The sequence below is a fragment of the Luteimicrobium sp. NPDC057192 genome, assembly GCF_042670205.1.
Classification (GTDB): Bacteria; Actinomycetota; Actinomycetes; order Actinomycetales; family Cellulomonadaceae; genus Luteimicrobium.
The window spans coordinates 1-57,671 of sequence record NZ_JBHUWD010000012.1 but is presented as its reverse complement, the minus strand read 5'-3'; the positions used below and the strand labels follow the sequence as shown (position 1 = coordinate 57,671).

General features: G+C 72.5%; 38 protein-coding genes (1 of these 38 running past the window's edge). 14 read left to right on the top strand and 24 right to left on the bottom strand.

Annotated elements, in window-relative coordinates; translation table 11 throughout:
• The 15 genes from ACFT5B_RS07965 to ACFT5B_RS07895 form a co-directional block, all read right to left on the bottom strand.
• Window positions 1-3,320 carry the 5' portion of an OmpL47-type beta-barrel domain-containing protein gene (locus ACFT5B_RS07965; RefSeq protein ID WP_386797457.1) on the bottom strand. The gene continues 187 nt to the left of window position 1, outside the view, so the window shows 3,320 of its 3,507 coding nt (coding positions 1-3,320); the start codon lies at window positions 3,318-3,320; the stop codon falls past the left edge of the window.
• A 64-nt stretch (window positions 3,321-3,384) separates the two neighbouring features.
• Window positions 3,385-8,106, bottom strand: a complete 4,722-nt coding sequence (locus ACFT5B_RS07960; protein WP_386797456.1) for an alpha-L-arabinofuranosidase C-terminal domain-containing protein — start codon at window positions 8,104-8,106, stop codon at window positions 3,385-3,387.
• Window positions 8,107-8,298: 192 nt separating this feature from the next.
• On the bottom strand, window positions 8,299-9,462 hold the full coding sequence (locus ACFT5B_RS07955) for a sugar ABC transporter permease YjfF (protein WP_386797455.1): 1,164 nt from the start codon (window positions 9,460-9,462) through the stop codon (window positions 8,299-8,301).
• A complete protein-coding gene (locus tag ACFT5B_RS07950; protein ID WP_386797454.1) occupies window positions 9,459-10,550 on the bottom strand; it encodes an ABC transporter permease in 1,092 nt (363 codons plus the stop codon). The genes ACFT5B_RS07955 and ACFT5B_RS07950 overlap by 4 nt, the downstream gene beginning before the upstream one ends.
• A complete protein-coding gene (locus tag ACFT5B_RS07945; protein WP_386797453.1) occupies window positions 10,547-12,094 on the bottom strand; it encodes a sugar ABC transporter ATP-binding protein in 1,548 nt (515 codons plus the stop codon). Before ACFT5B_RS07945 ends, ACFT5B_RS07950 begins: the two co-directional genes overlap by 4 nt.
• Before the next feature lie 114 nt (window positions 12,095-12,208).
• Entirely contained in the window at window positions 12,209-13,189 is a 981-nt protein-coding gene (locus ACFT5B_RS07940) for an ABC transporter substrate-binding protein (protein WP_386797452.1), read from the bottom strand.
• Between the two features lie 413 nt (window positions 13,190-13,602).
• Window positions 13,603-14,820, bottom strand: a complete 1,218-nt coding sequence (mmsB, locus tag ACFT5B_RS07935; protein ID WP_386797451.1) for a multiple monosaccharide ABC transporter permease — start codon at window positions 14,818-14,820, stop codon at window positions 13,603-13,605.
• Window positions 14,817-16,361 (bottom strand): multiple monosaccharide ABC transporter ATP-binding protein, encoded by a 1,545-nt coding sequence (mmsA, locus tag ACFT5B_RS07930; RefSeq protein WP_386797450.1) that lies wholly within the window; start codon window positions 16,359-16,361, stop codon window positions 14,817-14,819. The genes mmsB and mmsA overlap by 4 nt, the downstream gene beginning before the upstream one ends.
• Before the next feature lie 67 nt (window positions 16,362-16,428).
• Window positions 16,429-17,562 carry a multiple monosaccharide ABC transporter substrate-binding protein gene (gene chvE / locus ACFT5B_RS07925; protein ID WP_386797473.1) on the bottom strand — a complete coding sequence of 378 codons (1,134 nt, stop codon included), beginning with the start codon at window positions 17,560-17,562 and terminating at the stop codon, window positions 16,429-16,431.
• A 390-nt stretch (window positions 17,563-17,952) separates the two neighbouring features.
• Window positions 17,953-19,482 (bottom strand): L-arabinose isomerase, encoded by a 1,530-nt coding sequence (gene araA, locus ACFT5B_RS07920; protein WP_386797449.1) that lies wholly within the window; start codon window positions 19,480-19,482, stop codon window positions 17,953-17,955.
• Window positions 19,479-20,258: an L-ribulose-5-phosphate 4-epimerase gene (locus ACFT5B_RS07915; protein ID WP_386797448.1), complete on the bottom strand. Its 780-nt coding sequence runs from the start codon at window positions 20,256-20,258 to the stop codon at window positions 19,479-19,481. The genes araA and ACFT5B_RS07915 overlap by 4 nt, the downstream gene beginning before the upstream one ends.
• A 60-nt stretch (window positions 20,259-20,318) precedes the next feature.
• On the bottom strand, window positions 20,319-21,965 hold the full coding sequence (locus tag ACFT5B_RS07910; protein ID WP_386797447.1) for a xylulokinase: 1,647 nt from the start codon (window positions 21,963-21,965) through the stop codon (window positions 20,319-20,321).
• 143 nt (window positions 21,966-22,108) lie between these two features.
• Window positions 22,109-23,164, bottom strand: coding sequence for a LacI family DNA-binding transcriptional regulator (locus ACFT5B_RS07905; RefSeq protein ID WP_386797446.1), 1,056 nt, complete (start codon window positions 23,162-23,164; stop codon window positions 22,109-22,111).
• A gap of 1 nt (window position 23,165) precedes the next feature.
• On the bottom strand, window positions 23,166-24,017 hold the full coding sequence (gene proC, locus ACFT5B_RS07900; RefSeq protein WP_386797445.1) for a pyrroline-5-carboxylate reductase: 852 nt from the start codon (window positions 24,015-24,017) through the stop codon (window positions 23,166-23,168).
• 47 nt (window positions 24,018-24,064) lie between these two features.
• The gene (locus ACFT5B_RS07895; protein WP_386797444.1) at window positions 24,065-24,709 is read right to left on the bottom strand and encodes a hypothetical protein; all 645 of its coding nucleotides are present in this window, start codon (window positions 24,707-24,709) and stop codon (window positions 24,065-24,067) included.
• Between the two features lie 116 nt (window positions 24,710-24,825).
• On the opposite strand from ACFT5B_RS07895, the gene radA reads away from it, so the two are divergent.
• Entirely contained in the window at window positions 24,826-26,256 is a 1,431-nt protein-coding gene (gene radA / locus ACFT5B_RS07890; protein ID WP_386797443.1) for a DNA repair protein RadA, read from the top strand.
• Between the two features lie 74 nt (window positions 26,257-26,330).
• Window positions 26,331-27,413 (top strand): DNA integrity scanning diadenylate cyclase DisA, encoded by a 1,083-nt coding sequence (disA, locus tag ACFT5B_RS07885; protein ID WP_386797442.1) that lies wholly within the window; start codon window positions 26,331-26,333, stop codon window positions 27,411-27,413.
• A 46-nt stretch (window positions 27,414-27,459) separates the two neighbouring features.
• On the opposite strand, the gene ACFT5B_RS07880 is transcribed toward disA, so the two are convergent.
• Window positions 27,460-28,374 (bottom strand): hypothetical protein, encoded by a 915-nt coding sequence (locus ACFT5B_RS07880; RefSeq protein ID WP_386797441.1) that lies wholly within the window; start codon window positions 28,372-28,374, stop codon window positions 27,460-27,462.
• A gap of 263 nt (window positions 28,375-28,637) precedes the next feature.
• Here ACFT5B_RS07880 and ACFT5B_RS07875 point away from each other — a divergent pair, with 263 nt between their 5' ends.
• A complete protein-coding gene (locus ACFT5B_RS07875) occupies window positions 28,638-29,537 on the top strand; it encodes an A/G-specific adenine glycosylase (protein WP_386797440.1) in 900 nt (299 codons plus the stop codon).
• A gap of 42 nt (window positions 29,538-29,579) precedes the next feature.
• On the opposite strand, the gene ACFT5B_RS07870 is transcribed toward ACFT5B_RS07875, so the two are convergent.
• Both ACFT5B_RS07870 and ACFT5B_RS07865 read right to left on the bottom strand, forming a co-directional pair.
• Window positions 29,580-30,128 carry an amino-acid N-acetyltransferase gene (locus ACFT5B_RS07870; protein WP_386797439.1) on the bottom strand — a complete coding sequence of 183 codons (549 nt, stop codon included), beginning with the start codon at window positions 30,126-30,128 and terminating at the stop codon, window positions 29,580-29,582.
• A 70-nt stretch (window positions 30,129-30,198) separates the two neighbouring features.
• Window positions 30,199-31,185, bottom strand: a complete 987-nt coding sequence (locus tag ACFT5B_RS07865; RefSeq protein ID WP_386797438.1) for a sugar-binding transcriptional regulator — start codon at window positions 31,183-31,185, stop codon at window positions 30,199-30,201.
• Window positions 31,186-31,285: 100 nt separating this feature from the next.
• On the opposite strand from ACFT5B_RS07865, the gene ACFT5B_RS07860 reads away from it, so the two are divergent.
• The 4 genes from ACFT5B_RS07860 (at window position 31,286) to ACFT5B_RS07845 (ending at window position 36,408) form a co-directional block, all read left to right on the top strand.
• Complete coding sequence (locus ACFT5B_RS07860) at window positions 31,286-33,064, top strand: FAD-dependent oxidoreductase (protein WP_386797437.1); 1,779 nt, start codon at window positions 31,286-31,288, stop codon at window positions 33,062-33,064.
• Between the two features lie 128 nt (window positions 33,065-33,192).
• Entirely contained in the window at window positions 33,193-33,930 is a 738-nt protein-coding gene (locus ACFT5B_RS07855) for an MIP/aquaporin family protein (RefSeq protein ID WP_386797436.1), read from the top strand.
• Between the two features lie 88 nt (window positions 33,931-34,018).
• Window positions 34,019-35,536: a glycerol kinase GlpK gene (gene glpK / locus ACFT5B_RS07850; protein WP_386797435.1), complete on the top strand. Its 1,518-nt coding sequence runs from the start codon at window positions 34,019-34,021 to the stop codon at window positions 35,534-35,536.
• 83 nt (window positions 35,537-35,619) lie between these two features.
• Complete coding sequence (locus ACFT5B_RS07845) at window positions 35,620-36,408, top strand: ABC transporter ATP-binding protein (RefSeq protein WP_386797434.1); 789 nt, start codon at window positions 35,620-35,622, stop codon at window positions 36,406-36,408.
• Between the two features lie 7 nt (window positions 36,409-36,415).
• Here ACFT5B_RS07845 and ACFT5B_RS07840 read toward each other — a convergent pair whose 3' ends face one another.
• Window positions 36,416-37,864, bottom strand: coding sequence for a helix-turn-helix domain-containing protein (locus ACFT5B_RS07840; protein WP_386797433.1), 1,449 nt, complete (start codon window positions 37,862-37,864; stop codon window positions 36,416-36,418).
• A gap of 116 nt (window positions 37,865-37,980) precedes the next feature.
• On the opposite strand from ACFT5B_RS07840, the gene ACFT5B_RS07835 reads away from it, so the two are divergent.
• The 3 genes from ACFT5B_RS07835 (at window position 37,981) to ACFT5B_RS07825 (ending at window position 41,766) form a co-directional block, all read left to right on the top strand.
• Window positions 37,981-39,966 (top strand): phosphoenolpyruvate carboxykinase (GTP), encoded by a 1,986-nt coding sequence (locus ACFT5B_RS07835; RefSeq protein WP_386797432.1) that lies wholly within the window; start codon window positions 37,981-37,983, stop codon window positions 39,964-39,966.
• A 142-nt stretch (window positions 39,967-40,108) separates the two neighbouring features.
• Window positions 40,109-41,164, top strand: a complete 1,056-nt coding sequence (locus ACFT5B_RS07830; protein WP_386797431.1) for a zinc-binding alcohol dehydrogenase family protein — start codon at window positions 40,109-40,111, stop codon at window positions 41,162-41,164.
• Window positions 41,165-41,295: 131 nt separating this feature from the next.
• The gene (locus tag ACFT5B_RS07825; protein ID WP_386797430.1) at window positions 41,296-41,766 is read left to right on the top strand and encodes a tRNA (cytidine(34)-2'-O)-methyltransferase; all 471 of its coding nucleotides are present in this window, start codon (window positions 41,296-41,298) and stop codon (window positions 41,764-41,766) included.
• A gap of 121 nt (window positions 41,767-41,887) precedes the next feature.
• On the opposite strand, the gene ACFT5B_RS07820 is transcribed toward ACFT5B_RS07825, so the two are convergent.
• Both ACFT5B_RS07820 and ACFT5B_RS07815 read right to left on the bottom strand, forming a co-directional pair.
• Window positions 41,888-42,976, bottom strand: coding sequence for an aldo/keto reductase (locus ACFT5B_RS07820; protein ID WP_386797429.1), 1,089 nt, complete (start codon window positions 42,974-42,976; stop codon window positions 41,888-41,890).
• A 103-nt stretch (window positions 42,977-43,079) separates the two neighbouring features.
• The gene (locus ACFT5B_RS07815) at window positions 43,080-44,123 is read right to left on the bottom strand and encodes a LacI family DNA-binding transcriptional regulator (RefSeq protein WP_386797428.1); all 1,044 of its coding nucleotides are present in this window, start codon (window positions 44,121-44,123) and stop codon (window positions 43,080-43,082) included.
• A gap of 279 nt (window positions 44,124-44,402) precedes the next feature.
• On the opposite strand from ACFT5B_RS07815, the gene ACFT5B_RS07810 reads away from it, so the two are divergent.
• From ACFT5B_RS07810 to ACFT5B_RS07800, 3 genes are all read left to right on the top strand, one after another.
• Complete coding sequence (locus ACFT5B_RS07810) at window positions 44,403-47,066, top strand: discoidin domain-containing protein (RefSeq protein WP_386797427.1); 2,664 nt, start codon at window positions 44,403-44,405, stop codon at window positions 47,064-47,066.
• A gap of 82 nt (window positions 47,067-47,148) precedes the next feature.
• Entirely contained in the window at window positions 47,149-48,675 is a 1,527-nt protein-coding gene (locus ACFT5B_RS07805) for a DUF1996 domain-containing protein (RefSeq protein WP_386797426.1), read from the top strand.
• 209 nt (window positions 48,676-48,884) lie between these two features.
• On the top strand, window positions 48,885-51,551 hold the full coding sequence (locus ACFT5B_RS07800) for a discoidin domain-containing protein (RefSeq protein ID WP_386797425.1): 2,667 nt from the start codon (window positions 48,885-48,887) through the stop codon (window positions 51,549-51,551).
• Window positions 51,552-51,681: 130 nt separating this feature from the next.
• Here ACFT5B_RS07800 and ACFT5B_RS07795 read toward each other — a convergent pair whose 3' ends face one another.
• From ACFT5B_RS07795 to ACFT5B_RS07785, 3 genes are all read right to left on the bottom strand, one after another.
• Window positions 51,682-52,713, bottom strand: a complete 1,032-nt coding sequence (locus ACFT5B_RS07795) for a 3-oxoacyl-[acyl-carrier-protein] synthase III C-terminal domain-containing protein (RefSeq protein WP_386797424.1) — start codon at window positions 52,711-52,713, stop codon at window positions 51,682-51,684.
• A gap of 771 nt (window positions 52,714-53,484) precedes the next feature.
• A complete protein-coding gene (locus ACFT5B_RS07790) occupies window positions 53,485-54,999 on the bottom strand; it encodes a mannitol dehydrogenase family protein (protein ID WP_386797423.1) in 1,515 nt (504 codons plus the stop codon).
• The gene (locus ACFT5B_RS07785) at window positions 54,996-55,997 is read right to left on the bottom strand and encodes a LacI family DNA-binding transcriptional regulator (protein WP_386797422.1); all 1,002 of its coding nucleotides are present in this window, start codon (window positions 55,995-55,997) and stop codon (window positions 54,996-54,998) included. Before ACFT5B_RS07785 ends, ACFT5B_RS07790 begins: the two co-directional genes overlap by 4 nt.
• 143 nt (window positions 55,998-56,140) lie before the next feature.
• Here ACFT5B_RS07785 and uxaC point away from each other — a divergent pair, with 143 nt between their 5' ends.
• The gene (gene uxaC / locus ACFT5B_RS07780; RefSeq protein WP_386797421.1) at window positions 56,141-57,622 is read left to right on the top strand and encodes a glucuronate isomerase; all 1,482 of its coding nucleotides are present in this window, start codon (window positions 56,141-56,143) and stop codon (window positions 57,620-57,622) included.
• Window positions 57,623-57,671: the final 49 nt, after the last annotated feature.

The window sequence follows — 57,671 nt, the reverse complement described above, 5'->3', positions numbered from 1 at the left end:
CCGTGCGTGACCACGGTCTTCTTCACCGTCGTGGTGACCTTGACCGTGACCGTGCCGGTCGGCTGGACGGTCTTCACCGTCGCCGTGACCGTCGCCCGCTGGGTGTGGGTCGGGGACTTCGGCGAGACCTTCACGGCAGTCGCCGACGACGCCTTGGTCACCTTGACCTTGACCGTGTCCGACGACGCCGCGAACGCCTTGTCACCCGAGTACGCGACCACCAGCGTGTGAGACCCGACCGCCAGGTCGCCCGCGAGGCCGACCGTGGCCTTGCCGCCCGAGAGCTTCGCCGAGCCGACCAGCCGCTTCCCGTCCGTGACCCGCACCGACCCGGACGGCACACCGCCGGCACCGGTCACCCGGACCGTCACCTTCGGCGACTTCCCGAACGTCACCGTCGACGGCGACACCACCGCAGCAGTCGACGTGCTCTTCAGCACGACCCCAGCGGCAGGAACGGAAGCCGCGTTCGTGACCTCCACGTTCCCCGCCACATCCACGGCCCGGTACTGCACCGTCGCCGCGCCCGGCCCGACCTTCACCGGCGAGACGTAGGTCGACCACGCGCCCGCTGTCCCGACCCGGTACTCGACCCGCGCCACGCCCGACCACTCGTCGGCCGCGGCGAGCGCGACCGACCGCTCGGTCGTGGACACGGTCGCCTTCGAGACGGGCGCACCGGTGTCGACGAGGACCGCACGCGACACGATCGCGGACATGTTCCCCGACGCGTCCGTCGCGCGCGCCTGCACGAGGTGCCGGCCGTCGGCGGGCACGGTCACGTGGGCCGTGGCGCCGTCGGCGGTGACCCAGGGGCCGCCGTCGAGCGAGGTGTCCACCGTGGCGACCGTGCCGTCGTCGGTGGCGGTCGCGTCGACCGTCACCGGTGCGGTCGCGAACCAGCCGGACGACGGCTGGCCGGGCGTGGTGGTCAGCGTGACGACCGGATCGACGGCGTCGGTCACGGTGACCGTCGCGACCGCCTGGACGTCGGCCCCGGGCACCACGTCCGCTCGCACCTCGAAGGTCCCCGGCTGCGCGTACTGCGCGGCGTCGACCTGCGGCCACGTCACCGCGACCTGCTTCGAGGACCCGTCGTGGTACCGGACGGTCACGGTGGACGGCAGCACGGGCGCCTCGCCCATCCGGGTCGTCGTCGTGACGGGGTCGACCGCGTCGACGAGGAGGTCCGGCTGGTACGCGGCGAGCACCCGCTCGTACTCGGCCTGCGTGACCGGCAGCACGGTGCCGTGCCGCGGGCTGGTCGGGAGCTCCGACTGCGCCGCCACGGACGTGAACTGGCCCGAGTCGAGGTCGGTCGTCACGAACGGCACGTAGCCCTTGCCGCCGTGGTAGCTCGGCTGGTCGACGAACAGGTACCAGGTGTCCTGGCCTCCCGTGTTGACGTCGCCCGCGTTGGCCTTGAAGACGGTCGGGCCCTCGCCCGCCGTGAACGTCCCGCCCCACTGGTTGGGCTGACCGAAGGCGACCTTCTCCTTGACGAGCTGCCAGGGCGTGGAGGTCGTCGTCGGGAGCGAGCCGGACACCGGCGCCAGGAGGTCGGTCGACTTCTCCTCGCGCGGGATCATGTACTGCTCGTCCTTGACGAAGCGGTAGTACTGGTCGCCGTCCTTGATCACGGTCGCGTCGATCATGCCGAGGCCGCTGCCCCGCTTGACGTCGACCCACGGCTTCGGGTCGCTGAACGTCACGAAGTCGCGCGTCGTCGCGTACATCATGCGGTTGTACGTCGCCGTGTTGTCGCGGCCGGTCGTGTCCGTGGTGTCGTAGAGGTTCGACGCCCAGTAGACGACGTAGCTGCCGAGCTCCTCGTCGTAGTACGCCTCGGGTGCCCAGGTGTTCCCCGCGAAGTCCGAGGAGACCTTGACGTGCCGCTGGTCCGACCAGTGCACGAGGTCGTCGGACTCCCAGATCTCGAGCGACGTCGAGCCCGTGCGCTGCGCCGTCGCGAAGTTCCCGGACGGGTAGATCTTGAGGTCCGTCGCCAGGAGGTAGAACTTGTCGCCGTCGTGGGAGCGGATAATGAACGGGTCCCGCAGGCCCTTCGTGCCGAGCGTCGACGTGAACAGCGGGTTGCCGTCGTTGAGGTCGTTCCAGTGCAGCGCGTCGTCGCCCTGGCTCGCGCCGAGGTAGACCGACTCGCCGGCGTCGGTGCTCTCGCCCTCGAAGTAGGCGAACACGTAGGCGGTGGTGTCCTCCTGCTCGGGCAGCGGCTCGACGGTCAGCGGGATCGTCCGCGTCGCCGTGGCGTCGCCCTTCGTGACGGTGGCGGTGAGCGTGACGGCCACCGCGTCGGTGCCGTGCGCGGGCCGCGTGACCTCGCCCGTGGTCGAGACGACGCCCGGGTCCGACGACGCCCACGCGACCGTGGTGCCGTGGTCGCCGGCGGTCGGCAGGGTGACGTTGCCGCGCACGTCGTCGGCGTCGGGGACGGCGAGCGCCGCGGCGGCCGCCGTGACCGCGTCCTGGTCGGAGGGTGCGACGCCCGCGAGCGACGCGACCTCCGCCGCGTCGAGCGTGCGGTCGTAGACGCGCACGTCCTTGAGCTGGCCCTTGAACGACGCGTCGCCCGCGTACGCGGACCGGCCCAGGTAGTTCCGGGTGCTCGTCACGATGCTCGCGGGCGAGCTCGTGACGTTGACCCGCTGGGCCACGAGCGCGCCGTCCTCGTACAGCGAGATGCTGCCGGGCGCGGCGGTCGTGCCTCCGTCGACGACGAGCGTGACGTGCTTCCACGTCCCCGTCGCCAGGCCGCCGGGGCGGGCGGCGCTCTGCTCGGTGGCGAAGCCGCCGGTCGCGAACGTGCCCCGGTACCGGCTCGAGGAGTCCTTGCCCGTGACGAACAGGTAGCCGGTGCCGTCGGGATACGGGGCGACGTTGCCCAGGTTGAACAGGAACCAGTTGCCGCTGAGCGTCGGGTCGACCTTGACGTCGAGGTCGACGCTCACGTCGTCGTCGCCGGCGATCAGGTTGTCGGGAAGCTTGATGGCGTTGCCCGAGCCTGAGGCGCCGCCGCTGAACGCGAAGCCCTCGCCGTCGTTCCAGGACACGGCGCCCTCGACGGTGCCGTCCTTGCCGTGGCCGGACGCGTCGTGCGCCGTGGTGCCGGACGTCTCGTCGAGGGGGTAGGACGCGACGAGGCCGTCGTCGAGCGTCGTGGCGGGTGCGGGGTCGGCCGTGAGGGCCGGGAGCGGCGGGGCCGCCTGCGCCGTGGCGGGCAGGGCGGCGCCGAGCCCGCCGACGACCAGCGCGAGCGCCGTCGCCGACGCGGACCGTCGGGTCCGTGCGGAGGTTGACATGGGTGGTTCTCCTTCGAGGAAGTCCTGAGGGGGGTGGGGCGCCCGGTGCGGGCGCCCCACCCGGCTAGCGCACGGTGAGGGCCGTGGCCGCGGCCGACGACGTCGCCGTCGCCGAGCCGCCGTACGTCACGGTCAGGCGGTAGGTCCCGTGGGCGAGCTTCGGGAGCCGCACGCTCGCGGTCCCGTTCTTCGACAGGGCGACCTTCGTCGACACGACCGTCTTCGTCGTCGTGGTCGTGACCTTCTTCCCGTGCTTCACGACCGTCTTCTTCACGGCGTGCGTGACCTTGACGGTCACCGAGCCCGACGGCACCACGGTCTTCACCGTCGCGGTCACCGTCGCGCGCTGGGTGTGCGTCGGGGACTTCGGCGAGACCTTCACCGACGTGCGCGACGACGTCTTGGTCACCGTGACCCTGACCGTGTCCGACGACGCCGCGAACGCCTTGTCGCCGGAGTACGCCACCGAGAGCGTGTGCGACCCGACGGCGAGGTCCTTCGCGACCGTCACGGACGCGCGCCCGCTCGAGAGCGTCGCCGACCCGACCAGACGCTTCCCGTCCGTCACGCGCACGGTCCCCGTCGGCGTCCCGCCCGCGCCGGTCACCCGGACCGTCACCTTCGGCGACGTCCCGAACGTCACCGTCGAAGGCGACACCACCGCAGCGGTCGACGTCGCCTTGAGGACGACCCCCGCGGCCGGCACGACCACCGTGTTCGCCGCCTCGACGTTGCCGACGGCGTCGACGGCCCGGTACTGGACCGTGGTCGCCGCCGCGCCGACCTTCACCGGCGAGACGTAGGTCGACCACGCACCCGACGTCCCGACCCGGTACTCGACCCGCGCCGTCCCCGCGCCCGAGTCCGCGGCGCGGAGCGTGACCGTCCGGGCCTTCGGGTCGACGGTCGCGTTGGAGATCGGCGGGGTCGCGTCGATCGCGAACGTCACCGGGCGGACCTCGGAGACGTTGCCGTCGGCGTCGGTCGCGCGCACCTCGACGGTGTGCTCGCCCTGCCCAGAGACCTGGACCGACGCCGTCGACACGGACGACGACGCCACCCAGGCGCCGCCGTCGACCCGGGTCTCGAGGCTCGCCACGCCACGGTCGTCCGACGCGGTCGCGGTGACCGTGACCGGGTCGGCGTGCCAGCCGCGGACGCCGGCGGACGACAGGTCGAGCGAGTCGATCGTCGGCGCGACGGCGTCCACGGTGTGCAGGCGCAGGAACGTCACCGAGTAGGGCTGGAAGTCGTAGCTGAAGTCGCCCGAGAGCCCGGTGAGCTCGCGGGTGACCGGGACGACCTTCGTCTTCTTCGCCTTGGTGTTGGTGTCGTCGCGCTGGCCGGTGAGGACCGTGGCGGTGCCCGTCGAGCGGATCCCGACGTCGGAGACGTGGACGGCCGTGCGGCGTGTCGTGTCGGACGTGTTGACCACCTTGACGACGAGGTCGCCGGTGGACGCGTCGCGCGTGACGTCCTGGAAGACGTCCTGCGTCGCGACGACGTCCTCGTAGTCCATCTGGAGCTCGCCGTCGAGGTAGAGCTTGATGTCACGACCGGAGACGACGACCTTGAGGTGGTAGGTCTTCCCGGTCGTGATGGTGCTGCCCTCGACCGCGTCGACCTCGCCGGCCGAGCCGCCGTCCGCCTTCTGCAGCGCCTGACGGGTGTTCGACCACCCGCCGAGGTTCCACCAGAAGAAGTTGTTCGGGCCCGTGGCCGCGAACCCGACGAGGAAGCCCTCCAACCCGGCGGTCTTCGTGGCGTCCAGCTCGAGCGTGTAGTCCGACCAGTCCTTCGTGTACGCGTCGGGGATGATCGACCGGGCGTCGGTCACCGAGGTGCTGGTCTGCGTGTAGGCGCCGTTCGACACGGCCCACGTGCCCGACTGCGGCGACCACGTCGACGGACCCGAGAAGTCGTCCGAGAACAGGGTGTCGCCGGTGTCGTTGGACGTGACCTTCACGTTGTCGTAGGACGCCGCCGTGCTCCACGTGGACAGGAAGACCCCGCCCCCGAGCGGCTCGGGCGTGACCTGCGGGCCCGTGTACGTGCTCGGGACGACGTGGTCGCCCGCGTCCAGGTTGTTCGAGAACATCTTCTGGACGTAGTAGTTCGGGCTCCCCCACGACTCGTCGTTGTCGAACCAGATCGCGTCGGGGGACCACTGCACGTAGTCCTCGTTGGACAGCAGCGGCGCGTACGACGCGAGCTGCACGACGTCCGAGTTCCGCTCGAGGCTCGTCATGTACGCGGCCTCGGTGATCGAGTTCCACAGCGTGTTGCCCTGGGAGGCGTACTCGCCGAGGAAGACCTGCGGTCCGCTGCGGTCGTAGGAGTCGTAGCGGTCGGCGTTCGCGAGGAACCAGTCGGGGCTGTTGTAGTAGTGCTCGTCGACCATGGCGACCTTCTGCTGCTTGTTGAAGGCCCAGAGGGTGTCGAAGCGCGAGCCGGAGTCGTCCGGCCCCGAGTTGGAGATGACCGTGACGCCCGGGAACGCCGCCTCGACGGCCGCGCGGAACGTCGGGAAGTTCTTCTCGAACTCGGTGTTGTTCTCCTCGTTGCCGAGCTCGATGTACTTCACGCCGAACGGCTTCGGGTGGCCCAGCGCGGCGCGCTTCGCGCCCCACTCGGTGGTGGTGTCGCCGTTCGCGAACTCGAGCAGGTCGACCGTGTCCTGGACGTAGCGCTGCACCGTGGCGGCGTCGGTCGTGCCCTTGAGGCTCGAGCCGCAGCCCTGCGCCCCGACCGTCACGACGGGCAGCGGCGTCGCGCCGAGGTCCTCGGCGAACTCGAAGTACTCGAGGTACCCGATGCCGTACGACTGGTTGTAGCCCCAGAAGTTGGCGTTCGTCGGACGCTGCTCGACCGGGCCGATCGTCTCCTTCCACTGGTACATACGCTTGCGGTCCGCGCCGCCCGACTCGGCGTACGACGGGAAGGTGCCGACGTCGGTCACGCAGCCGCCGGGGAAGCGCAGGAACTTGGGCTTGAGGTCGGCGATCTTCTGCGCGAGGTCCTTGCGCAGCACCGACTTCCCGTTGACGGGACCCACCCACGTGTCCTCGGGGAACAGCGAGACCATGTCGAGGCGCACCGTCGACGCCGCACCGGCGAGGACCGCGAGACGCGCCGCGTCGGTGGTCACGTCCGCGGTCAGCGTGACCGTGTACTTCTTCCACGTGTCCGAGCCGTCGACGGCGACCGTGCCGGTGGCGTAGGCGGCGGACCCGTCCTTGCTCTCGAGGCGGACCGCGAGGTCCTGGGCCGTCGCCGACCGCGCCCACACCGAGAAGTCGTACTTCCCGTCCTTCTCGATCGCGAACCCGGAGTTGTCGCCGGCGTTCTGGATCCCGGCGCCCGCGCCCGTGGCCGTCAGGGTGAGGAAGTAGCGGTTGTCGTCGCCCAGCCGCGCGTCGCCCGTGCCGACGGTCGCGGTCGAGCCCGCGCCCTCGCCGCGCGTGAGCGTGCTCCACGCCGTCATGCCGGTGAAGCCGCTGTTGTCCGAGCTGTTGAACTCGAACGACCGGTTGCGCACCAGCTCGGCGTAGAGGCCGCCGTCGGCCGCGTAGTTGATGTCCTCGTAGAAGATCCCGTAGAGGTCGTCGGCGACCTGGATGCTGGTCGCGTCGCCGTCGATGTCGAGGCTCGACCCGTCGGTGACCTTGACCTGCTGCACGGTGAGCTTCACGGCGTCGCCCTTCGCGCCGACGGCCAGCAGCCCGTCGGCCAGGCCGACGTACCCGTCGTCACCGGTCGAGTCCGCGGTCCGCAGGTAGACCTTGCCGCCGCCCGCGTCCGTGATCCGCAGGGGCACCGGCTCCTGCCCGACGCTCCCCATCGCGAGCGTGCCCCCCGTCCCCAGGACGACGGGGACCTCGCCGGACGCCAGCGTGACCGCCCCCTCCGAGACCTCCGTCGCGGTGAACGCGAGGGTGTTCGTCGGGCGGGTCGACGTCAGGCCGAGCCGGCCGTCCTCGGTCTGCAGGTACTGGTCGCCGTCGCCGCCCAGGAAGGTGAACGTCCCGGTCGGCACGACGTCCTTCCCGTCCGCGGCCTCGTAGGCGAAGTCGTCGAAGACCGCCGGGAAGGTCGTGCCGTCCTGCGCCGCGAGGGCGTACAGGCCGAGGTGCGTGATGTCGAACGACACCGTGACCGAGCCTGTCCGGACCCACGCCCCGGTGGTCGCGTCCCAGTAGCTCGTCGTGACGACGTCGCCCGTGCGCTGCAGGCGCAGCGTCTCCGCCTGCGAACCCGGCCGGTCGCCGAAGCTCGCGGCCGTGAACGCAGCGCCGGTCTCGATGTCGTTCTCGATCGCGATGCCCGACGGCGCCAGGCTGCCGACGTAGGTCAGCCCGGACCGGACGTAGTTGTCCAGGTCGTCGAACGCGATCAGGCCGGCGCCCTGGTAGACCTTCGCGACCGGGGCGTGGACCGTCGTGACGGCCGTGAAGTCGCCGTCGGGGACGTCGACCGAGAACACGTTCTTCGCCGTGTTCGTGGTCTGGTAGGTGTCGCCGGGCTGGGCGGTCAGCGTGAGGGATCCGGGGTTGGTCGCCAGCGACCAGGCGGACGCCGCCTCGCCCAGGATCGACCACTGGCCGCCGAGCGTGGCGTCGTCGAACGAGTCGACGACGCCGGGCAGCGAGGGCGCCGTCGGATCGGCGGGGGCGTCGGCGGCCCGGGCCGGCGCCGCGACGGCGCCGAGGGCGACGGCGAGCGCCACCCCCAGCCCGAGCGCGGCGCCGGGGCCTTTATGACGTGAACGGTGGTGTGACACGATCATCGTGCTCCTTGCGCGTGTATGGACGTGCGGAGCGTCGAGCTCGGGTCCCGCTGCTCCGTTGCAGGGTGCGCCCCGGCTCGAGGACCCCGTCTCCCGGAGGTTCCCTGGTGGCAGCCAGGGTCCGTGAGGCGGGGTCCCCTTCGTCGGGGGTCGTGCGTCCGGTCGTCCGTCCGAGGACGGGTCGGCCGGGGGTCAGGCGGCGGGTAGCGGCGCCGCGTCCGAGGGCGGCGGCGCGGGGCTCTCCTCCTTGTTCTTCTTGCGGCGGCGCTTCTGGCCGGTGGTGAGCGCGCGCTGGAGCAGCACGAAGAGCAGCAGCACGGCGCCGATGAAGACCTTCGTCCACCACGAGTCGAGGCCCTCGCGCGCGATGAGCACCTGGATCAGCCCGTACACGAGCACGCCCGCGACGGACCCGAGGACGAAGCCGCTGCCGCCCGTGAGCATCGCGCCGCCGATGACGACGGAGGCGATGGCGTCGAGCTCCATGCCGATGCCCGTGAGGTTGAACCCGGACCGCGTGTAGAAGGCGAAGAGGATCCCGGCGATCCCGGCGCACGTGCCGGAGATGACGTAGACCCACACCTTGGTGCGCGCCGCGCGCAGGCCCATGAGCCCGACCGCCTGGCCGCCGTCCCCCGCGCCCAGCCCGTACACCGTGCGTCCGAAGCGCGTGTAGTGGAGCAGGTAGACGGCGACGAGGATCACGACGAGCGCGACGACCATCGACAGGTTGATGTACCAGATGCTCGGGCCGTGCCCGAACTTGAGCCGCCACGACGCGAGGTCCGTGAAGCCCTTGTCCTCGATCGCGAGCGACTCGACGCTCACGACGTTGCACAGGCCGCGCGCGAGGAACATCGCCGCGAGCGACGCGATGAACGGCTGGATCGAGAAGTACTGGACGAGCACGCCGATGAGGAGCCCGAACACCGTCCCGACGAGCACTCCGGCGAGGAGGACCAGCGGGAGCGGCAGCCCGAGGATGAGCAGCTTCGCGACGACGAGCCCCACGAGGGCGACGACCGCGCCCACCGAGAGGTCGATACCTCCCGTGAGGATCACGAACGTCATGCCGACGGCGAGGACCAGCAGGTACGAGTTGTCGACGAGCAGGTTGGAGAACAGCCGCATGTTGACGAAGCTGCGGGTGTCCGTCGAGTACCGCGCCTGACCGATCACCAGGATCAGCACGAGCGTGAGCAGGGTGCCCGCGACCGGCAGGAAGCGCCGGTCCGCGATGCGCCTGCCCCACCGGCGCGCGACGTCCATCGCACCGCCCGAGCGGCCGGTGCCCGCGGCGCCGCCGGACGCACCACGCGACGTCGTCGCGGGTGCGGGGGTCTGGGTGCTGGTCATGCGGCCACCTCCACGGGGGCAGCGGGCGTCCGGCGTGCACGACGCACGAGCCCGGCTCGGGCACGCAGGCGGTCCGAGCCGGCGATGCAGACGACGATGAGGATGAGGGCCTTGAAGAGCGGCGTGACCTGCGTCGGCAGGTGGAAGATGACGACCGCGCGCTCGAGGGTCGACAGGATCAGCGCACCGACGACGCAGCCCGCGAGCGAGAACTTGCCGCCCTCGAGCTTGGTCCCGCCGAGCACGACGACCATGATCGCGTCGAGCTCCTTCATGAGGCCGACGTTGTTGGCGTCCGCGGCCATGGTCGGCGCGCCGTAGACGATGCCCGCGAGGCCGGCGAGCAGGCCGCAGAGCGCGTAGACGAACCAGGTGATGTTCCGCGACTTCACGCCCGCGAGGCGGCTCGCCTCCCGGTTGATGCCGATCGACTCGAGCAGCATGCCGAGCGCGGTGCCGCGGACCAGCAGGGCCACGAGCGCGAACACGCCGCCCGCGATGATCACCGGCATGGGGATGCCGAACAGGTAGCCCGCGCCGATCGCCTTGAAGGGCGGGCTCGTGACGGTCGTGATCTGGCCCTTGGTGATGAGCATCGCGATCCCGCGCCCGGCGATCATGAGGATCAGGGTCGCGATGAACGGCTGGATCCCGAGGACTGTCACCAGGAACCCGTTGAACATGCCGATGGCGAGCGCCACGACGAGTCCCAGCGCGAGGCCCGTGAGCGCGGTGGAGACGGTCGTCCCGCTGCCGGACTCGGCGATGTAGGTCAGCGAGACGGCGAGCGAGATCGCCATGACCGCACCCACGGAGAGGTCGATGCCTCCCGTCGCGATCACGAGGCACATGCCGATCGCGAGCAGCAGCGGCGTCGCGCTCTGGCGGAGGATGTCGACGATCTGCCCGAACAGGTGGCCGTCGCGGACGGTCACGTCGAGGAAGCCGGGGCTGACGATCCCGCACGCGAGGAGCAGCACGACGAGCGCGACGACCGGCCAGAACAGGCCGTGCCGGCTGAGCCGGGTGAACGTCTCGCGCAGCCGTGCGGACGGTGAGGTGGTCTCGGTGGTGACGGTGCCGGTCATGAGGCGCTCCCGCTGGCGGCGATGGTCTCGAGGACGGTGGTGGCCGTGACGTCCGGCCCGTTCGTGATCTCGCCGACCTTCTGGCGGTCACGCATGACGACGACACGGTGCGACAGACGCAGCACCTCCTCCAGCTCGGAGGAGATGAACACGACGCTCATGCCCTCGCTCGCGAGCTCCGCGACCAGGCGCTGGATCTCCGCCTTCGCGCCGACGTCGATGCCGCGCGTCGGCTCGTCGAGCAGGAGCAGCTTGGGCGCGGTCGCGAGCCAGCGCGCGAGCAGGACCTTCTGCTGGTTGCCGCCCGACAGGTTCCGGATCAGCGCGTCGGGGTTCGCGGGGTGGATCGACAGCGCCTCGATGTAGCGCGCGACCGTCGCGTCGAGCTCCTTCGCGGGCACCTTGCGCCACGCCCCGCGCTCGGCCTGCATGGCGAGGGCGATGTTCTCGCGGACCGTGAGGTCCCCGATGATGCCCTCCTTCTTGCGGTCCTCCGAGGCGAGGGCGACGCCGCGCTGCAGCGACCCCAGCGGGGTCGCGGACCGGACGCCCGAGCCGCGGACGGTGAGCGACCCGTGGTCGGCGCGGTCGGCGCCGTAGAGCAGGCGCGCGACCTCGGTGCGGCCCGAGCCGAGCAGGCCTGCGACTCCGACGATCTCGCCCTCGTACAGCTCGAGGTCGAAAGGCTCGACGGTTCCGTCGCGGCCCAGGCCGAGCGCCTGCAGGACGGGCTGACGGCCCTCGAGGTCGTGGGTCGTGGTGCGACGGGCGGCCTTCTCGATGTCCGCGAGGTCCTCGCTCGCCCGGCCGACCATCTTCGAGACGAGCTCGAGACGCGGCAGCTCCGCGGTGAGGTACTCGCCGACGAGGCGCCCGTTGCGCAGGACCGTGAGCCGGTCCGTGATCTCGTAGATCTGGTCGAGGAAGTGCGACACGAAGAGGATCGCGACCCCGTCGGCCCGGAGCTGGCGCATCACGTCGAAGAGCTGCGCGACCTCGGCCTTGTCGAGGCTCGACGTCGGCTCGTCGAGGATGAGCACCTTGGCGTCGACGACCATGGCCCGCGCGATGGCGCAGAGCTGCTGGATCGCGATCGAGTGGGAGCCGAGCATCGACATCGGGTCGAGGTCGAGCCCGAGGCGCGCGAGGTGCGTGCGGGCCGCGCGGCGGGTCGCGGGCCAGTTGACGAACGGTCCCAGCCGGACCTCGTGCCCCAGCATGATGTTCTCCGCGACGGAGAGGTTGGGGGCGAGGTTCACCTCCTGGTAGACCGTGCTGACCCCGGCGTCCTGCGCGTCGGCGGGGCCGTCGAAGCGGCGCGCGACGTCGGCCACGGTGATGTCGCCGGCGTCGATCCGGTAGACCCCGGTGAGGGCCTTGATGAGCGTCGACTTCCCGGCGCCGTTCTCGCCCATGAGGGCGTGGACCTCGCCGGGCCGAAGCGTGAGATCGACCCCGTCGAGGGCCTTGACTCCGGGGAACTCGATGGTGATCCCGGTCATCCGGACGACTGGCTCGGTGGCCGTCGTGGACGTGGTGGACATCTGTGTCTTCCGTCCTGCGGTGGTGAGCTGAGGTGTGGCGGCGGGGCCGTCGTGCGCGGCGCCCGCCGCCGACGGCGCCCCGCCCGGACCAGCCGGTGCGGGGCGCCTTGCGCGTCAGTACTTGCGCGCGTCGATGGTCTCCTGCGTGATCGTCTGGTCGAACGCCTCGTCCGGGACGATCGTGCGGGTGGGGACGTCCTCGCCGCCCACGACCTTCTTCACCAGGTCGGCGATCTGGTCGCCGTACACCGGGTTGCACTCGACGACGTAGTTGATCTTCTTGTCGTGCAGCGCCTGCAGGCCGTCACGCACGCCGTCGAAGGACACGATCTTGATGTCGGTGCCGGGCTTCTTGCCGGCCGCCTCGATGGCCTCGATCGCACCGAGCGCCATGTCGTCGTTGTGCGACACGATCATCGTCATGTCGGGGTACGCCTGGAGCGCGGCCTCGGTCGCGGCCTTGCCCTCGGCGCGCGTGAAGTTGCCGGACGCCTTGCCGACGATCTGGCTGCCGAGCTCGGCGTCGACCGGCTTCTCGCGGTCGACCTGGGCCGAGGAGCCGAGCGTGCCCTGGAGCTCGAAGATCTTCGCGTCGGCCGCGTTCTTCTTGATCCAGGCGACGGCGGTCTCGCCCTCCTTGGTGAAGTCGTTGCCGATGTACGTGGCGTAGGGGTCCGAGACGCTCGTCTTGACCGTGCGGTCGACGAGGACGACGGGGATCTCGGCGTCCTTGGCCTCCTGGAGGACCTGGTCCCAGCCGGTCTCGACGACGGGCGAGAAGGCGATCGCGTCGACGCCCTGGTCGATGAAGTCGCGGATCGCCTTGATCTGGTTCTCCTGCTTCTGCTGCGCGTCCACGAACGTGAGGTCGAAGCCCTTGTCCTTGGTGAAGGCCGCCTTGACGGACTCCGTGTTCGCGGTGCGCCAGCCGGACTCCGCGCCGAGCTGCGAGAAGCCGACGGTGATGGTGCCGCTGCCCCCGCTCCCCTTGGTGTCGTCCGAGCCGGACGAGCCGCCGCTGCACGCGGCGAGGCTCAGAGCGGCGAACGCCGCCACTGCTCCGACGACCCACCGGCGGGTGCTCTTGGTGTTCATGTCTCCTCCTTGAGATGCCCCGGCCCCCTCTGGCCGGGTGACGGTCGTCGAGCCACCGCCTCCGTTGGCGGCGCTTTGTTAGCGCTCACATGCGCCTGAGGAGAGATGTTAGCGCTCACAGAGACAGGGGTGTCAAGGGCGAGACCAAACTGTGACCCGCCGGTCAGCGGGCACCGACGGTGACGTTCGGTTCGCCGACGGTGACGCCCCGTTCGCCGACGGTGACGTTCGGTTCGCCGACGGTGACGTCACGCCCGCCGGCCGGCGAGGCACGAGCACCGACGACGACGGCGTGCCCGGCCTCATGCAGCGCCGTCGGAACTGCCCAGGCGCGGCGCGCTGGAGGGCGGACCCCGGCAGACGCCGCGGGGCCCGAGCGGCAGCGCCGCCCGGACCCCGCTGGTCCAGCCCGCTCAGGAGAGCGCGCGACCCGCCCGCCGCTTCGAGGCGACGTCGAACGCGACCGCGGCGAGCAGCACGAGGCCCTTGATGAACTGCTGCCACTCGGTCCCGAGGCCGAGGATGGTCATGCCGTTGTTGAGGATCCCGATGATGAGACCGCCGACGATCGCGCCGCCGATGGTCCCGACCCCACCGGTCACGGCAGCCCCGCCGATGAAGACCGCGGCGATCGCGTCGAGCTCGAACCCGTCGCCCGCGCTGGGCCCGGCGAGGTTGAGCTGGGCCGTGAAGACGAGGCCCGCGAGCGCCGCGAGGACGCCGATGTTGACGAACAGCAGGAAGGTGACGCGGCGCGTGTTGACGCCGCTCAGCTCGGCGGCGCGCAGGTTGCCGCCGATCGCGTAGACCTGCCGCCCGAACACCGAGCTCGCCATCACGGCGGAGTAGCCGACGACGAGGACCCCGAGGATGACGAGGACGATGGGCGTCCCCCGGTAGGTCGCGAGCAGCCACGCGATGCCGAGGATCAGGACGGCCATGAACGCGTTCTTGAGGACGAACCACGGCAGCGGCTCGAGCGACAGCCCGTTGACGGCGCGGCTGCGTCGGGTCCGGACCGCCTGGAGCACCAGGGCGACGACAGCCACCACCGCCAGGACCATCGTCAGCGGCTCGAAGTACGACGTGCCGTGCCCGAGGTCGGGAAGGAAGCCCGAGCCGATCTTGCGGAAGGCGTCGTCGAACGGCGAGATCTGCGTGTTGTGGAGCAGGATCTGGGCGAGGCCACGGAACAGCAGCATCCCGGCGAGCGTCACGATGAACGCCGGGATCTTGAAGTACGCGATCCAGTACCCCTGCCAGGCGCCGATGACCGCACCGGCGACGAGGCACAGCAGGATGGTCGCCCACCAGGGCACGCCGTGCTTGCTGTTGAGGACCCCCGCGAGGGCCCCGATCACCGCGACCACCGACCCGACGGACAGGTCGATGTGGCCGGCGATGATGACCATCACCATGCCGATCGCGAGGATGAGGATGTAGCTGTTCTGGACGACCAGGTTGGAGACGTTGCGCGAGCTGAGCGTCACGCCTCCCGTGAGGCCCTGGAAGACCAGGACGATGACGATCAGGGCGATGAAGAGCCCCACCTGCCGGAGCTGGCCCGCCAGGTACGACATCCCGGTCCGCCAGGCGTTCTCGGTCGTCGGGACCTTCGTCTCGGCGCTCATTCGTGGTCCTCTTCCTTGACTGCGGTCATGTACTGCATGAGACGTTCCGGCGTGGCCTCGGCCCGCGGGACGTCGGCGGTGACGACCCCCTCGGAGATCGTGTAGATGCGGTCGCACATGCCCAGGAGCTCCGGCAGCTCGGACGAGATCATGACGATCCCCTTACCCGCTGCGGCGAGCTGGTGGATGATCGTGTAGATCTCGTACTTGGCGCCGACGTCGATGCCGCGCGTCGGCTCGTCGAGGAACAGCACGTCCGGGTCGGTGTACATCCACTTCGACAGGACGACCTTCTGCTGGTTGCCGCCGGAGAGCTTCCCGACGATCGCGTTGACCGACGGCGCCTTGATGTTCATGTCCCGGCGGTAGCGCTCGGCGACGACGTGCTCGGCGTTGGGGTCCACCCACCCGGCGTGGGCGAGCTTGCGCAGCCCGGCGGCCGAGATGTTGCGGGCGATGTCGTCGATGAGGTTGAGGCCGTACTGCTTGCGGTCCTCGGTGGCGTAGGCGATGCCCTGCTCGACGGCGGCGTGCACGGACCTCAGGTCGACCTGCTCCCCGCGCTTGTACGCGCGTCCGGAGATGCCGACGCCCCAGCTCTGCCCGAACACGCTCATCGCGAGCTCCGTGCGGCCGGCGCCCATGAGTCCCGCGATCCCGACGATCTCCCCCGCGTGCACCCGGAGGTTCGCGTGGTCGACGACGACGCGCTCCCGGTCCGACGGGTGGTGGACGGTCCAGTCCTCGATCCGGAACAGCTCGGCACCGATGTGCGGCTCCCGGTCCGGGAACCGGTGGGTCATGTCCCGGCCGACCATCCCGCGGATGATCCGGTCCTCGGTGACCTCCGCCGACGACGCGTCGAGGGTCTCGATGGTCCGGCCGTCGCGGATGATCGTGACCGAGTCGGCGACCTTCTTGATCTCGTTCAGCTTGTGCGAGATCAGGATGGACGTGACGCCCTCGGCCTTGAGCTCGAGGATGAGGTCGAGCAGGTGGCCCGAGTCGTCGTCGTTGAGCGCGGCCGTCGGCTCGTCGAGGATCAGCAGCTCGACGTCCTTCGCGAGCGCCTTCGCGATCTCGACGAGCTGCTGCTTGCCGACCCCCAGGTCGAGGACACGAGTGCTCGGGTTGTCGTGCAGCCCCACCCTCTCGAGGTACTGCTTCGCGTCTCGTTCCGTGCGGTTCCAGCTGATCCAGCCGCGCCGTGACCGCTCGTTCCCGATGAAGACGTTCTCGGCCATCGTCAGGTACGGGCTGAGCGCCAGCTCCTGGTGGATGATCACGATGCCGGCACGCTCCGAGTCGTGCGTCGAGCCGAACCGGCACTCCTGGCCGTCGTAGACGATCTCGCCGTCGTACGTCCCGTGCGGGTACACGCCCGACAGCACGTTCATGAGCGTGGACTTGCCCGCGCCGTTCTCGCCGCAGATCGCATGGACCTCGCCGCGCCGGACCTTCAGGGTGACGTCGTCGAGCGCCTTGACGCCCGGGAACTCCTTGGTGATGGACCGCATCTCGAGGATGGTGTCCTCGGCCATGTCTCCTCCTGACCGCGGGGGGACGGGCGCCGCGCGGGCGCCCGCCCCCTGCCGGACCTGCGTCGGGCTACTTGAGGTCGTCCGCGGTGTAGTAGCCGCTGTCGACGAGCTCCTTCTGGTAGTTCGCCTTCGTGACGACGACGGGCTGGAGGAGGTACGTCGGCACGACCTTCTTGCCGTTGTCGTAGCTCTTCGTGTCGTTGATCTCGGGCGTCTTGCCCTGGAGCAGCGCCTCGGTCATGTCGACGGCCTGGGTCGCCAGCTTCCGGGTGTCCTTGAAGATCGTCGAGTACTGCTCGCCCTTGACGATGTTCTTGACGCTCGTCACCTCGGCGTCCTGCCCCGTGATGACCGGCCAGTCGGCACTGTTCGGCTTGTAGCCGCCCGCGGTCAGCGCGGACAGGATGCCGTTCGACAGGCCGTCGTAGGGCGACAGGACGCCGTCGAGCTTGACCTTGCCGCTCGAGTAGCTCTTGGCCAGCAGGTCGTCCATGCGGTGCTTCGCCGTGGCCGGGTCCCAGCCCTGGATGGCGATCTGGCTGAACCCGGTCTGCCCGCTCGTGACGACGATCGTGCCGTCGGCGATGAGCGGCTTGAGGACGCTCATGGCGCCGTTGTAGAAGAACGTCGCGTTGTTGTCGTCCGGGCTGCCCGCGAACAGCTCGACGTGCCAGGGGCCCTTCTTCCCGGTCTTGCTGCCGTTCGCGTCGAGGTAGCCGAGGCCGGTCAGGAGCGAGTTCGCCTGCTGCACCCCGACCTTGAAGTTGTCGAAGGTGGCGTAGTAGTCGACGTTCTCGTTGCCCGTGAGCAGGCGGTCGTACGCGATCACCTTCACGCCCGCCGCCTTCGCGTCGTCGAGCTGCTGGCCGAGGGCGCCGCCGTCGATCGACGCGATGATGATCACCTTCGCGCCCTTGGTGATCATGGTCTCGATCTGCTGACCCTGGGTCGGGATGTCGTTGTCCGCGTACTCGAGGTCGGTCTTGTAGCCGGCGTCCTTGAGGTACTTGACGACGTTGTCACCGTCCTGGATCCAGCGCTGGTCGACCTTGGTCGGCATCGCGATGCCGACGAGCGAGCCCTTCGTGTCGGCGCTCGAGCTGGCGTCACCACCACCCGAGCCTCCACGGCCGCTGCCGGAGCAGGCCGCCGTCGTGACCAGCAGGCCGGCGGCCACGAGGGTGACCGCCGTCTTGCGCATCGAGAACTTCACTGTTCCTCCTTGGGTGGTGCGGCACCCGAGCCGCTCGCTGCGGCGGCCCTCGCCCTGTCGGGCGGGCCACCGCGAGCGGTCGCGGGTGAGGCGTCCGGCGATGTTAACGCTCACAAGGAAGGACGTGTCAAATGGCTATCAGGCAACCTTGTTGGAGGTTGTCGGAGGCATCAGAACCGTGGCGCTCGCGCGCTGCGGTCCACGGCGACGACGTCGTCGCGTCTGGAGCCGTGGGCGGCCGCGCACCCGGTCCGGGCTCGGACGCCGCGTCGCCGGCGGGCACGCCGAACCGCCGGGGCCGCGAGGGCGCCCGGCGGACGGTGGTGACCGGGCCGCCGACGGTCTCAGACCCCGTCGGCGACCCGGTGGATCGAGGGGTCAGATGCCGTCGGCGACCCGGTGGTAGACGGCGTTCCAGCGCAGCTCGCGCTCGAACCCGCGCTGCGTCGTGGTGGCGTCGATGGTGAGGAGCTCGGTCTGCGACATCCGGGCGAGGTCCTCGAAGACCTCGACGTCCAACGCCGTCGTCATCACGGTGTGGTGCGCGGCGCCCGCGAGCAGCCAGGCCCCCGCCGACGTGGCGAGGTCGGGCTGCGGCGCCCACAGCGCGTGCCCGACGGGCAGGCGCGGCAGGTCGTGCGGGGCCTCGACGACGTCGACCACGTTGGCGACGAGACGGAACCGGTCGCGCATGTCGCTCATGGCGACGACGAGCCCCGGGCCGGCGTCGGCCTCGAACACGAGGCGCACGGGGTCCTCGCGGTCGCCGATGCCGAGCGGGTGGATCTCGAGGCGGGGACGCTTCGTGGTGAGCGTCGGGCAGACCTCGAGCATGTGCGCGCCGAGGATGAGCTCGGACCCCGGCACGAGGTCGTAGGTGTAGTCCTCCATGAGCGACGAGCCGCCGGGGAGGCCGTAGCCCATGACCTTCGCGACCCGGACGAGCACCGCGGTCTTCCAGTCGCCCTCGGCGCCGAACCCGTAGCCGTCGGCCATGAGGCGCTGGACGGCGAGGCCGGGGAGCTGACGGAGGCCGCCGAGGTCCTCGAAGCTCGTCGTGAACGCGGAGAACCCGCCTTCCTCGAGGAACGACCGCAGCCCCACCTCGATGCGGGCGCCGTAGCGCAGCGACTCGTGCCGCTCGCCGCCGGCCCGCAGCTCGGGCACGACGTCGTACAGCTCCTCGTACTCCTTGACGAGCAGGTCGACGTCGGCCTCCGACACGGCGTCCACGCGCGCGACGAGGTCGTTCACGCCCCAGGTGTTGACCGAGACCCCGAAGTGCACCTCGGCCTCGGTCTTGTCGCCCTCGGTGACGGCGACGTTGCGCATGTTGTCGCCGAAGCGCGCGAGCCGCATGCCGCGCAGCTCCCCGTACCCGGCGGCGGCACGCGCCCACGTGCCGACCTGGGCCTGGACGCGCGGGTCGGTGGTGTGCCCGACGACGACCTTGCGCGGCACGTTCATCCGGCTGAGGACGTACCCGAACTCGCGGTCGCCGTGGGCGGCCTGGTTGAGGTTCATGAAGTCCATGTCGATGCTGTCGTACGGCAGCTCGACGTTCGCCTGCGTGTGGAGCTGCAGGAGCGGCGTCGCGAGGGCGTCGAGGCCGCGGATCCACATCTTGGCGGGGCTGAACGTGTGCATCCACGCCACGAGGCCGAGGCACGCGTCGTCGGCGTTGGCGTCGAGGATCGCGCGCCGGATGGACTCGCTGTCCTTGAGCACGGGCTTCCAGACCACGCGCACCGGAACCGCGGAGGCGCCGTCGAGCGCGGCCGCGACCTGCTGGGACTGCGCGGCGACCTGGGCGAGGACGTCGTCGCCGTAGAGGTCCTGCGACCCGGTGAGGAACCAGATCTCCTTGCCCTCGAACGGGCTTCGGGGATCGCTGCTGCCGCTGGTCATGCTCGTGCCTCCTCGGCGTTCGTGGCGGGCCCGGCGGCGTCTGCGCCGCTCGCGGGACCCTGTCCGTAGACGTTCTGGTACCGGTCGTAGAGCCGGTCGACGTCGACCGGGTCGATGGGGAGCGGCTCGCCGAGCTGCCGCGAGATGTGGATCGTCCGCGCCACCTCTTCCAGCATGACGGCCGCCTTGACGGCTGCCTTGGCGTCACGCCCGACGGTGAATGGCCCGTGGTTGCGCATGAGCACCGCGGGCGACCGGGAGCCCTCGAGCGTCTCGACGATCCCGCGCCCGATCGAGTCGTCGCCGATGATCGCGAACGGCCCCACGGGGACGGGGCCGCCGAACTCGTCGGCCATCATCGTGAGCACGCACGGGATCTCCTCGGCCCGCGCGGCCCAGGCCGTCGCGTAGGTCGAGTGCGTGTGCACGACGCCGCCCAGGTCGGGCCGGCTCCGGTACACGTACGCGTGCGCCGCGGTGTCCGACGACGGGCTCCGCTCCCCCTCGAGGAGGTTCCCGTCGAGGTCGCACACGACCATGGCGTCGGGGGTGAGCTCGTCGTAGGTGACGCCCGACGGCTTGATGACGAGGAGGTCGTCCGGCCCGGGTCCGGCGGCGGGGTCGACGACGACGCGCTGCGAGACGTTGCCGGCGGTCCACACCACGAGGTCCCAGCGCGGGAGCTCGGCGTGCAGCGCGGCGACCTGCACGCGTGCCGCGTCGACCGCGGCACGGACGGCCACGGAGAAGGGGGGCCGCGTGGGCTCGGCAGTCATCGGGGGTCCTCCAGCGTCAGGATCGGGGCTGTCGCGGGCCCGGCGACGCCGGGCGCAGGTTCAGAGCGCATCGGTGGCCGCCCTCTCGACGACGAGGCCCGCCGCGTAGCGGTCGAGGAAGGTCGCGTACCCGGCGAGGTCGGCGGGGTCCGGCTCGACGACGTGGACCGCGGCCTCCGCGAACACGTGCTCGTCGAGGTAGCCGGCCAGGTCGAGGCCCGACTCGTCACCGAGGTACGACGCCAGCACCGCGATGCCCCAGGCGCCGCCCTCCCCGGCCGAGCTCCCGACGGCGACCGGCGCGCCGAGCGCGGCGGCGAGCAGCCGCTGGGCCACGCCCTGGGTCCGGAACAGCCCGCCGTGGGCGACCATCGTGTCGAGTCGGACGCCCTCGGCGTCGAGCACGCGCATGCCGAGGCTGAGCGCGCCGAAGGCGGCATAGACCTGGGCGCGCACGAGGTTGGCGAGCGTGAAGGCGCTGTCGGGGCCGCGAACGAGGAGCGGGCGCCCCTCGGTGAGGCCCGTCACGGGCTCGCCCGACAGGTAGTTGTAGGCCGTGAGCCCACCGGCGTCGGCGTCGCCCTCGAGCGCCTCGCGGAGCAGGAGCGCGAACACGGCGTCGGCGTCGGGCGCCTCGCCGGGCGCGCTGAGCTCGGCGAACCGGCCGAACAGGCCCGCCCACGCACCGAGCTCGCTCGCGCCGTTGTTGCAGTGCACCATCGCGACGAGGTCGCCCGCGGGCGTGGTGACGAGGTCGAGCTCCGGGTGCACGTGCTCGAGCGGCTTCTCGAGCACGACCATCGCGAAGATGCTCGTACCGACGCTGACGTTGCCGGTCCGAGGGGCGACGGCGTGCGTCGCGACCATGCCCGTGCCGGCGTCGCCCTCGGGCGGGCAGAGCGGGACTCCCGGCTGCAGCGCACCGGACGGGTCGAGCAGGGCCGCGCCGTCGGCGGTGAGCGTGCCGGCCTCGTGCCCGGCGAGGAGCACCTCGGGCAGCAGCTCCTCGAGGGCGCGCGCCTGGAGCTCCGGGCGGCGCTCGGCGACGAGCCGGTCGAACTGGTCGAGCATGCGACGGTCGTAGGTCTTGACGGCCGGATCGACGGGGAACATGCCCGACGCGTCGCCGATCCCGAGCACATTGCGCCCGGTGAGCCGGCGGTGGACGTAGCCGGCGAGCGTGGTGAGCGAGCGGACCTGCGCGACGTGGGGCTCGTCGTCGAGCACGGCCTGGTAGAAGTGCGCGACGGACCACCGCAACGGCACGTTGTACCCGAGCAGCTCGGTGAGCTCGCCCGCAGCGCGCTCGGTCGTGGTGTTGCGCCAGGTCCGGAAGGGGACCAGCAGCTCGCCCTGGGCGTCGAAAGCGAGGTAGCCGTGCATCATGGCGGACACGCCGAGCGCCCGGTAGGTGGTGGGCCGGACGCCGAAACGGCGCTCCGCGTCGTCGACGAGCGAGGCGTAGCAGGCCTGCAGGCCCGACCACACGTCGTCGAGCGAGTAGGTCCAGTACCCGTCCTCGAGCCGGTTCTCCCACGCATGGTCGCCGCTCGCGAGCGGCGTACCGTCGGGCCCGACGAGGCACGCCTTGATCCGGGTCGAGCCGAGCTCGATGCCGAGCGTGGTGCGGCCTGCGACCAGGGCCTCGCGCGCCTCCGGGGCGGTGCCGGCCGTCGCCTGCGCCGACGGGTCGGGCGTCTGTGCCATCCGAGCGTCCTCTCGCGTACCGCCGCGGCGACCGTGCCGCGGCGCTGACCGCCCAGAAGCACCTGTTAGCGCTCACATTCCAGCGGTAGGGAGATGTTAGCGCTCACACCGGGCGCCCTGTCAACAGCGCGCCCGACCCACGGTCAGGACGCGCGCGGCGGCCCGCTGCTGGCACGCAGGACGAGCATCGGCTCGATCAGCAGGCGCCCGACCTGCGCGCCCTCGATCGCCTCGGTCAGCGCCTGCAGGCAGCGCCGCCCGAGCGACACGAACGGCTGGCTCACGGTCGTCAGCGACGGCACGAAGTACGCCGCGCCGTCGATGTCGTCGAAGCCGACCACCGACACGTCGCCGGGCACGTCGACGCCCTGCTCCCACAGGGCGCGCAGGACGCCCAGCGCGAGCTGGTCGTTGGCGGCGAAGACCGCCGTCGGGCCCTCGCCCGCACGCACGCGGCGCCCCAGCCGCCGCGCGGCCTCGTAGCCCGAGCGGGCCGACCAGTCGCACCGGACGACCTCCGGCACCTCCCGGCCCCGCTCCTCCAGGGCGTCTCGCCAGCCGCGCTCGCGCTGACGGGCGTCGAACCAGTCGACCGGGCCCGCGAGATGGACGACCGTCTCGTGCCCGAGGTCGAGCAGGTGCTGCGTCGCGCGGTACGCGCCGAGGTGGTGGTCGACGGCGACCGTGATGGTCCCGGAGCGCACCGGCTCGGTGTCGAGCGCGGCGATCATGACCACGGGCAGCCCGGTCTCGATCGACTCGACCGCGGCGGCGACGTCCTCCTGCGGCGCGATCACCACGATCCCCTCGACCGCCTGGCTCATGAAGTGGTCGAGCGCGTCGCGCAAGCGCTCGTGCTCGAAGCTGCGGACCGACGCGAGCGAGACGAAGTACCCGCGCTCGCGCGCCGCCTCCTCGATCGCGACCGCGGTGCTCGTCGGCCCGTAGAGCGCCGAGCCGGTCGTGAGGATCCCGATGGTCCGGGTGCGGCGGGTCACGAGGGCCCGCGCGGCGCTGTTGCGGCGGTACCCGAGCTGGGCGATCGCGTCGAGGACGCGCGCGCGGGTCTCCTCGCGCACGCTCGGGTGGTCGTTGAGGACCCGTGACACGGTCTGGTGCGAGACGCCCGCGACCTGCGCGACGTCCGCCATCGAAGGCAGGCGGCCGCCCGCCCGCGACTTCCCCGCCGTCTCGGCCATGTCAGCCCTCCGCGCGCGGCGCGTACGCGGCGGCGATCTCGGCCGAGCGGGCGTGCGCGGCCTCGAGCGCGTCGAGGAACGCCGCCCGTACGCCGCCGGCGTCGAGCCGTCGCAGCGCCCGGACGGTGGTCCCGCCCGGCGAGGACACCTTCTCCCGCAGGATCGCCGGGTGCTCGCCCGTCTCGTCGAGCAGGCGGCCCGCGCCCAGCACGGTCTGCGTCGCGATCTGCAGGGCGACCTGGCGCGTGAGCCCGAGCAGCACCCCCGCCTCGGCCAGCGCGTCGACCAGGTAGAACACGTACGCCGGACCGGAGCCCGAGACCGCCGAGACCGCGTCCTGGTCCTTCTCCGCGACGCGCACGACGAGCCCGGTCCCCGCGAGCAGCCGCTCCACGAGCGCGAGGTGCTCGTCCGCCGCGTGGGCGCCGGGGCTGATCGCGGTCACGCCCGCGCCGATCTGCGCGGGCGTGTTCGGCATCGTCCGGACGACGGCGGTGCCCGTGGGGAGCGCGGCCTCGAACGCGGCCGTCGGCAGCCCGGCCACGAGGCTCACGACGACGACGCCCGGCTCGAGCGCGCCACCGACCTCCGCCAGGAGTGTCACCACGTCCTTGGGCTTGACCGCCACGAGCACGACACCCGCGCCGCGGACCGCCTCGACGTTGTCCGTCGTGGTCGAGACGCCGTGCGCCTGCTCGAGCTGTGCGGCGCGCTCCGCCCGCCGCACGGTCGCGACGACGTCGTCCGCGGACCACCCGCCCGCGAGCGCCCCGGCGAGCACGGCCTCTCCCATGACGCCCGTGCCGAGGACGGCGAGGCGGGGCGTGCTGCCGGGTGCGAGGGAGTCGGTCACGGTCGTTCCTCCGGAGGTGCTGCGCGGGACGTGCGGGGCGGGACTGGTCACAGGGGGAACGCGAAGTAGAAGGAGCGGACGGCGTCCGCGGGCCCGGAGGCGTCGAAGACCGCGGTCCCGTTGCTCCACACGACCTGGGCGTTCCCGTCCGATCCTGGCACGACGGCGTACGTCCCTGCCTTCTTGCCGCGCACGACGACGTCGCCCGACGCGCTCGGCTCGGCGCCCTTCCCCGTACGGGCGGCCGCGGCACCGGCGGCCTCCGCGGCGGTCTCGTACTGCCACGCACCGACCGTGATCTTCGTGTCGGCGCCGTCGTAGGGCCCGGCGTAGGTGACGACCCAGGCCTCGATCGCGGAGCCGGCGCCCGCGGGCCGGGTGGCCGTGCGCGCCCAGGGTCCGACGAGCCCCGGCGTGGCCTGGACGAACGCCGTCGCGCCGGCCGGCAGCGCCGCCGGCTGCGCCGTCGGGCTCGGGCCGGGCTGCGTCACCGTGACGGTGGGGGCGGGGCTCGCGTCGGACCGGGCGAGGCCGGGCCACGCGAAGGCCAGGAAGAGCACGACCAGGATCGCCAGCAGCCCCGCCGCGACCCCCACGGCGATCCTCCGCCGCACGTACACCCGGCGGTCGATCCGGCCGTGCCGACGGTCGATCGATCTCGGTCGGACGTCGTTCTGGCTGGGGTGGTTCACTCCGGCACCTTCCGTTGTCCCGACGGTCGCTCGGTCAGCACCCCCGTGTGCGACCTGGCCGTCAGCGTAGTGTCCGCACGCCGCGGGTGTGGGAGGGGGTCGCTAGCGTGGCGGCCGTGACCACCACCAGCGCCCGCGCCGCGCGCTCCCAGGCGAAGGCAGCCCGCCCCGCGTTCGCGTGCACCGAGTGCGGCTGGACGACGGCCAAGTGGGTCGGGCGCTGCGGCGAGTGCCAGGAGTGGGGCACGGTCGCGGAGGTGGGCGCGGCCGGCGTCGGTCCGCGGACGGTCGCGGTGGCCCCGACGCGCTCGACGGCGCGCGAGATCGCGCAGATCGAGGTCGACGCCGCGCGGCACGCCCCCACGGGGGTCGGCGAGCTCGACCGCGTGCTCGGGGGTGGTCTCGTCCCCGGTGCGGTCGTCCTGCTCGCGGGCGAACCCGGGGTGGGCAAGTCGACCCTGCTCCTCGCCGTGGCGTCGAACGTGGCCCGCGGGGTGTCCCGGGACGACGGCGCCGGGCGCCCGGCGCGCGTCCTCTACGTCACGGGCGAGGAGTCGGCGGGCCAGGTCCGGCTGCGGGCCGAGCGGATCGGAGCCCTGGCCCCGGGCCTGCTGCTCGTCGCCGAGACCGACCTCGCGACCGTCCTGGGCCACGTCGAGCGCGAGGATCCCGACCTGCTCGTGCTCGACTCCGTGCAGACCGTGGCCTCCGCCGAGGTCGAGGGTTCGCCGGGCGGTCCGAGCCAGGTCCGCGAGGTCGCGGGCGCGATCATCGCGGCCGCGAAGTCGCGCGACCTGCCCGTCGTGCTCGTCGGCCACGTCACCAAGGACGGCTCGGTCGCCGGCCCGCGGACGCTCGAGCACCTCGTCGACGTCGTGTGCCAGTTCGAGGGCGACCGTCACTCGCGTCTTCGCCTCGTGCGCGCCGTCAAGAACCGGTACGGCCCGACCGACGAGGTCGGCTGCTTCGACCTGTCGGAGACCGGGATCGTCGGGCTGCCCGACCCGAGCGGCCTGTTCCTGTCGAGCGCCGGGGCGGGCGTCGCGGGCTCGTGCGTCACGGTCACGCTCGAGGGGCGCCGTCCGATGGTCCTCGAGGTGCAGGCGCTCGTGGCGCCGAGCGCGCTCGCCAACCCCCGGCGGGCGGTCAGCGGGATCGACTCGTCGCGCCTCGCCATGAACCTCGCGGTGCTCCACCGGCACGTGGGCCTGCGCGTCATGGACCAGGACGTCTACGTCTCCACCATCGGCGGCGCGCGGGCCGGCGAGCCGTCGGCCGACCTCGCGGTCGCGCTCGCCGTGCTGTCGGCCCGGCAGGACACCCCGCTGCCCGCCGGGACCGTCGCGTTCGGCGAGGTCGGCCTGGCCGGAGACCTGCGCCCCGTCGTCGGTCTCGAGCGGCGCCTCGCGGAGGCAGCCCGGCTCGGCTACACGCGCGCCGTCGTGCCCGCCGCGGCCGCGCTGGGCGACGGCGCGCTGCCCCCGGGCATGAAGGTCGCGCGCGTCGGCTCGCTGCGCGAAGCGCTCGCGGCCGCGACCGCCTCATGACGCCGTGCAGACCCGCCGCAGACCCGCGGGCGTTCCTCCGGCGCCCCCCGGGCGCCCCGGCGTAGGATTCGTCCGTGGCGCCGACCCCTCCCTCGACCGATCTCGTCCTGCGCGAGACGCTCGCCGCCGTCGCCCCCGGGACGGACCTGCGGGACAGTCTCGAGCGCATCCTGCGCGGGCGCACGGGCGCCCTGATCGTGCTCGGGCTCGACAAGACCGTCGAGGCGATGTGCTCGGGCGGCTTCGTGCTCGACGTCGGGTTCTCCGCGACGCGCCTCCGTGAGCTGTCGAAGATGGACGGCGCCGTGGTCCTCGACCGGGACGCGAGCCGCATCCTCCGGGCGGCGGTCCAGCTGCTCCCCGACTCGAGCATCGAGACGAGCGAGTCCGGCACGCGCCACCGCACCGCCGAGCGCGTCGCCAAGCAGACGGGCTTCCCCGTCATCTCGGTGTCGCAGTCCATGCGGATCGTCGCGCTGTACGTCGGGAACGTCCGGCACGTGCTCGAGGACTCCGACACGATCCTGTCCCGCGCCAACCAGGCCCTCGCGACGCTCGAGCGCTACCGTTCGCGTCTCGACGAGGTCTCCGGCACGCTGTCCGCGCTCGAGATCGAGGACCTCGTCACGGTCCGCGACGTGTGCGCGGTCGTGCAGCGGCTCGAGATGGTGAGCCGGATCGCCGACGAGATCGCGGGCTACGTCATCGAGCTCGGCACGGACGGCCGGCTCCTCGCGCTCCAGCTCGACGAGCTCGTCAGCGGCATCGGCTCCGACCGCGACTCCGTGATCCGCGACTACGTCGACCTGTCGCGCGCACGCAGCCTCGCGAACGTGCAGCGCGAGCTCGGCGCCCTGAGCTCGAACGAGCTGCTCGACCCGTCGAGCATCGGCAAGGTCCTCGACCTCCCCGGCGCGGGCGACGCGCTCGACACCGCGGTCGCGCCCCACGGCTTCCGGCTCCTCTCCAAGGTGCCGCGGCTCCCCCAGACCGTCGTCGACAGGCTCGTGTCCCACTTCGGCGGGCTGCAGAAGCTGCTCGCCGCGAGCGTCGACGACCTCATGCAGGTCGACGGCGTCGGCGAGCAGCGCGCCCGTGCGGTGCGCGAGGGGCTGTCCCGCCTCGCCGAGTCGAGCATCCTCGAGCGCTACGTCTGAGCGGGAGGCGTCGCGCCGCGGCGTCTCACCGTCGTCCGCGGCCCGTTCAGTCCCGCACGGCCGACGTGCTCGTGGGCTGTCCCGTGGGCTTCGTCGTCGCCCGTGACGTCGGCGTGCCGTCCGACGTCGCCTTGCCGGAGGACCGCTTCCCTTCGGTCGCCCCGGTCCCGCTCGGTGTCTTCGTCCCGCTCGGCGTCGGCGTGCCTCCCGGCGTCGCGCCCGACGTCGGGGTCGCGCCCGCCGGCGTCGTGGGGGTGCTGCCGGGCGTCGTCGTGGGGGCCGGGTCGGGCTTCGGCGCGAGCGTGAGGGGCGCCGGGGCGCTGGTCACGCCGAGCAGCGTCGACGAGACCGTGTAGTCGCCCGCCCCGACCGTGCGCCGGGTCGCCGCCGAGGTGGCGCAGTGCGGCGCGGAGGGCGTCCGCTGCCACGTGACCTTCTGGCTGTCGACGTCGCCGGGCCCGAGCAGCAGGAGCCGCTGGGTCGCGGGCGCGCAGTCCGCGGACGACCACACCCGCGCGCCGCCCTTCGACACGACGACGGCCCGGGCCGCGTCGGACCCGTCGACCACGCACGACGTGCTCCCGACGTTGCGCACCTGGACGGTGAAGGTCACGTCCTTGCCCCACATGAAGAGGGGCGTGGTCGGCACGACGCTCGTCGCGACCTCGGCGGACGTGCAGTCGGCGGCGGGTCCACCGGTCGTGGTCGACGCCGTCGCGGGGGTCGGGTCGCTCGCGCCGGTGACGACGGGGTCGGCTCCCCCACCGAGAGCGCTCGAGACCGCGGGGACGACGGCCTTGACCACGAGCACGCCGACCACGACGAGGAGCCCGACCAGCGCGAGCGCGACGACGCGGCGCAGCCAGAAGACCGCGTGCGGCGGGCGGCGCGGACCTGACCCCCCGGGCGCGGCGGGCCGCACGCCACCGGCGCGCGTCGCGGTCGACGTGCGGGACGTCACGGGCCGCGGCGCGTCCCGCGCGGGCCGGGGCCGCCCGGTGCTCGAGGGCTGACGCCCGCTCCCGGGTGCGCGCGAACCGCCTGACGGCGATCCCCGTCGCGGGTCCCGGTCGTCCCCCGGGGGCTTGGTCACAGCGCGTCCTCCTCGTCCTCGGGCCCAACCTATGCGCTCGGGCGGACCTCCCCGACCAGGCGCGCCCGGCGGGCCGGGTGCTGCCTCACGACGCGGCCCGCGGGAGCCCCGTCGCGACGGAGAATGGGGTGGTGACCACCCCGACCGACACCTCCGACGCCCTGCGTGACGCGGTGGTCGCCTGGTTCGACGACACGGCACGCGACCTCCCCTGGCGCGCGGCCGACCGCACCCCCTGGGGCGTGCTGGTGAGCGAGACGATGCTCCAGCAGACGCCCGTGGTGCGGGTCGAGCCGGTGTGGCGGACGTGGCTCGAGCGCTGGCCGACGCCGGCCGACCTGGCGGCGGCCCCGACCGCCGACGTGCTGCGCGCCTGGGGCCGGCTCGGGTACCCGCGCCGTGCGCTGCGGCTCCAGGAGTGCGCACGGGCGCTGGTCCGGGACCACGGCGGCGAGGTGCCCGACGACGAGGCCGCGCTGCGCGCCCTGCCCGGTGTCGGCGAGTACACGGCGGCCGCGGTGCGGGCGTTCGCGTTCGGGCGGCGCGCCGTCGTCGTCGACACGAACGTGCGCCGGGTCCTGGCCCGCGCGGTGGCGGGCGAGGCTCTCCCGCGGCCCACGCCGACGGCCGCCGAGCGCGCTCTGGCCGCGGACCTCGCGCCGTCGTCGGACGAGGACGCGGCGCGCTGGGCCGCCGCGTCCATGGAGCTCGGCGCGCTCGTGTGCACGGCACGGGCGCCGGAGTGCGCCGCGTGCCCCGTCCGGGACCTGTGCGCGTGGCGCGCCGCCGGGCACCCGCCGGACGCGCACGCCGCGAGACGACGCACGCAGCCCTGGCACGGGACCGACCGGCAGGTCCGCGGGCGGCTCATGGCGCTCCTGCGCGATGCGTCCGGCCCGGTCGAGCGCGAGCGGCTCCTCCTCGTCGCGGACGACACCGCGCAGGTGGGACGGTGCCTCGCGAGCCTGGTCGAGGACGGGCTCGCCGAGACGCCGCCCGGCGAGCCGGACCTGTTCGCCCTCCCCGCCTGACCCCCGCCCGCCGACGTCGTCGTCCGCGCGGGCAGCTCGTGGTCAGAGCTCGATGAGCATCCGCGTGTTGCCGAGGGTGTTGGGCTTGACCCGTGCGAGGTCGAGGAACTCGGCGACGCCGTCGTCGTGCGAGCGCAGGAGCTCGGTGTACACGTCGGGGGTCACGGGGGTCCCCTCGATCGCACGGAAGCCGTGCCGCTCGAAGAACGCGACCTCGAAGGTCAGGCAGAAGACGCGGCGCAGGCCGAGCAGGCGCGCGCGCTCGAGCAGCGCGACGACGAGCTCGTGCCCGACGCCGGTCCCCTTCCGCTCCGGCCCGACGGCCAGCGTGCGGATCTCGGCGAGGTCGTCCCACATGACGTGCAGGGCACCGCACCCGACGACGTGCGCGGGCGCGCCCTCGGGCGCGACGTCGGCGACGAGGAACTCCTGGACCGACTCGAAGTAGCCGACGAGCTCCTTGGCGAGCAGGATCCTCGCTTCCGCGTAGGGCTCGACCAGCGCCCGGACGGCGCGGACGTCCGACGGCAGGGCCGGCCTGATGCGGGGCGCGGCGAGCGTGGGCGGGGCGTCGGTGGTGGCGTCGGGCACGTCGCCAATCTACGCCGAACCGCGACGCCTCGCCATAGTCATGCGTACCATCGCATACTTTCGAGGCGGCTCACCGGCTCCGGCGGACGTCCGCGACAGCCCCGTCGCGGTCCGCGAACGAGTGCGCCGTGAGCTCGTCGATCACGAGGTGCGTGACGACGCCCGCGTGCAGCGCCGCCCGTAGCGGCGCCACCTTGTTGTCCCCCGCGACGGCGCACACGCGCCGCGGGACGCGCTGCAGCTGGGCCGGCGTCGGGCCCGTCGCGCGGTCGTTCAGCGGGATGTCGGAATACGTGCCGTCCTCGCGCAGGAACACGGTGCACACGTCGCCGACGACGTCCTCGGCCTCGAGCGTCGCGAGGTCCTCGGGGTCGAGGTAGCCCGCCGAGTAGACGTGGCTGGGCAGCCCTCCGGAGAGGGCGCCGACCGAGAAGAGCGCGATGTCGCACCGGAACTGCGTCTCGAGGACGCGCCGGATCGAGCGCTCGCGCCACATCGCGTCCTTGGTCTCCGCGTAGTCGAAGAACGCGGGCACCGGGAAGTCGTAGAACGCCGCGTCGAACGCGGCGGCGAAGTGCTGGACGAGCTCGCCCGCGTACTCGATGCCGGACGTCCGGGTGTTCGCGGCGCCGTTGAGCTGCACGACGACGCTGCCCCGGGTCGGCTTCGCGGTGAGCTGCCGGGCGATGGCCGCGAGCGTCGTGCCCCAGGCGATACCGAGGACCATGTCCGAGTCGAACCACGACCCGAGCAGGCGGGCCGTCGTGAGCGCGACCTGGTCGAGGCGCTCGACCTCGCTCGACGTGTCGGGGACCGGCACGACGTACACCTCGATGCCGTAGGCGCGGGCGATCTGCTGCGCGAGCCCCGGCACGCGGTGCTCGGGGCTGCGCAGGGTGATCTCGACCAGTCCGGTGTCGCGAGCCCGCTTGACCAGGCGGGACACGGTCGAGCGCGACGTGCCGAGGTGCTTGGCGATCGCCTCCATCTTCATGTCCTGGAGGTAGTACATCGACGCCGCCCGGACGATGTCGGCGTCGCGCCCGTAGGGATCCATGACCCCATTCTGCACGTTCGTGCAGCCGCGTTGCGCGTCCGTTCGTCTCGTGGTCCCCTGGGAGGACTGCCGCGTCACCCACAAGCCGATGGAGGCAACCATGGCATCGAGCCGACTGTCCGCCGGATCACGTAGCCGCGCGCTCGAGGTCCTCAAGGCCAGCAGCACGGCGCACAACGAGCTGGACGTGCTCGTCATCGGAGGCGGCGTCACCGGGGCCGGGATCGCCCTCGACGCGGCCACGCGCGGCCTGCACACCGCCATCGTCGAGGGCCAGGACTGGGCCTCGGGCACGTCGAGCCGCTCGAGCAAGCTCGTCCACGGCGGACTGCGCTACCTGCAGATGCTCGACTTCCACCTCGTCCACGAGGCCCTGACCGAGCGCGACCGCCTCATCAGCTTCGTGGCCCCGCACCTCGTGCGGCCCGTCGCCTTCCTCTACCCGCTGACCCACCACGTCTGGGAGCGCGCGTACGTGGGGTCGGGCGTCGCGCTCTACGACGCCCTCGCGAGCGTCGCCCCCGGCAAGCGCGCCCTGCCGTACCACCGCCACCTCTCGAAGGCCGGCATGACCCGGGCGTTCCCCGACCTCGCGCACGACGCCGCCGTCGGCGCCATCCGCTACTACGACGCGTCCGTCGACGACGCGCGCCTCGTCGTCACGCTCGTCCGGACCGCGACGTCGTACGGCGCGCACGCGGCCCCCCGCACCCAGGTCGTCGACCTGCTGAAGAACTCCACCGGCGCCGTCACGGGCGCCCGCCTGGTCGACCTCGAGACCGGCGAGGAGTTCGACGTCCGCGCCCGGCACGTCATCAACGCGACCGGCGTCTGGACCGAGAAGACCGAGGCTCTCTCGGGCGGCGAGGGCGGCCTGCGGGTGCTCGCGTCGAAGGGCGTGCACATCGTCGTGCCCCGCGAGCGCATCCAGGGCAAGGTCGGGCTCATCCTGCAGACCGAGAAGTCCGTGCTCTTCGTGATCCCGTGGTCCCGGTACTGGATCATCGGCACCACGGACACCCCGTGGGACCTCGACCCGCAGCACCCCGTCGCCACCGCGGCCGACATCGACTACGTGCTCGAGCACGCCAACGCGGTGCTCGCGCACCCGCTCACGCGCGAGGACATCATCGGCACCTACGCGGGCCTGCGCCCCCTGCTGCAGCCCGGCACCAAGGAGGGCACGAGCTCGGCCAAGGTGTCCCGCGAGCACACGGTCGCCTCCCCCGTCCCGGGACTCACGGTCATCGCCGGCGGCAAGCTCACCACGTACCGCGTGATGGCCGAGGACGCCGTCGACTTCGCGATCGGGCGGGACCGCGCGTCCGGGCTGCCGTCGATCACCGACCGCATCCAGCTCCTCGGCGCGGAGGGCCTCGAGGCCGTCCGCCGCCAGGCCCGCTCCTACGCGACCCGCTACGGCTGGTCGCCCGCGACCATCGACCACCTGCTCCACCGGTACGGGTCGATGCTGCGCGACCTCGTCGACGCGTGCGTCGACGACCCGTCGCTCGCCAAGCCGCTCGAGCACGCGCCGGCCTACCTGCGCGCGGAGATCGCGTACGCCGTCACGCACGAGGGCGCGATCCACCTCGAGGACGTCCTCCTGCACCGCACCCGGCTCAACTACGAGGTCCGCGACCGCGGCCTCGCGGCCTGCCCGGAGATCGCGGACATCATGGCGCCGCTCCTCGGCTGGGACGACGCCACCAAGGCCCGTGAGATCGACGCCTACCGCCAGCGCGCCGACGCCGAGGAGAACGCCGAGCAGCAGCCCGACGACGCCTCGGCCGAGAGCGTCCGGCTGGAGGCCACCGAGCTCGAACCGCTCCGCCCGCTGGGCGACGCCGGCGACGGGAGGGGGACGGAGGGCGCCTGACGCCGCGCACGCGCCGTCGGACGCCCCACGAAGCAAGGGGTAGTAGGGGGAATCTGGTGCACGACACCGCCGCGACGCTGCGGCGGTGAGCTTGACAGTGATGTCAGAACAGAAACGGAGTCACCACCATGACCGGTCAGGTCTTCTGGTCCGAGACCATCGGCAGCGCTCTCCTGATCCTTCTCGGTGCGGGTGTCGTCGCGAACGTCATCCTCCCCAAGACGAAGGGTTTCGCGGGCGGCTGGCTGCTCATCAACTTCGGGTGGGGCCTCGCGGTCTTCACCGGCGTCTACGCCGCGTGGAAGTCCGGCGCCCACCTCAACCCGGCCGTCACGGTCGGCATCTGGGCGAGCGGGGCCGACACCTACGGCGGCAGCGCGCAGCTCGCCGTGAACTTCGGCAACACGCTCGTCTACTTCGCGGGTGAGTTCGTCGGCGCGTTCATCGGTGCCGTGCTCGCCTACCTCGCGTACAAGAAGCACTTCGACCAGGACGCCGACCCGGCGGTCAAGCTCGGCGTGTTCTCGACCGGCCCTGAGCTGCGGTCGTACGCGTGGAACTTCATCACCGAGGTCATCGCGACCTTCGTCCTCGTCTACTGGGTGGTCGTCTCGGGCGTCAAGGAGAACGCCAGCGGGCTCGGCGCCCTGGGCGTGGCGCTCGTCGTGGTCGCGATCGGTGCGTCCCTCGGTGGTCCGACCGGGTACGCGATCAACCCGACGCGTGACCTCGCGCCCCGCATCGCGCACGCGCTCCTGCCCATCAAGGGCAAGGGCTCGAGCGACTGGTCCTACTCGTGGGTCCCGATCCTCGGCCCCCTCGTCGGCGGCGCCCTCGCGGGCCTGCTGAGCCAGGCCACGATCTGAGCCTCCACCGCATCCCGCTCCGCCCAGCAGGGCGGCACAGTGACATGGCGGAGCACCACATCCAGAACAAGAAGGACTGAGAGACACCATGGCTGACTACGTCCTCGCCATCGACCAGGGCACCACGAGCTCCCGCGCGATCGTCTTCGACCACTCGGGCTCGATCGTCTCGGTCGGCCAGCTCGAGCACGACCAGATCTTCCCGCGTGCCGGCTGGGTCGAGCACAACCCGGAGCAGATCTGGAACAACGTCCGCGAGGTCGTCGGCCTCGCCCTGACGCGCGGCAACCTCACCAAGGACGACCTGGCCGCCGTCGGGATCACCAACCAGCGCGAGACCGCCGTCGTCTGGGACAAGACCACCGGCAAGCCCGTCTACAACGCGATCGTGTGGCAGGACACCCGCACGCAGAAGATCGTCGAGGAGCTGGGCGGGTCCGAGGGCGCCGAGAAGTACAAGGCGCGCGTGGGCCTCCCGCTCGCGACCTACTTCTCGGGTCCCAAGGTCAAGTGGATCCTCGACAACGTCGAGGGCGCACGCGCGGCCGCCGAGCGGGGCGACCTGCTCTTCGGCAACACGGACACCTGGACCCTGTGGAACCTCACGGGGGGCGTCGACGGCGGCGTGCACGTCACCGACGTCACCAACGCGTCGCGCACGATGCTCATGGACCTCGACACGCTGTCGTGGGACGCGGACATCGCGAACGACATGGGGATCCCGATGTCGATGCTCCCCGAGATCAAGTCGTCGTCCGAGGTGTACGGCAAGGGCCGCCCGCACGGCATGCTCGACGGCGTCCCGATCGCCGGCATCCTCGGCGACCAGCAGGCCGCGACCTTCGGTCAGGCGTGCTTCGAGGTCGGTTCCGCGAAGAACACCTACGGGACCGGCAACTTCATGCTCCTCAACACGGGTGAGGAGAAGATCCCGTCGAAGAACGGCCTGCTGACGACCGTCTGCTACAAGATCGGCGACAGCAAGCCGATCTACGCGCTCGAGGGCTCGATCGCGGTGACGGGCTCGCTCGTCCAGTGGCTGCGCGACAACCTCGGCATGTTCACGGACGCGCCGGACATCGAGTGGCTCGCCCACAAGGTGGACGACAACGGTGGCGCGTACTTCGTGCCGGCGTTCTCGGGGCTGTTCGCGCCGTACTGGCGCCCGGACGCGCGCGGCGCGCTCGTCGGGCTCACGCGGTACGTCAACCGCAACCACATCGCGCGCGCCGCGCTCGAGGCGACGGCGTTCCAGACCCGCGAGGTCCTGGACGCGATGAACGCCGACTCGGGCGTCGACCTCACCGAGCTCAAGGTCGACGGCGGCATGACCGCCAACGACCTGCTCATGCAGTTCCAGGCCGACCAGCTCGGCGTCGACGTGGTCCGGCCGAAGGTCGCGGAGACGACGGCCCTCGGCGCCGCGTACGCCGCGGGCATCGCGGTCGGGTTCTGGGGCGGCGAGCAGGACGTCATCGACAACTGGGCCGAGGACAAGCGCTGGACCCCGTCGATGGACCAGGGCGAGCGCGAGCGCCTCTACCGCAACTGGAAGAAGGCCGTCACGAAGACCCTCGACTGGGTCGACGACGACGTCGAGCAGTAGCACACCCACGCGCCCGAGCGTGGACCGGGGCCGCCGTCCGAACCTGGACGGCGGCCCCAGCCGTGCACGGTAACGTCACGGCGATGAGCACGACGTCCCCCGCCCCGCTGCTGCACGCGACCGGCCTCGTGGCCGACTACGGCGGCCCCGCCGTGCTGCGTGGCATCGACCTGGCGCTCACGCCGGGCACGGCGCCCGTGGGCGTCCTGGGCGAGTCCGGGGCCGGGAAGTCGACGCTGGTCCGCGCGCTGCGGGGGCAGGTCAAGCCGCGTGGCGGGCACGTGACGTTCGAGGGCCGCGCGGTGTCGCGGCTCGGCCGGCGCGAGACCAAGCGTTTCCGCGCCGCGGTGCGGGTCGTCGCGCAGAGCGGGCTCGACGCCGACCCCCGGTGGCCGGTCGAGCGGGCCGTCACCTCGGCGCTGGCCGACGCCCGGAAGGCGGGCCGCACGAGCGGCCGCACCACCTCGGACCTGCTCGACACCGTCGCGCTGGAGCCGCGCTTCGCGTCGCGCACCGTCGGGTCGCTGTCGGGCGGGGAGAAGCAGCGCCTCGCGCTCGCCCTGGCGCTCGCCACGAGGCCGGACGTGCTGCTCCTCGACGAGCCGCTCACCGCGGTCGACCCGTCGATGCGCGGCCGGATCGCCGACCGTCTCGCCGCGGAGACCGCCGCCCACGGCACCGCCGTCCTGCTGGTGTCCCACGACGTCGAGCTGGTCCGGCGGCTGTGCGGCTCCGTGCACGTGCTCGCGGACGGCGCGTTCGTCGCGTCGGGGCCGCTCGCGGACGTCCTGCGTCCCGCGGACGACGCCCACCCGGCCGTGCGCGGCCTGGCCGACGCCGCTCCCCTGGTGGCGCAGCGCATCCGCGGCTGACGGACGGTCAGCCTTGCGCGGCGTCCTCGGGCGCGTGGCGCGTGAGGAACTCGTAGACGTCGGTCTGGTCGACGCCCGGGAACGCGCCGGTCGGCAGCGGCCCGAAGACGTGCTGGCGCATCCGGGCGCTCGGCCACGCCGCCTCGCCCCAACGCGCGGTGTCCGCGGCGGCCGGACGACGGCAGCACGCGTCGTCGGGGCAGGTGGACGTGCGCCGCGTCGTCGTGTCACGGCCGCGGAACCACTTGGACTGGGCGAACGGCACGCCGATGGTGACGGTGAAGTCCCCCGACGCCGTCGCGCCGGCCTGCGTGGAACACCAGTAGGTGCCGGCCGGGGTGTCGGTGTACTGGTACCACTCGGTCGTGCGGTCGTGGCTGGTGAAGGCCGAGCGCGCGCCGAACCACCGGCACACGGGCTGACCCTCGATCGCGCCCGTGACGTCGGCGCGCAGCAGGAACCCGTCGTTCTCGTAGCCCCGGTAGAGCGACCCGTCCTCCTGGACGCGCAGGAAGTGGCAGCGGATCCCGAGCACGACCGTCGCGAGGTTGGTGAAGCGCCGCGCCGCCGCCTCGTGGGTCACCCCGAACGCGTCGCGGAAGTCCTCGATCGCGAGATCGCGGTCGTGCTTGCGGGCCTCGAGCCACGGGCCCGCGACGAAGCGTGGCATGAGGCACGCGGCCGCGAAGTAGTTGATCTCGTTGCGCTGCCCGAGGAACGCCTCGTACGTCGCCGGGCGCTCGTGCCCCAGCACCCGGTGGGCGATGGCCTGCAGGGCCAGGGACCGCAGCCCGTGGCCGCCCGGGATCGACGACGACGGCAGGTAGATCCGCCGGTGCTCCAGGTCCGTCACCGTCCGGGTGGTGGGCGGCAGGTCGCCGACGTGGACGAGCTCGAACCCGAGCTGCTCCGCCATCACCGTGACCATGCGGTGCGTGAGCGCCCCGCCCTCGTAACCGGCCCGTCGGACCATCTCCTCGGCCACCTCCTCGATCTCGGCCAGGTGGTTGTCGCGGGCCTGCATGCCGAGCCGGACCGCGGTGTTGGCGCGGCGGGCCTGCTCGGGAGTCGCGATCGACTCCGACTCGCGGCGCGCGAGCTCGCCGTGCAGGCCGACCAGCGACTCGAGCACGGGCATCGGGAGCTTCTGGGAGACCTTGACGCTCGGCAGCCCGAGCGCCGCGTAGAGGGGACGGCGCTGCGCGCGCTCGAGCTCGATCTCGAGGGCGTCGCGCGGGGTGGGCGCGTCCTCGGTGAGCAGGTCGGTGAGCGGGACGCCGAGTGCGTCGGCGATGCGTTGGAGCAGGGACAACCGGGGCTCCCGGCGGCCGTTCTCGATCTGCGAGAGCTGGCTCGGGGCCGCGCCCGCGGCGTCGCCGAGGGCGTCGAGCGTGAGCCCCGCTTCCGCGCGGAAATGGCGGATCCTTCGGCCGATCGTCAGCGGTTCGGTGGTCATCCCTTCACGATACGTGAAGATCCGCCGATCTTTACGGCGGATCGTCCGGGAAATCGAGCAGCGGGCGGGTCAAGGTGGAGGCAGCCGCCCGAACCCGAGTCCCCGAGGTGACGATCGTGACGCTGACCGCCGACCCCCGCTCCCGCACCACCGCGAACCCTCGCCGCACGCGTAACCTCCCCGCCGACCGGCCGTCGTCGGGCGGGACGACGCCGGCACCCGCGGGCCGGCGGCCTGCCGGAACGCCCACGCTCCCGGCCGCGGCCGGGCTCACGGCGACCGCATGGGTCGAGGCCGTCGCCGAGCTCACCCGGCCCGACGACGTCGTGTGGGTCGACGGGACCGACGCCTGGCGCCGCACGTTGATCGAGACGATGGTGACGACCGGGACGCTGATCCCCCTCGACCCCGAGCTCCGGCCCGGCTCCTACCTCGCGCGGTCCGCGCCCAGCGACGTCGCGCGCGTCGAGTCCCGGACCTTCATCTGCTCCGAGCGCGAGGACGGCGCCGGCCCCACCAACAACTGGCGCGAGCCCGCCGTCATGCGCGCCGAGCTCCGGGGCGCGTTCGACGGGTCGATGCGCGGCCGCACGATGTACGTGGTGCCGTTCTCGATGGGGCCGGTCGGTGGTGCCCTGTCGAAGCTGGGCGTCCAGGTCACCGACTCCCCCTACGCCGCGCTTTCGATGCTCACCATGACGCGCGTCAGCCCGGAGGTGCTGCGCCGCGTCGCCGCGGGCGAGGACTTCGTGCCCTGCGTGCACTCGGTGGGCGCTCCGCTCGTCGCCGCCGACGGCACCCGCACCGACGACGTCCCGTGGCCCTGCAACGACCTCAAGTACATCGTCCAGTTCCCGCAGAGCCGCGAGATCTGGTCCTACGGGTCGGGCTACGGCGGCAACGCGCTGCTCGGGAAGAAGTGCTTCGCGCTGCGCATCGCGTCCGCGATGGCCCGCGACGAGGGCTGGCTCGCCGAGCACATGCTGCTCATCCGGGTCACGACGCCGGAGGGCCGGCCGTTCCACGTCGCCGCCGCGTTCCCGTCGGCATGCGGCAAGACGAACCTGGCCATGCTCCAGCCCACGCTGCCCGGCTGGAAGGTCGAGACCCTCGGCGACGACATCGTGTGGATGAAGCCCGACGCCGACGGACGGCTGCGCGCCATCAACCCCGAGGCCGGGTTCTTCGGGGTCGCGCCCGGGACCGGCGCGAGCACCAACCCCGTCGCCGTCGAGACGCTCCGCAAGAACGTCATCTTCACCAACGTGGCTCTCACCGACGACGGCGACGTCTGGTGGGAGGGCCTCACCCCCGAGGCCCCCGACCACCTGGTCGACTGGCAGGGGAACGACTGGACCCCGGCCGACGGCGCCGCCGGACGACCCGCCGCGCACCCGAACTCCCGCTTCACGGTCGCCGCCGCCCAGTGCCCCACGATCGCCGACGACTGGGAGACCCCCGACGGCGTGCCCGTCGACGCCATCGTGTTCGGCGGCCGGCGCGCCACGAACGTCCCGCTCGTCGCACAGGCCTACTCGTGGGCGCACGGCGTGTTCCTCGGCGCGACCGTGTCGTCCGAGCGGACCGCCGCGGCCGAGGGGAAGGTCGGCGAGCTCCGCCGCGACCCGTTCGCGATGCTGCCCTTCGCCGGCTACAACATGGCCGACCACTGGGCCCACTGGCTGAGCGTCGGCGACGTCCTCGCCCCCGAGACCCGCCCCCAGGTCTTCCAGGTCAACTGGTTCCGCCGCGCCGCCGACGGCTCGTTCCTGTGGCCCGGCTTCGGCGAGAACGCGCGCGTCCTCGCGTGGATGGTGCGGCAGGTGGAGCAGCGCCGCAGCGGCGGGCACGACCCCGCGCACCCCAGCGCGCGGCCGACCGCCGTCGGGCTCGTCCCGGGCGACGGAGCGCTCGACGTCGACGGGCTCGACCTCGCGGACGACGCGCTCGACGAGCTGTTCGCGGTCGACCCCGCGCGGTGGAAGGCCGAGTGCGACCTGACGGACGAGTTCTTCGCGACGTTCGGCGAGCGCGTGCCGGCCGTGCTGCGGGACCAGCTCCGGCACCTGCGGGACCGGCTCGACGACGAGCGCCTGAGCTGAACCCAGGCTCGCGCGCCCATGCCGCGAGATACCGAGATTCGGCCGAGGTACCGATGCAGGATCGGTATCTCGGCCGAATCTCGGTATCTCGGCGCCTGGGAGCGGCGGTGACGCCGGGGGTGAGCACGCGCAGACTGGATGGATGAGCGTCGGGATCCCCGAGACGATGCGGGCGTGGGTCGTCGAACGACCCGGACCACTCGAGGCACGGCCGCTGCGGCTGGTCGAGCTGCCGGTACCGGAGCCCGGGCACGGCGAGCTGCTCGTCCGGGTGCTGGCGTGCGGGGTGTGCCGGACGGACCTGCACGTCACCGAGGGCGACCTGCCCGTGCACCGGCCGCGCGTCGTGCCCGGGCACGAGGTGGTCGGGGAGGTCGTGGCGGTCGGGCCGCCGGCCGCGCACCCCGACCCACGGCGCCCCGCAGCCGACGGGAAGCTCGGCGTCGGCGACCGGGTCGGGGTCGCGTGGCTCCGGCACACGTGCGGAGTGTGCGCGTACTGTCTGTGCGGAGCCGAGAACCTCTGCCCCCGCTCGCGCTACACCGGCTGGGACGCCGACGGCGGCTACGCCGAGTACACGACCGTGCCCGGGGACTTCGCGTATCGGCTCCCCGACGGGTACGACGACGTCGACCTCGCGCCCCTCCTGTGCGCCGGGATCATCGGGTACCGCGCGCTGCGTCGCACCTCCCTGCCCGACGGCGGCCGGCTGGGCCTGTACGGGTTCGGCGGGTCCGCGCACCTCACCGCGCAGGTCGCGCTCGCGCAGGGGGCGACGCTCCACGTCCTCACGCGGGGTGCCGCGGCGCAGGAGCTCGCGCTGCGGCTGGGGGCGTCGTCGGCCCGGGGCGCCTACGACGCCCCACCCGGACCGCTCGACGGCGCCGTCCTCTTCGCACCCGTCGGCGACCTCGTGCCCGTCGCGATGCGGGCTCTCGACCGCGGCGGCGTCCTCGCCGTGGCGGGGATCCACCTGTCCGACGTGCCGGCGCTCGTCTACGAGACCGACCTGTTCTACGAGAAGGAACTCCGGTCGGTGACGTCCAACACCCGCGAGGACGGTCGCGACCTCCTCGCCTTCGCTGCCGCCCACCGGCTCGACGTCGACGCGCACCCCTACCGGCTCGACCGCGCCGACCAGGCCCTTGCCGATCTGAAGGCGGGCGCCTTCGCGGGCGCTGCGGTGCTCGTCCCCTGACCCGCGACCTGTCAGAAGCTGGTGCACGTATACGGACACCGGGTTCTGACAGGTCGAGGGGCTGCACGGGTTGTCAGACGCCGGTGCGGGTATACGCGCACCTCGTGCTGAAGGTCGCCGACAATGGGTGCGTGACCCTTCCCGACCTCGCGTTCTTCGAGCCCCGCATCGCCGGCAACACCGGCAACGCGATCCGCCTGTCCGCCGTCACCGGTACGACGCTGCACCTCGTCGAGCCGCTCGGCTTCGACCTGTCGGAACCCAAGCTGCGCCGGGCAGGGCTGGACTACCACGACCTGGCGAGCGTCGTCGTGCACGCGAACTTCGAGGCGCTGCTCGCGGCCCGACCGGACGCGCGGGTCTACGCGTTCGAGGTCGACGCCACCACGCGCTACACGGACGTCGCGTACGGGCCGGGCGACATCCTGCTCTTCGGGCCGGAGCCGACGGGTCTGCCCGACGAGGTCGTGACGCACCCGCGCGTCACCGACCGCGTCAAGATCCCGATGCTGCCGTCACGCCGGTCGCTCAACCTGACCTCGAGCGCGTCGATCGCGATCTACGAGGCGTGGCGGCAGGTGGGCTTCACCGGCGGGGAGTGAGCGGAAGCGCGACCGGCCTCTGCGCGCGGCCCCCGCCCCGCCGTGAGTGCGTAGTTCTTGCGCGAAACGCCGGGCGTGTCGCGCAAGAACGACGCACTCAGGGTGGGGGTGGTGGGGCTCGTCAGCGGCCGGTGCCGTCGACGGCGAGCGGCTCGATCGCGGCCAGCTCGTCGTCGGTGAGCGCGGGGCCGGCGACGGCCGCGACGTTCCCCTCGAGCTGCGCGACGCTGCTCGCACCCACGAGCGCCGACGTGATGCGCTCGTCGCGCAGCACCCACGACAGCGCGAGCTGTGCGAGGCTCTGGCCGCGGCTCGCCGCGATGTCGTTGAGCGCCCGCACCCGCTCGAGGTACGTGTCGGAGAGGTTCTTCTCGGACAGGAACGGCGACGTCGTCGAGGCGGCGCGCGAGCCGGCGGGCGCCGAGCCCGACAGGTACCGGTCGGTCAGGAGCCCCTGCTGGAGCGGCGAGAACACGATCGTCCCGACGCCCAGGTCTCCGACGGCGTCGAGCAGCGGCTCGCGCTGTCGGCCGTCGTACCCGTCGTCGACGACGTTCTCGACGTGCCGGTTGAACATCGAGTAGCTGGGCTGGTGGATGGTGAGCGGCGTGCCGAGCTCGGCGAGGATCCCCGCGGCCTCGCGCGTCCGCGACGCCGAGTAGTTCGAGACGCCGACGTAGAGCGCCTTACCCGCCTTCACGACGTCGTGGAGCGCCGTCATGGTCTCCTCGAGCGGCGTCTCGGGGTCCGGGCGGTGGTGGTAGAACACGTCGACGTGGTCGAGGCCCATGCGCTGCAGGGACCGGTCGAGCGAGGAGAGCAGGTACTTGCGGGAGCCGCCGTCCTGGTACGGGCCGACGCCCATGCCGTAGCCGGCCTTGGTCGAGATGACGAGCTCGTCGCGGTACCGGCCGAGTCCCTGTGCGAGGTGCCGCCCGAAGTTCTCCTCCGCCGACCCGGCGACGGGGCCGTAGTTGTTCGCGAGGTCGAAGTGCGTGACGCCGAGGTCGAACGCGCGGTGCAGGACGGCGCGCTGGGTCTCGTAGCTGTCGACGCTGCCGAAGTTGTGCCACAGGCCGAGCGACACGGCGGGCAGGACCAGCCCGCTCCGGCCGCTGCGGCGGTAGGGCATGCGACCGTCGTAGCGGTCGGCGTCGGCGAGGTAGCGGTCGGCGGGGTACTCGGGGCGCGTCAGCGAGCTCTCAGGCATGCGGCCATCCTGCCACCACCTGACACCGGTGTCGTAACGATTCGAAGCCGCCCGCAACCGACCGCGCCACCCGCGACCGCGACCGGGGCCGGGGCCGGGGCCGTCAGGCCGACGCGCGCACCTGGAGCGTCGGGGCGAAGACGCGAGACCGCGCCGGGGCGCCCGGCGCCGCGACCCGCTCGACGAGCAGGTCGACCATCGCCTCGCCCATGTCCTCGAGCGGCTGGCGGACCGTCGTGAGGGCGGGCCGCGCGTAGCGCGCGGGGAACGAGTCGTCGAAGCCCACGACGGCCACGTCCCCGGGCACCGCGCGGCCCGCGTCCGTGAGCGCGTGCAGGGCGCCCACTGCCATGAGGTCGTTGGCCGCGAAGACGCCGTCGAGGTCGGAGCGCTGCTCGAGGAGCTCGCGCATGGCCTGCTCGCCCGACTCGACGGTGAACGTCCCGGTGACGACCGGGACGTAGCTGTGGCCGTGGCGCGCCATGCCCTCGAGGAAGCCGGCGAGCCGCTCCGCCGCCGCGGGCACGTCGAGCGGCCCCGAGATCACGGCCGGACGGCGCACCCCGCGTCCGACGAGCCGCTCGGCCGCGAGCGCCGCCCCCTGCCGGTGCCCGACGTCGACCCAGTCGGCCCGGACGCCGTCGGGCGGGCGCGAGAACGTGACGACGGGGTGCCCGGCGTCGACGAGGAGCCCGGGCAGCGGGTCGTGGGGCGCGGTCGAGATCAGGAGCGCGCCGTCGGCACCGCGTCGCGCGAGGAAGGCCTCGACACGATCGCGCTCGGAGTCGGACTCCGCGAGCATGAGGACGGGGTGCAGCTCGCGCCGCGAGAGCGCTCTCACCAGCGCACTGGAGAGCCGCCCGAAGAACGGATCGCCGTAGACCTCCTCCGGGCTCGCGTCGTGGTCGACGCCGACGCCCGAGACGACGATCGCGACCGACCCGCTCTGGCGCGTGACGAGCGACCGCGCGGCCGTGTTCGGCACGTAGCGCGTGGTCGCGACGGCCTTCTGGACGGCTTCGACGATGTGCGGCGCGACCCCCGGCTTGCCGTTGACGACGCGCGACACCGACGCGCGCGACACGCCGGCGACGCGCGCGACGTCCTCGAGGGTCGGCATCGCCGCGTGCTGCAGATCGTCGGTCACCCCGACACGATATCCCCAGAGAGCGCGATCCCGATGCAGCGCCCGTGCTTCGGGATCGAGAGCTCGCAATGCTTGACACCCCGGCGACCACCGGGTGAAACTCGGAGACGGCGGAGAGCGCTCTCTGAGCTCTCCGCCGCAGGGGAAGTACCGACCCGCTGCGGCACCGATGCCGCGGCGGCGCAGCACAGATACAGGCAGCACCAGCTCGACGGAGATCTGGGTGTGCGGCACGCCGCGCCGCAGCTCGCCGCGGGCTGGCCCCATCCAAGGAGCCGCATGTCCCCCACCCTCACCGCGCATCCGCGCGTCCGGAGGCGCGCAGCCGCAGCCCTCGCGGCCGCAGCGCTCGTCCTGGCCGGCACCGCGGCGCTCGCGCCCCGCGCCCACGCCGCCGACCCGGTCCTGCTCTCGCAGGGCAAGACCGCGACCGCGTCGTCGTTCGAGAACGCCGACTACTACAAGGCCTCCTCCGCCGTCGACGGCGACGACACGACCCGCTGGTCGTCCGCGGCCAAGGACGGGCAGTGGCTCCAGGTCGACCTCGGCGCCACCGCGAGCCTGTCGCGCGCCGAGATCCACTGGGAAGGCGCGTACGCCGACGGGTACAAGATCCAGGTCTCGGCCGACGGCTCGACCTGGGCCGACGCCTACACCACCACGTCCTCCGACGGCGGCTCCGACACCGACACGCTGTCGGGTTCGGGCCGGTACGTCCGCGTCCTCGCCACCCACCGCGCCACGGGGTACGGCATCTCGATCTACGAGCTGCGCGTCTACGGGACGCCCGGCGGGTCGGGCGGCTCGGGCGACGGCGGGACGGGGAGCTCCGGCACCGGGACGCTCCTCTCCCAGGGCAAGACCGCCACCGCGTCCACGACCGAGAACGCCGACTACTACAAGCCCGCGTTCGCCGTCGACGGCAAGGCCGACACCCGGTGGTCCTCCACCGCGGCCGACGGCCAGTGGCTCCAGATCGACCTCGGCGCCACCGCGACCCTCTCGCGCGTCGAGCTCGACTGGGAGAACGCCTACGCCGACGGGTACAAGATCCAGGTCTCGTCGGACGCGAGCACCTGGAAGGACGCCTACGCGACCACCACGGGCAAGGGCGGCAAGGAGGTCGACGCCACGACCGGCGCCGGGCGCTACGTGCGCATCCTCTCCACCCACCGCGCCACCGGCTACGGCATCTCGCTCTACGAGGTCCGCGTCTACGGCACCGGCGGCGGCACGACCGACCCCGGCGACGGCGGCGGCACGCCCGGCACCCCGACGGACGTCACGGGTCCTCTGACCAGCGCGAGCGTCGTCAAGGTCACCGGTGGCAACGGGAGCTGGCAGCTCACGGTGAACGGGCAGCCGTACACCGTCAAGGGCATGACCTGGGGGCCGTCCGCGGACCAGGCCGAGCACTACATGCCGACCTTCGTGAAGCTCGGCGCCAACACCCTGCGCACCTGGGGAACCGGCGCGGACAGCAAGCAGCTGTTCGACGTCGCGGCCAAGTACGGCGTCCGCGTGGTCGCCGGGTTCTGGCTCGGCCCGGGCGGCGGTCCCGGCTCGGGCGGCTGCCCGGACTACGTCAACGACGCGTCGTACAAGTCGTCGTCGATGACCGACATCCTCAACCAGGTCAACACCTACAAGAGCCACCCCGCGGTGCTGATCTGGGACGTCGGCAACGAGTCCGTGCTCGGCCTCCAGAACTGCTACTCGGGCGCCCAGCTCGACGCGCAGCGTGCCGCCTACACGACGTTCGTCAACGACGTCGCGAAGGCCATCCACCAGGCCGACCCGAACCACCCCGTCACCTCCACGGACGCCTGGGTGGGCGCGTGGGACTACTACAAGAAGTACTCCCCCGACCTCGACCTGCTCGCCCTCAACTCGTACGGCGCCGTCTGCGACGCCGCGGCGTACTGGAAGCAGGGCGGCTTCAACAAGCCGTACATCCTCACCGAGGGTGGCCCGGAGGGTGACTGGGAGGCGCCGAAGGACGCCTTCGGCCTGCCCGACCAGGGCACCGACCAGGACAACGCCGACGGCTACACGAACTCGTGGAAGTGCCTCATGAGCCACACGGGCGTCGCGCTCGGCGGCACCCTGTTCCACTACGGCATCGAGGGCGACTACGGGGGCGTGTGGTTCAACGTCCTCCCCGGCGACAACAAGCGCCTGTCGTACTACGCGGTCGCCAAGGCGTTCGGCGGCTCCGCCGCGCAGCCCGGCGTCAACACGCCCCCGCGCTTCGCGTCGATGAGCGTCGACAACGCCGCCGCGGTGCCCGCGGGCGGCAAGGCCACGATCCGCGCGAACGTGACCGACCCCGACGGCGACGCCATCACGTACCACACGTCGCTCAACTCGATCGGGATCGACAAGGCCACCGGCACGCAGGAGGTCCCGTTCACGCAGACGTCCCCGGGCGTCTTCCAGATCGACGCCCCCAGCCGCCCCGGCGTCTGGAAGGTCTACGTCTGGGCCGAGGACGGGCACTCGAACGTCGGCGTGCAGACCGTCGACATGCGCGTCGTGCCGCCGGCCGTCGCCGGGACGAACATCGCCCTGCACAAGACGGCGACCGCGTCCTCGTTCGACCCGTACAACGGCAACTGGTCCCCGGGCCAGGTCGTCGACGGCGACCTGTCGACGCGCTGGGCGAGCAACTGGGACGACGACGAGTGGATCCAGGTCGACCTGGGCTCGGTGCAGTCGTTCCACGCCGTGCAGCTCGTCTGGGAGTCCGCGTTCGCCAAGGGCTACCAGGTCCAGGTCTCGAACGACGGCAGCACGTGGTCGACCGTCAAGACCGTGACCGACGGCGACGGCGGGGTCGACACGCTCGACGTCGCCGGGTCGGGCCGCTACGTGCGCGTCCACGGCACCCAGCGCGGCACCGCCTACGGGTACTCGCTGTACGAGCTGGGCATCTACCAGTGACCCGCTGCTGACGTCCCGGGTGCCGCGCGCCGTCGCAGGCGCGCGGCACCCCGGACCGAGGCGGCACGAGGAGAGGAGCACCATGCGCACCAGGAGAACCAACCGCACGGCCGTCGCGGTCGCCGCGACGTCCTTCGTCGCCGCGGCGTCGGCGGTCGCCTTCGCCCTCGCGGCGTCCGCGAGCGCCGCACCCGGGGCGGTGCCGGCGGCCGCCCACGGCATGGCGGGCATGCACGACATGGCCGCCATGCAGACGGCGGCCGACACGCAGCAGGCCGTCGCAGCCCCCGCGGGGGCCGCCGCGGCCGCCGCTCCGTCGAACATCGCGATCGGCAAGACCGCGTCCGCGTCGTCGGCCGAGGGCGCCGACTTCGTCGCCTCACGGGCCGTCGACGGGAACGCGTCGACCCGGTGGGCGAGCCAGCAGTCGGACGCCCAGTGGATCAAGGTCGATCTCGGTGCGACCGCCACGATCGACCACCTCGTCCTCGACTGGGAGGCCGCGTACGGCAAGGCCTTCACGGTCCAGGTGTCCGGCGACGACAGCACCTGGACGACCGTCGCGACCGTCACGGGCGGCACCGGCGGCGACCAGACGGTCGCCGCTGCCGGCTCGGGCCGGTACGTCCGGGTGTCGTTCAGCCAGCGCGGGACCGGCTACGGTTACTCGCTCTACGAGCTCCAGGTGTTCGGCGTGGGCGGCAGCGACCCGGCGCCGTACAACCCGCGCCCGCTGCCCGACGCCCCTCCCGGCGCCGACACGACGGTCACGCACCACGAGTTCCAGATGAACTGCACGGTCAACCACACGCTGTTCGACGACCCCCTCATCCTGCCGGGCAAGCCGGGGGCGTCGCACAACCACTCGTTCATGGGCAACCTCGACACGAACGCCTCGTCGACGCCCGAGAGCCTGCTCGCGGGCTCGGGGACGAGCTGCACGGTCGGCCAGGACAAGTCGGCGTACTGGTTCCCGACGATGTACCGGGGCGACGGCCAGATCATCTCCCCCGACCTCCAGACGATCTACTACAAGTCGGGGATCGTCGACTACAAGAAGGTCCACCCGTTCCCGGCGGGGCTCCGCTTCTACGCGGGCAGCCCGATGTACACGGCGGACCAGTTCAAGAACGCGCCCGGCACCGTCGAGGGCTGGGAGTGCGGTGACTCGACCAAGAACTGGACGATCCCCGCCTACTGCGCCCCCGGCTCGCAGCTCAACGTGCGCTACCAGGCGCCGAGCTGCTGGGACGGCATCCACCTCGACACGGCGGACCACCGCAGCCACATGGCCTACCCGGTCAACGGCGAGTGCCCGACCGACCACCCCGTGCCGGTCCCGATGATCGAGATGAAGATCAGCTGGCCCGTCAGCGGCGACATGAGCGGCGTCCACCTCGCGAAGATGACGATGGCGGACGGTTCGGTCATGGCCGTGAACTGGCACTACGACTTCATGAACGGCTGGGACCAGACCGTCCTGTCCGCGCTCACGCAGCACTGCATCAACGGCGGTCTGCAGTGCACCCCCCACGGCAACGACATCTACAAGCCGTGGGCCGGCACCGTCCTCGACGACGCCGGCAACCTCGTCTGGCAGCCCGCCTGACACCGGGACGGGCGCCGGGGGCCACGTCGCGTACTTCGCGTGACGAGGCCGTCGGCGCCCTCCCCGAGCCACCGCGGCGGCGAGAACGAGCTCGCCGACGCACCACCTGCACCGTCCGCACCATCCGCGACCAGCTCGACGACGATCTGACTGCACCGATCGGGACGCACCCCCCGGTAGGGCTGGCTCACGCTCTGAAGGAGCCACTCATGCACCACCCCACACCATCCCGGCACGCGCGTGCCCTGACCACGCGGGCACGCTCGCTCCTCGCGGGGGCCGCCGTCGGCGCGCTCACGTGCGGCGTGCTGTCCGTGCCGCTCGGCGCCGCCCACGCGGCCGACCCCGTCCTGCTGTCGCAGGGCAAGACGGCGACGGCGTCGTCGTTCGAGAACGCGGACTACTACAAGGCGGCCAACGCCGTGGACGGCGACGAGGGCACCCGCTGGTCCTCGACGGCCACCGACGGCCAGTGGCTGCGGATCGACCTCGGAGCCACCGCGACCCTCTCGCGGGTCGAGCTCGACTGGGAGAACGCGTACGCGGACGGCTACAAGATCCAGGTCTCCACCGACGGCTCGACGTGGACCGACGCCTACGCGACCACCTCGTCCGACGGCGGCAAGGACACCGACGCCGTCTCCGGGTCCGGCCGGTACGTGCGCGTCCTGTCGACCCACCGCGCCACGGGCTACGGGATCTCCCTGTACGAGGTCCGCGTCTACGGCACCGCGAGCGGGACGACCGATCCCGGCGACGGCGGAAGCACCGACCCCGGCTCGGGCGGCGGCACGTGCGACACGAACGCCGCCCTCGGCAAGCCGGCCACCGCGTCGTCGACGGAGAACGGCGGCACGCCCGCGAGCAACGCGGTCGACGGCAAGGCCGACACCCGCTGGTCCTCGGCCGCCTCCGACCCGCAGTGGATCCAGGTCGACCTCGGCAGCAGCAAGCACGTGTGCGGCGTCGAGCTCGACTGGGAGGCCGCGTACGGCAAGGCGTTCCAGGTCCAGACGTCGGGCGACGGGTCCGCCTGGACCACCGTCTACCAGACCACGAACGGCACGGGCGGCACCCAGAAGCTCGCCGTCGACGGCTCGGGCCGGTACGTGCGCGTCCTCGGCTCCGCGCGCGGCACGGGCTACGGCTACTCGCTCTGGGAGCTCAAGGTGCTCACCGGCGACGGCGGCACCACGACACCCCCCACCGGAGGAGCCGTGCAGCCCGCCGACCCCGCGAACCCCGACTTCGGCCCCAATGTCCACGTCTTCAAGCCCACGGACGACAAGTCCGCCGTGCAGAACACGGTCAACGACGTGTTCAGCCGCCAGGAGACGAACCAGTTCGGGACCGAGCGCGACCAGCTCCTCTTCCTGCCGGGCACCTACGACCTGCAGGCCAACATCGGGTTCTACACGTCGATCAGCGGCGCGGGTCTCAACCCCGACGACGTGAACATCAACGGTGGCGTGTGGGTCGACGCGCAGTGGTTCGGGGGGAACGCGACCCAGAACTTCTGGCGCTCGGCCGAGAACTTCGCCGTCACCCCGTCGACCGGGCAGGCTCGCTGGGCCGTCGCCCAGGCCGCGCCCATGCGGCGCGTCCACGTCAAGGGCGCCCTCGCGCTCGACTCGTCCGCGTACGGCTGGGCGTCCGGCGGCTACATCGCCGACTCGAAGGTCGACGGCAAGGTCACCTCGTACACGCAGCAGCAGTGGTACATGCGCGACTCGTCCGTCGGCTCGTGGGACGGCGCGCTGTGGAACCAGGTCTTCTCCGGCGACCAGGGCGTCCCGGCGACGTCGTTCCCCAAGCCCGCCGTGACCACCCTGCCGACCACGGGCGCCGTCCGGGAGAAGCCGTACCTGTACTGGAAGGACGGGAAGTGGGCGGTGTTCGTGCCGAGCCTGCGCTCCGGGACGACCGGCGTCACCTGGCCGAACACGCCCGGCAGCTCGCTCAGCCTGAGCTCGTTCTACCTGGCGCACGCGAGCGACTCGGCCGCGACCATCAACGCCGCGCTCGCCCAGGGTCTCAACGTCCTGTTCACGCCCGGCGTCTACCACCTCGACCAGACGCTGAACGTCACCCGGCCGGACACCGTGCTCCTCGGCCTCGGCATGGCGACGATCATCCCCGAGAACGGGGTCGTCGGGCTCAAGACCGCCGACGTCTCCGGCATCAAGGTCGCCGGGCTGCTGTTCGACCAGGGCACCACGAAGTCGCACGCCGTGATCGAGCTGGGCGACTCCGGCAAGCACACCGACCACGCGGGTGACCCCCAGTCCCTGCAGGACGTGTTCATCCGGGTGGGCGGCGTCGTCGCCGGCAAGACCGACAACGGCATCATCGTGAACGCCGACGACACGATCATCGACCACATCTGGTCGTGGCGGGCCGACCACGGCGCCGGCGCCGGCTGGACGTCGAACACGGCCGACTACGGCCTGGTCGTGAACGGCGACGACGTCAACGCGTACGGTCTGTTCGTCGAGCACTACCAGAAGTACAACGTGCTGTGGAACGGCCAGAGGGGACGCACGATCTTCTTCCAGAACGAGCTCCCCTACGACCCGCCCAGCGCTGCCGCGTGGTCGCACGACGGCGAGGTCGGGTACGCCGCCTACAAGGTGTCCGACGGCGTCACCCAGCACGAGGCGTGGGGGCTCGGCTCCTATTGCGTGTTCACCACCGACCCGTCCATCGAGGTCACGAACGGCTTCGAGGTGCCGAACGCCCCCGGCGTGAAGCTGCACTCGATCTCGACGGTCTCGCTCGGCGGCCAGGGCTCGTACGCCCACGTCATCAACGGCACCGGCCCGCGCGCGGCGGGCACCGACACCGTGCCGGCGACGGTCACGTCGTACGGAGGCTGACGCCACCGGTCACACACCGACGCAACGAGCCGGCGGGACCCGTCGCACCTGCGCACGCAGGGCGGCGGGTCCCGCCGGCTCGTCGTCGTCCTGGGCCACGGCGTCGCCGCTCCCGGCGTCAGCGCTCGCGTCAGTGCTCCGGGGTCAGCACGACCTGGCCGGCCCACGTAAAACCGCCGCCGAACCCGAACAGCAACGCCGGGACGCCGCTCGGGATCTTCCCGCCGTGCCACCACTTCGACAGCCCCAGCGGGATGCTCGCCGCCGACGTGTTGCCCGACTCGGTGATGTCCGTGACCACGATCTTGTCCTCGAGCCCCAGGCTCTTCGCGAGCGGCTCGATGATGCGCAGGTTCGCCTGGTGCGCGACCAGCACCTCGATGTCGTCGAGCTGCAGCCCGGCCTTGTCGACGATGCCCCGCGCGCGGTCCGCGGCCTGGGTGATGGCCCAGCGGAACACCGCCCGGCCGTCCTGCGAGAACCGGTCCACCGGCGCCTCGATCCGCACCGACTCCGCCAGCTCCGGCTCCGAGCCCCACACGACCGGGCTCACGCCCGGCTCGTCCGTCCCCTGCACGACGACGGCGCCCGCGCCGTCCGCCGTCAGGATGCACGTGCTGCGGTCGGTCCAGTCGGTGACGGCCGTGAGCTTCTCGGCACCGATGACGACGGCCGTGCGAGCCGAGCCGGCACGGATCGCCTGATCGGCGAGCCCCAGCCCGTACGCGAAGCCCGAGCAGGCCGTGTTGATGTCGATGATCCCGGGGCCCACGACGCCGCGCACGGACTCCGGCGGCACCTCGCCGCTGCCGCCGCGCACGGGGACGTGGCCGGTGCGCAGCGCGTAGGCGACGCGGCCGGCGGTGTTGGGGCTGGCGTCCCGTGCCGTGGTCGTCGCGACGATGACGAGGTCCACGTCCTCGCCCGGCACCTGCGCGTCGTCGAGCGCGTGCCGCGCGGCCGCGGCGGCCATGTCCGCGACGGCGACGTCGTCGGCCGCGACATGACGCGTGACGATCCCGGTCCGCGAACGGATCCACTCGTCGTTCGTCTCGACGAGCTTCGCGATGTCGTCGTTGGTGAGGGTCTTCTCCGGCTGGTGGTGGCCGAGCCCGAGGAGGCGCGTGCCTGCGGAGCCGGTGACGGTGCGCAGCGAGGGCATGGACCGATCATCCCGGACGTCGGGCTCAGGCCCAAACCTCGGCGTACGCGGGGGTGTCCGGTCGGTGTACATCTCGGGCCCCTCTCGGGCCGGCGGGGGCGATCGCGGGCTGGGTGCGGGGCCAGGGGTTGTGGCGGGGTGCGGGCGACGGGGTGGTGGCGCGCGGTCTCCCCAGCGAACCCGGGCGAGGTCCCGTTCCCCGAGTGCCGCGCCGGGCTTCGCCGAGTGCGACCTTGGGTCCGCCGACGGTGACGTTCTGTTCGCCGACGGTGACGTCCCGTTCGCCGACGGTGACGTGCGGTTCGCCGACGGTGACGTGCGGCGGCCGACCACGTGATCACCCACCCGGCTCGTCGCCGACCATGACGTTGCCCACCGTGGCGGCGCTGAACGGGTGAGCAACCACCTGCTCGGCACGACGACAGCGGGCAACCGCATGTTGGGCGCACGCGTGCACCGGGCTCGGGCTACCAACCGGGCGGGGCAGCTCCGGGCCGAGCACGGTTTTGCGCACCGACCCCGGCCACGGCAGCGGGGGTCGGTGAGCAACCGGTCGAGCGGGCGGGGGCGGCGAGGTGTCGAAGGACGTCAAGGAGTGCGCACGGCCCCCAGGGCCGAAGCACGACAGTCCGAGACAGCTCACCGCGCCCGCCCGCGGAACTCGACCACCACCGCCCACGTCACCCTCGGCGAACCCAACGTCACCCTCGACGAACGTGGCGTCACCCTCGGCGAACGAGGCGTCACCCTCGGCGAACGGGCGGCGCCGACTCAGGCGTCGATCGTCTTGCGCGCTCGGGTGACTCCGTCGACGACGCGCGGGTCCGTACCGAGGCGGCCCGGGAGGAGGCCCGGGAGAGACAGGAGCGCGGCAACGGTCGCGGAGGTGTCCGTCGACGCCTCGACGAGGGCACGGAGCTCGTCGACGCGCGGGTCGTCGAGGGGGGCGCCCGTGCGGAGCGCCCGCTCGACGAACGCGGCCCAGGCGGCGAGCCCGACGAGGACGCCGTCGGCGGGGAGCTCGGTCGCGTCGGTGGCGGCGAGGCCGGTCAGCGTCGGTCCCCAGCGCAGCGGGATCTTCTGGGTGCCGTCGCTCGCGACCTGCCGGGTGAGGTGACCGGTCGCGGGGTTCGCGAACCGTTCGAGCACCTGCTCGGCGTAGGCCACGAGGTCGAGGTCCGGGCCGCCGCCGGACGACCTGTCCGCGTCGAGCGCCGAGCGCGCCTCCGCCTGGAGGGCGCGGGCGTGCACGGCGAGCCGCGGGTCGCGGACGGCGTCGGCCATGGTCTCGTGACCGGCGAGCGCGCCCGCGTACGCGAGCAGCGAGTGCGTCGCGTTGAGCAGGAGCAGCTTGGCGTCCTCGTAGGGCGTCACGTCGTCGACGAGCTGGACGCCGGCCGCCTCCCACGCGGGTCGCGGCCCGGCGAAGCGGTCCTCGATCACCCACTGGGCGTACGGCTCGCCGACGACCAGCGCGTCGTCGTCGGCGCCGAGGAGCTCGCGGGCGACGGCGCGGTGCGCGTCGGTCGTCGCGGGGACGATCCGGTCGACCACCGAGCTGGGGAAGGTGACGGCGTCGTCGAGCCAGCGCGCCAGCCCGTCCGTCGCCCCCCGGAGGTCGGGCCCGGCGGCGGACCCGATCGCCTCGACGGCTTCCCGGACGAGGCCCTCGAGCACGCGACCGTTCGCGGCGACGTTGTCGCACGACACCACGGTGAGCGGCTCGCCGCCTGCCTGGTGGCGGGCCCACAGCCCGCGCACGAGCAGCCCGATCGCGCTCGCGGCGGGCGGTTCGTCGACCGGGTCCCCGCCGACGACGAGCGCCCGCACCACCGCGTCCCGGTCCGGCGCGAACGCGGCGACGTCGAGCCCGCCGCCCGGCCTCCGCAGGTAGCCCTTCTCGGTGATGGTGAGCGTGACGACGTGGGTCGTCGGTGCGGCGATCGCGGCCAGCACCCGGGCGACGTCGCCGCCCGGCCCGGGGTGGACGGCGTCGAGCACGCTCCCGATCACGCGCAGCGACCGTTCGCGCTCGCCCAGGGTGAGCACGCCGTAGAGGCCGTCCTGCGGGCGGATCTGCCGCACGACCCGGTCCGACCGCTGCGTCACGCCGAGGATGCCCCACCGGTCGTCGCCGGCCGCGGCCGCGGCGTCCTCGGTGAGGACGGCCTGATGGGCGCGGTGGAACGCGCCGATGCCGAGGTGCACGATCCCGACCTGGCGCGGGCGCGGCGCCGGGCCGCGGACCGCCGTCGGGAGGACGGTCCGTGCGTCGAGCCGGCTCACGCGGAGACCGTCCCGGTCGAGGCCCGCACGACGAGCTCGGTCGGCCGCACGACGTGGCCCGCAGGGCCGTCCGGTTCGCGGAGCCGTTCGACGAGCAGGTCGAGGGCCGCTCCCCCGACGGCGCGAAGGTCGGTGCCCACGCTCGTCAGGGGCGGCGAGGCGAGGGTCGCGACGAACGTGTCGTCGAACCCGACGACGCTGACCTCGGCGGGCACCGCGATCCCGCGCTCGCGGAGGCGCTGCTCCACGCCGAGCGCGACGAGGTCGTTGTACGCGACGACGGCGGTCGCCCCCGCGCCGGTCGCGAGGTCCGCGGCGGAGTACCCGCCCTGGACGTGGGGCCGGAACGCGCCGAGGTCGACGATCTCGACGGACCGGGCGCCGTCGCCCCCCGCTGCCGCGCGCTGCAGCCCCTCGCGGCGCATCCGGTCGGACCACGAGGTCGCGGGTCCGCCGACGTACGCGATCCGGCGGTGCCCGAGCGCCCGCAGGTGGTCGAGCGCACGGACGGCACCCGCGACGTCGTCGGCGGTCACGGACGGCACGCCCTCGATGCGGCGGTTGACGAGCACGGCGCGCCCGGGCTGGGTGCTCGCGACGAGTGCGAGCAGGTCGTCGTCGGTGCCGCGCGGCGACGCCACGATCACGCCGTCGGTCTGCCGGAGCAGCGCGCGGACCTCGTCGGCCTCGCGCGACGCGTCCTCCTCGACGTCCACCACGAACACGCCGTACCCGTGCTCCCGGGCGCGCGCCTGCACGCCCTTGGTCACGGAGGCGAAGTAGGGGTTCTCGAGGTCCGGCACGACGACGCCGAGCGTGGCCGTCCGTCCGCTGCGCAGTCCCGACGCGGCCCGGTTGGGCTCGTACCCCAGGTCGCGCGCGGCGGCGAGCACGCGGTCCCGGGTGGCGGACGCGACCCGCGAAGGCTCGGAGAGCGCGCGGGACACGGTCGAGATGGACACGCCGGACGCGCTGGCGACGTCACGCACGGTGACCACGGGCGACTCCTCGGCTCGTTGGGAGGGCCGGCGCACCGACCCTGTGCGAACGATTGTAGACACCACGAGGCGCTTCCCACGCCCAGGAGCGTGCGCTACTGTGCAAACGTTCGCAGGACCGCGTGCTCGACGAGGAGGTACCGATGGCGACAGAGTCGACCACCACCATCCGCTGGACCCTCAGCGACGACCGTGCGCTGCCCGCCGAGCCCGGCGTCCGGGCGCTCGCCCGCGAGATCTACGCCGCGACCCGGGCCCTACCGATCGTCTCGATGCACGGCCACGTCGACGCGGGCCTCCTCGCGTCCGACCGCCCGTTCGGCGACCCCGCGGACCTCTTCGTCACCCCCGACCACTACCTCACGCGCCTGCTCGTCTCGCAGGCCAACTCGCCTCGGGGCGTCCCCGGTGTCCGCGACGTCGGCGACCTCGGCGTCCCCCGTGCGCACGGGTCCGACGACGTCCCCGCGCCCCGCGAGATCTGGCGCCGGTTCTGCACGGGCTGGCCGCTGCTGCGGGGCACCGCCACCCGCTACTGGCTCGAGCACGCGCTCGTCGAGGTCTTCGACGCCCCGGTCCGCCCGTCGGCGGAGACCGCGGACCTCCTGTTCGACCACCTCGTCGACCGGCTCGCGACCCCCGAGATGCGCCCCCGCGCCCTGTTCGAGCGGTTCGGCATCGAGCTCCTCGCCACGACGGACCTGCCGTCCTCCCCGCTCGCCGACCACGCCGCCCTGCGCCGGGACGGCTGGGGCGAGCGCGTCGTCCCGACGTTCCGGCCGGACGTCGTCGTGCGGGTCGACCATCCGCACTGGCGCGCCGAGCTCGAGGCGACCGCCCGCGCGGCCGAGCTCGAGGTCACGGGCTACGCCACCTACCTGGAGGCGCTGCGGCGCCGCCGGGCCGCGTTCGTCGCGGCAGGCGCCCGCGCGACGGACCACGGCATGCTCAGCACGGGAAGCACGCCGCTCGAGGCCGCCGACGCCTCACGCATCTTCACCGCCGCGCTCCGCGGCGAGGCGAGCGCCGCGCAGGCCGACGCGTTCGCCGCGCACATGCTGTTCGAGATGGCCCGGATGTCCAGCGAGGACGGGCTCGTCATGCAGGTGCACCCGGGCGTGCTGCGCGACCACGACCGCCGCGTGCGCGCCGCGTTCGGCACGGACCGCGGCTACGACATCCCCGTCCCCACCGACTACGTGCACGGCCTGCGCCCGGTGCTCGAGGCGTTCGGCCACCACCCGCGGTTCCGCATGATCGCGTTCACGGTCGACGAGACGGCGTTCTCGCGCGAGCTCGCGCCGCTCGCCGGCGTCTACCCCGCGCTGCGCGTGGGCGCGCCGTGGTGGTTCCTCGACGCCCCCGACGCGATGCGCCGGTTCCGCGAGGCCGTGACCGAGACCGCGGGCTTCGCCAACACGAGCGGGTTCGTCGACGACACGCGCGCCTTCTGCTCGATCCCCGCCCGGCACGACCTGGCGCGCCGCACCGACGCCGGCTACCTCGCGCGCCTCGTCGCCGAGCACCGGCTCGAGCTCGACGAGGCGGTGGAGACCGCCGTCGACCTCGCCTACCGCCTCCCGCACGAGTCCTACCCCCGCCCCACCGCCCCCACCCCCCGCTGAGTGCGTAGTTCTTGTGCGACCCGCCCGGCGTGTCGCACAAGAACTACGC

Excerpts from the sequence above, each read along its gene's own strand:
- glpK (WP_386797435.1), top strand. The coding sequence starts at position 34,019 with ATGGCTGACTACGTCCTCGCCATCGACCAGGGCACCACGAGCTCCCGC.
- ACFT5B_RS07820 (WP_386797429.1), bottom strand. The coding sequence starts at position 42,976 with ATGCCTGAGAGCTCGCTGACGCGCCCCGAGTACCCCGCCGACCGCTAC.
- ACFT5B_RS07855 (WP_386797436.1), top strand. The coding sequence starts at position 33,193 with ATGACCGGTCAGGTCTTCTGGTCCGAGACCATCGGCAGCGCTCTCCTG.
- ACFT5B_RS07810 (WP_386797427.1), top strand. The coding sequence starts at position 44,403 with ATGTCCCCCACCCTCACCGCGCATCCGCGCGTCCGGAGGCGCGCAGCC.
- ACFT5B_RS07910 (WP_386797447.1), bottom strand. The coding sequence starts at position 21,965 with ATGGCACAGACGCCCGACCCGTCGGCGCAGGCGACGGCCGGCACCGCC.
- ACFT5B_RS07860 (WP_386797437.1), top strand. The coding sequence starts at position 31,286 with ATGGCATCGAGCCGACTGTCCGCCGGATCACGTAGCCGCGCGCTCGAG.
- mmsB (WP_386797451.1), bottom strand. The coding sequence starts at position 14,820 with ATGAGCGCCGAGACGAAGGTCCCGACGACCGAGAACGCCTGGCGGACC.
- ACFT5B_RS07955 (WP_386797455.1), bottom strand. The coding sequence starts at position 9,462 with ATGACCAGCACCCAGACCCCCGCACCCGCGACGACGTCGCGTGGTGCG.
- uxaC (WP_386797421.1), top strand. The coding sequence starts at position 56,141 with ATGGCGACAGAGTCGACCACCACCATCCGCTGGACCCTCAGCGACGAC.
- araA (WP_386797449.1), bottom strand. The coding sequence starts at position 19,482 with ATGACCAGCGGCAGCAGCGATCCCCGAAGCCCGTTCGAGGGCAAGGAG.
- ACFT5B_RS07795 (WP_386797424.1), bottom strand. The coding sequence starts at position 52,713 with ATGCCCTCGCTGCGCACCGTCACCGGCTCCGCAGGCACGCGCCTCCTC.
- ACFT5B_RS07915 (WP_386797448.1), bottom strand. The coding sequence starts at position 20,258 with ATGACTGCCGAGCCCACGCGGCCCCCCTTCTCCGTGGCCGTCCGTGCC.
- ACFT5B_RS07805 (WP_386797426.1), top strand. The coding sequence starts at position 47,149 with ATGCGCACCAGGAGAACCAACCGCACGGCCGTCGCGGTCGCCGCGACG.
- ACFT5B_RS07945 (WP_386797453.1), bottom strand. The coding sequence starts at position 12,094 with ATGTCCACCACGTCCACGACGGCCACCGAGCCAGTCGTCCGGATGACC.
- mmsA (WP_386797450.1), bottom strand. The coding sequence starts at position 16,361 with ATGGCCGAGGACACCATCCTCGAGATGCGGTCCATCACCAAGGAGTTC.
- ACFT5B_RS07800 (WP_386797425.1), top strand. The coding sequence starts at position 48,885 with ATGCACCACCCCACACCATCCCGGCACGCGCGTGCCCTGACCACGCGG.
- ACFT5B_RS07845 (WP_386797434.1), top strand. The coding sequence starts at position 35,620 with ATGAGCACGACGTCCCCCGCCCCGCTGCTGCACGCGACCGGCCTCGTG.
- ACFT5B_RS07905 (WP_386797446.1), bottom strand. The coding sequence starts at position 23,164 with ATGGCCGAGACGGCGGGGAAGTCGCGGGCGGGCGGCCGCCTGCCTTCG.
- ACFT5B_RS07960 (WP_386797456.1), bottom strand. The coding sequence starts at position 8,106 with ATGATCGTGTCACACCACCGTTCACGTCATAAAGGCCCCGGCGCCGCG.
- ACFT5B_RS07940 (WP_386797452.1), bottom strand. The coding sequence starts at position 13,189 with ATGAACACCAAGAGCACCCGCCGGTGGGTCGTCGGAGCAGTGGCGGCG.
- chvE (WP_386797473.1), bottom strand. The coding sequence starts at position 17,562 with ATGCGCAAGACGGCGGTCACCCTCGTGGCCGCCGGCCTGCTGGTCACG.
- ACFT5B_RS07840 (WP_386797433.1), bottom strand. The coding sequence starts at position 37,864 with ATGACCACCGAACCGCTGACGATCGGCCGAAGGATCCGCCATTTCCGC.
- ACFT5B_RS07830 (WP_386797431.1), top strand. The coding sequence starts at position 40,109 with ATGAGCGTCGGGATCCCCGAGACGATGCGGGCGTGGGTCGTCGAACGA.
- ACFT5B_RS07865 (WP_386797438.1), bottom strand. The coding sequence starts at position 31,185 with ATGGATCCCTACGGGCGCGACGCCGACATCGTCCGGGCGGCGTCGATG.
- ACFT5B_RS07950 (WP_386797454.1), bottom strand. The coding sequence starts at position 10,550 with ATGACCGGCACCGTCACCACCGAGACCACCTCACCGTCCGCACGGCTG.